This is a genomic window from Enterococcus sp. DIV1421a, from assembly GCF_051711025.1.
Classification (GTDB): Bacteria; Bacillota; Bacilli; order Lactobacillales; family Enterococcaceae; genus Enterococcus_B; species Enterococcus_B hirae.
The window spans coordinates 2,420,515-2,478,185 of sequence record NZ_JBIOLU010000001.1 but is presented as its reverse complement, the minus strand read 5'-3'; the positions used below and the strand labels follow the sequence as shown (position 1 = coordinate 2,478,185).

Here is a 57,671-nt window from a genome sequence, read left to right as displayed (position 1 = left end):
CTTGATCAAAATTATCAAAAACAATTAGAAACAACGTATCAAAACAATGCACTATTTCCGGCAAATGCTGCGGATGGGGCAATGGTTCAATCCGCATCAGTCGCATTAGATCCTAAAACTGGTGGTGTTGAGGCGCTGGTAGGGCGACGTGGTGAACATGTTTTCCGGGGATTCAGTTTTGCAACACAAATGAAACGTTCTCCTGGCTCAACGATCAAACCTTTGAGTGTGTATGCACCAGCGTTAGAAGCGGGATACACCCCAGCAAGTATTTTGAAAGATGAACCATTATCTTATTATAAAGCTCATAATTACGACGGAACGTACCGTGGTGAAGTACCGATGTATCAGGCAGTTGCTGAAAGTTTGAATCTTCCTGCTGTATGGTTGCTTCATGAAATCGGTCTTCAAAAAGGTTATGATAAAGCAGAAGAATTTGGATTGCCTCTATCGAAATCAGATAAGTATTATGGTTTAGCATTAGGTGGTTTAGCTAAGGGAGTTTCGCCGTTAACGATGGCTGGAGCTTACAGTGCATTTGCTAACGCTGGTAAAATGTACAAACCACATCTGATTACTAAAATCGTGGATTCAACGGGTGCAGTAATTGTTGACAAGACCAATGAAAAACCTAAACAAGTCATTTCAGAAGAAACGGCTAATCAAATGACTTCAATGCTGCTTGGGACTTTTTCTAATGGGACAGCCGTTGCAGCTAAACCGGCTGGTTACACAGTCGCAGGGAAAACAGGAACGACTGAAACCAATTTTGATCCTACCAAAGCTAACGACCAATGGATTGTTGGCTATACGCCTAATGTCGTGATTTCAACTTGGATGGGATATGAAGAATCTAGTGAATTGCATTATTTAGCAGGAACAAGTGGGAATGTGGTTGGTAAAGTCTTCAAATCGGCCGCAGAAGGCATTCTTCCTTATACTGAGCAAGAGCCTTTCCCTGTAGCAGATGCATATGCGACTGGCGGAAAAGTAGTTCCTGCTGATCAAGTCAATAATAATACGCAAACCAATGAGAACTCAGAACAATGGAAAGAAAATCTGAATAAATACGGGGAACAAGCTAAAGATGGGCTGAAAAATATCGGTGATATGGTAAAAGAAGGCGTAAGAGGTTTAGGTGAAGCTGCGAAAGATCTCTGGCGGAAATATCAAGGACAGTAATCCTATGAAAAACGATAAACAAATGGTACAATAAAACTAAACGATCTATAGAAAAGAGGCTAACTATGTCAAATATTTATGATAGCGCAAATCAAATCGAACGCGAGATTCGCGAATTGCAAGAATTCAAAGCTTTAGAAGAAGCCTATGCAAAAGTTAAAGCAAATGAAGAAGCACATCGTCTATTCAAAGATTTTCAAGCGATGCAAATCGAATTGCAGGAAAAACAAATGAGCGGGCAAGAATTTAGCGATGAAGATGCAATGAAAGCGCAAGAAATGGCAATGAAAATTCAATCAGAAGAAGTGATCAATGATTTGATGCAAAAAGAACAACAATTCAGCACGATCATCAATGACTTGAATCGCATCATCATGACACCAGTTAGAGATTTATACAGCGAATAATTAACGTTGTAGAAAATAATTTAGCCAGAACAAGCAAAAGCAACGTAAAACAAAATTGTTTTGCGTTGCTTTTTTAGTATGAAGAAATCAGACGGGGAGAACTCATAGAAAATTAGCTTATTTTTCATTGTTTAATAAATAATTATTGTTAACCTAGCTATAATAGCTGATTTTGTCTATTATAGAAGCGTAGAAATGTCTATTCAAGTAGTGAATTTCTCTCATATAAAGCAAGGAGGTGGAGCGATGAAATACAAAAAATTTTCTTGGAAAGATTTTTGGGAAATCAGTGGCTCGTATCTTTTCACGATTATTTTGCTACCCGCATTTTATTCTTTAACTACAAATCAGCCATTAACAAATGTTTTTAGCGACCAATATCTGATCGATATTCTTCTCTTGTTTCTTTTTGTGATCTTGCCATTAGCTATTTATAAAGGTGTGCGGTATCGAAAGTAAGATATGAGAGATATTTGATGATTGAGTATGAAAATAGCTAGCCATTGCAGTAATCGTCTGAAGTACCGATGAGTCTAAATAAGAAGATAGGCAACTAAAGTAGGTTAGACCAATAGAGAGAAATAAAGTAAGGTGCTACTAAAATTAATTTTTAGCTTGACCATTCTTTTTTTTAATGGTAAAGTAATTGACGTTGCTGAAAAAGAGAAAAAGATAGTGAAATTTATTTAGAAAAATTCATTGACATTTACTTTTTAAGGTGATAAGATAACTGAGTCGTAAAAAAACGATAGCTTACGAAGCTTGATTCTATCGAAAAAAACTTCAAAAAAGTTGTTGACAAATAACAAACGACGAGTTATGATAAATGAGTTGCTGAAACACTTCTGAAAAACGAAGTTAAAAAAACTTTTAAAAAAGAGTTGACAAACAAATGTCACTCTGATATGATATAAAAGTTACTACGGCAATCTCAACTGATTAGCATTTAATCAAGTAGACCTTTGAAAACTGAACAAAGCAAAGACAAACCAAATGTGTAGGGCGTCTTGATTGATTCAAGACAACAAACATTTTTAACAAGCAAGCAATATGCTAGCAAACAATTGAGCTTAACAATCGCAAGATTGTTCGAACTTTTTATGAGAGTTTGATCCTGGCTCAGGACGAACGCTGGCGGCGTGCCTAATACATGCAAGTCGAACGCTTCTTTTTCCACCGGAGCTTGCTCCACCGGAAAAAGAGGAGTGGCGAACGGGTGAGTAACACGTGGGTAACCTGCCCATCAGAAGGGGATAACACTTGGAAACAGGTGCTAATACCGTATAACAATCGAAACCGCATGGTTTTGATTTGAAAGGCGCTTTCGGGTGTCGCTGATGGATGGACCCGCGGTGCATTAGCTAGTTGGTGAGGTAACGGCTCACCAAGGCGACGATGCATAGCCGACCTGAGAGGGTGATCGGCCACATTGGGACTGAGACACGGCCCAAACTCCTACGGGAGGCAGCAGTAGGGAATCTTCGGCAATGGACGAAAGTCTGACCGAGCAACGCCGCGTGAGTGAAGAAGGTTTTCGGATCGTAAAACTCTGTTGTTAGAGAAGAACAAGGATGAGAGTAACTGTTCATCCCTTGACGGTATCTAACCAGAAAGCCACGGCTAACTACGTGCCAGCAGCCGCGGTAATACGTAGGTGGCAAGCGTTGTCCGGATTTATTGGGCGTAAAGCGAGCGCAGGCGGTTTCTTAAGTCTGATGTGAAAGCCCCCGGCTCAACCGGGGAGGGTCATTGGAAACTGGGAGACTTGAGTGCAGAAGAGGAGAGTGGAATTCCATGTGTAGCGGTGAAATGCGTAGATATATGGAGGAACACCAGTGGCGAAGGCGGCTCTCTGGTCTGTAACTGACGCTGAGGCTCGAAAGCGTGGGGAGCAAACAGGATTAGATACCCTGGTAGTCCACGCCGTAAACGATGAGTGCTAAGTGTTGGAGGGTTTCCGCCCTTCAGTGCTGCAGCTAACGCATTAAGCACTCCGCCTGGGGAGTACGACCGCAAGGTTGAAACTCAAAGGAATTGACGGGGGCCCGCACAAGCGGTGGAGCATGTGGTTTAATTCGAAGCAACGCGAAGAACCTTACCAGGTCTTGACATCCTTTGACCACTCTAGAGATAGAGCTTCCCCTTCGGGGGCAAAGTGACAGGTGGTGCATGGTTGTCGTCAGCTCGTGTCGTGAGATGTTGGGTTAAGTCCCGCAACGAGCGCAACCCTTATTGTTAGTTGCCATCATTTAGTTGGGCACTCTAGCAAGACTGCCGGTGACAAACCGGAGGAAGGTGGGGATGACGTCAAATCATCATGCCCCTTATGACCTGGGCTACACACGTGCTACAATGGGAAGTACAACGAGTCGCAAAGTCGCGAGGCTAAGCTAATCTCTTAAAGCTTCTCTCAGTTCGGATTGTAGGCTGCAACTCGCCTACATGAAGCCGGAATCGCTAGTAATCGCGGATCAGCACGCCGCGGTGAATACGTTCCCGGGCCTTGTACACACCGCCCGTCACACCACGAGAGTTTGTAACACCCGAAGTCGGTGAGGTAACCTTTTGGAGCCAGCCGCCTAAGGTGGGATAGATGATTGGGGTGAAGTCGTAACAAGGTAGCCGTATCGGAAGGTGCGGCTGGATCACCTCCTTTCTAAGGAATATTACGGAGACTACACTGTTTGTTTTTCACTTTGTTCAGTTTTGAGAGGTTTACTCTCAAAGATATATTTTTGTTCATTGAAAACTGGATATTTGAAGTAAATTAGTAATACAAACCGAGAACACCGCGTTGAATTTGAGTTTTTTAATAAGTTCAATTGCTTATTTTCTTGATCGGACTTCTATCGCTAGAAGAAAGATCAAAACCCAACCGCAAGGTTGATAAGGTTAAGTGAATAAGGGCGCACGGTGGATGCCTTGGCACTAGGAGCCGATGAAGGACGGGACTAACACCGATATGCTTTGGGGAGCTGTACGTAAGCTATGATCCAGAGATTTCCGAATGGGGGAACCCAGCATCTTTTATAGGATGTTACGTTTGCGTGAATACATAGCGCATTCGAGGTAGACGCAGAGAACTGAAACATCTAAGTACCTGCAGGAAGAGAAAGAAAATTCGATTCCCTGAGTAGCGGCGAGCGAAACGGGAAAAGCCCAAACCAATGAGCTTGCTCATTGGGGTTGTAGGACTCCGATATGGTAGTTCTTTCAGATAGTCGAATGACTTGGAAAAGTCAGTCAAAGAGGGTAAAAACCCCGTAGATGAAATTTGGAAGGCACCTAGGAGGATCCTGAGTACGGCGGAACACGAGGAATTCCGTCGGAATCCGGGAGGACCATCTCCCAAGGCTAAATACTCCCTAGTGACCGATAGTGAACCAGTACCGTGAGGGAAAGGTGAAAAGCACCCCGGAAGGGGAGTGAAATAGAACCTGAAACCGTGTGCCTACAACAAGTCAAAGCCCGTTAATGGGTGATGGCGTGCCTTTTGTAGAATGAACCGGCGAGTTACGATTGCATGCGAGGTTAAGTTGAAGAGACGGAGCCGCAGCGAAAGCGAGTCTGAATAGGGCGTTTGAGTATGTAGTCGTAGACCCGAAACCATGTGATCTACCCATGTCCAGGTTGAAGGTGCGGTAAAACGCACTGGAGGACCGAACCCACGTACGTTGAAAAGTGCGGGGATGAGGTGTGGGTAGCGGAGAAATTCCAAACGAACTTGGAGATAGCTGGTTCTCTCCGAAATAGCTTTAGGGCTAGCCTCGGAATTGAGAATGATGGAGGTAGAGCACTGTTTGGACTAGGGGCCCATCTCGGGTTACCGAATTCAGATAAACTCCGAATGCCATTCATTCATATCCGGGAGTCAGACTGTGAGTGATAAGATCCATAGTCGAAAGGGAAACAGCCCAGACCACCAGCTAAGGTCCCAAAATATATGTTAAGTGGAAAAGGATGTGGGGTTGCACAGACAACTAGGATGTTGGCTTAGAAGCAGCCACCATTTAAAGAGTGCGTAATAGCTCACTAGTCGAGTGACCCTGCGCCGAAAATGTACCGGGGCTAAACATATTACCGAAGCTGTGGAGTACACCTTTAGGTGTATTGGTAGGAGAGCGTTCTAAGGGCGTTGAAGGCAGATCGTGAGGACTGCTGGAGCGCTTAGAAGTGAGAATGCCGGTATGAGTAGCGAAAGACAGGTGAGAATCCTGTCCACCGAATGACTAAGGTTTCCTGGGGAAGGCTCGTCCGCCCAGGGTTAGTCGGGACCTAAGCCGAGGCCGACAGGCGTAGGCGATGGACAACAGGTTGATATTCCTGTACTCGTTGTTTTTGTTTGAGCAATGGAGGGACGCAGGAGGCTAAGGAATGCAGACGATTGGAAATGTCTGTCTAAGCAGTAAGTCTTGATAGGAGTCAAATGCTTCTGTCTGTACGGACAAGCTGTGATGGGGAGGGAAATAATAGTACCGAAGTTCCTGATGTCACACTGCCGAGAAAAGCTTCTAGTGAGAAAACAACGACCCGTACCGCAAACCGACACAGGTAGTCGAGGAGAGAATCCTAAGGTGAGCGAGAGAACTCTCGTTAAGGAACTCGGCAAAATGACCCCGTAACTTCGGGAGAAGGGGTGCTGATCTAAGATCAGCCGCAGTGAATAGGCCCAAGCGACTGTTTATCAAAAACACAGGTCTCTGCAAAATCGTAAGATGAAGTATAGGGGCTGACGCCTGCCCGGTGCTGGAAGGTTAAGAGGAGTGCTTAGCGTATGCGAAGGTACGAATTGAAGCCCCAGTAAACGGCGGCCGTAACTATAACGGTCCTAAGGTAGCGAAATTCCTTGTCGGGTAAGTTCCGACCCGCACGAAAGGCGTAACGATTTGGGCACTGTCTCAACGAGAGACTCGGTGAAATTTTAGTACCTGTGAAGATGCAGGTTACCCGCGACAGGACGGAAAGACCCCATGGAGCTTTACTGTAGTTTGATATTGAGTGTCTGTACCGCATGTACAGGATAGGTAGGAGCCGTAGAAATCGGAACGCTAGTTTCGATGGAGGCGCTGGTGGGATACTACCCCTGCGTTATGGCCACTCTAACCCGCACCACTGATCGTGGTGGGAGACAGTGTCAGATGGGCAGTTTGACTGGGGCGGTCGCCTCCTAAAAGGTAACGGAGGCGCCCAAAGGTTCCCTCAGAATGGTTGGAAATCATTCGAAGAGTGTAAAGGCAGAAGGGAGCTTGACTGCGAGACCAACAAGTCGAGCAGGGACGAAAGTCGGGCTTAGTGATCCGGTGGTTCCGCATGGAAGGGCCATCGCTCAACGGATAAAAGCTACCCTGGGGATAACAGGCTTATCTCCCCCAAGAGTCCACATCGACGGGGAGGTTTGGCACCTCGATGTCGGCTCGTCGCATCCTGGGGCTGTAGTCGGTCCCAAGGGTTGGGCTGTTCGCCCATTAAAGCGGCACGCGAGCTGGGTTCAGAACGTCGTGAGACAGTTCGGTCCCTATCCGTCGCGGGCGTTGGAAATTTGAGAGGAGCTGTCCTTAGTACGAGAGGACCGGGATGGACTTACCGCTGGTGTACCAGTTGTTCTGCCAAGGGCATTGCTGGGTAGCTATGTAGGGAAGGGATAAACGCTGAAAGCATCTAAGTGTGAAGCCCACCTCAAGATGAGATTTCCCATTTCTTTAAGAAAGTAAGATCCCTGAGAGATGATCAGGTAGATAGGTCAGGAGTGGAAGTACAGTGATGTATGGAGCGGACTGATACTAATCGATCGAGGACTTAACCACATTGGTAAAGAAAAAAACTCGGTAGAGTTTACGAAATACTTCAAATCCAGTTTTGAGTGAGCAAAAGCAAACTCAATAATGATAACACCACAGTGTGGTGGCGATAGCGAGAAGGATACACCTGTAACCATGCCGAACACAGAAGTTAAGCTTCTTAGCGCCGATTGTAGTGAGGGGTTGCCCCTTGTGAGAGTAGGACGTCGCCACGCAAATGGTGAAAAGCAGATGAATTTAGTTCATCTGCTTTTTTATTTGCATAAATTAAGAGAAAATAAAAAGTTAGGAGTAATCGTATTTGGGATTGTTCCTAGCTTTTTTACAAACAAAGGTATATTAAAACAATGAAGATGGAAAAGCGAGGCATTCCTCCTATTTAGCTGGTTTTTAGTAAAAGATAAAAGGTGACAAAATTAAGTATAGTTAACATGTTGATTGACGAAGTAAGGCTGCCAAGTAAAAAAATTGCACTGAAATTTGCAAACAGATTAAAGATAGACAGCTGGAAATACAAGTTACGCTACATATCAAAAGACAGTGTGTTAATTCCCCATTTTCTTTTTCTATCCTTTTAGAGAAAAAGGAGTAAATGATCCTCATGCTTCTACTTTTACCATAAAATACAAAAAAGTTAGGCATAAAGCAAGGGGAGAATTGGTCGGAGTAATCTATTCGAGTGAATGCGAACAAATTTTCGGTTTTTGATGAAAAAAAGCAATGAAAATGGTATGATAAAAGGGCATATAATTTTATAAAGCAGTACCTATTTTATAAAAATTATTCAAATAAAGCCGGATAAGGCATAAATTCATCTTGAGTAAAAAGGAGGACACTCGATGGTTAAATTCATCCATGCAGCTGATTTACATATCGATCGCTCTTTTGAAGGACTAGTAAATTTAGATAAATCGGTACAGGAAAAATTATTAGAGGTTAATTTAAAAGTTTTAGCAAATATTGTAGACAAGGCTATAATAAATGAAGTTGATTTTGTTTTACTTGCGGGAGACACCTTCCATCAAAATCGTCCTTCATTAAAAATCCAAAAACATTTTTTTGATCAAATCGATCGATTGAATGAAAAAGAGATTGCTGTCTATTTGACATTTGGAAATCATGATTATTATCAATCAGAGCGCTACTGGTTTACTTTTCCCGAAAATGTCCATTTATTTACTTCGGAAGAGGTAGAAACAAAGACATTTTTATCTAAAAAAGGGGAAAAGGTCGCCATCAGCGGGTTTAGTTATTTACACCAGTGGATACAGGGAGATAAAGTTGCTGAATTTCCTTTACGACACTCAGTGGATTATCATATCGGTCTGTATCATGGCGAAATAGGGAGCAATCAGCGGGGAAACTATGCACCTTTTCAGCCGTCTAAAATGCAGGAAAAAGGCTATGATTATTGGGCATTAGGACATATCCATGTGCCAATGTCTTTAAACGAAAAAGAAACAATGAATTATCCAGGGGCACCTCAAGGACATACCCAAAAAGAGCAGACAGCTAGAAATGTTTTATTGGTTGAATTGACCTCCAGTGAATGCCAGACGATTCCGCTAGAGGTCGCAGAAGTATTCTGGGAGAGTAAGACCGTGTCTTTAAAAACTGCTCGGACTACGCAAGACGTGTTACAAGTGATCCAAGAGCAGTTAACTATGGGAAATCCAAAACTGACGTTGTTAGATTTAAAGGTAACAGAGTATCATCACTTGAACCAAGAAGTGATTGATCGAATCTATTCTGGCGAATTACTTGAGTATTTAATGGAAAAAATAGCCAACCTATCTACAAATTTACTTATTTGGCGTATATCTATTAAGGAAGATGAAAGAATGAATCGAGTATCGTTGAAGGTCTCACAGACATTAGTTGACCAACTCTTTGAAACTTATCGGGTAAGTGAAGATTTCCATCAGATTTTAGGTGAGATGTACAGTCATCCTGATGCGGTTCGCTTGATGAATGATTTACCTGAATATCAGGAAGGTACCTTGACTAAAGCCAAGGCAATACTGGAGCAAGATTTTGTGTTTGAGGAGGAAAGTATATGAGAATCCTTCGAATCGAAATAGCTGCATTTGGTAAGTGGAGACAAAAAACATTTGATTTTATTTCTGGAAATCAATTGATCTACGGTGAAAATGAAGCAGGCAAGTCAACGATTTACCAATTTATTCAGGCTGTATTATTTGGCTTCCCTTCAAAAGGAAAGAAGAAAAAAGACTATACGCCGAAAGATGGGGCTGCCTATGGTGGGAAAATTTGGTTAGAACATCCAGTTCATGGAGAAATACTAGTTGAACGTTACAAACAGCAAAATCGTGGGAAATCCAAAGTCCTTTTTAATGAGCAACAGGGAAGTGATGAATTATTAGAGAAATTACTTTCTCCACTAACAAAGGATTTATTTCAGCAGGTTTTTACTTTTCAACAAGAACAGTTAACTGAACTCGATCATCTACGAGAAAAAGAATTACATGATGCACTGATCTCATTAGGGATTACGGGTAGTTCGTATGTTTTTCAAAAAAGACAAGAATATTATCAGCAAGCCCAACAGCTTTTTAAGAAAAAAGGGCAGAAACTGCTTATCAATCAGAAATTGAATGAGTGGAAGAACCTTCAAGAAAGAGTCCATCAAAAACAAGAGCAGGAATCTTTTTTCGGTGAACTCGTTCGACAAGAACAAGCCTACAGTCAAGATCAAAGAGAGCTACAAAAAAAACTCCAAGAGATAAACGAAAAAATTTCTCAGATCAAGCAGCAAGAGCTGAATTATTCTTTATACGAAGAGTGGCAAGCACTTAAAGCCAATACCTTACCACAAGTTCCTGAAGAACAGTTGCTTTTAGACTTAGAGGAATTCACTAAACGCTACCAGCAGATGACGGAACGCCTAGATGAGCTCGAAGCTACTTTAGAAAAACATAGCGGAATGGATCAACAGTCGGCACGATATTATTTCTATTTGGAACAAGAGCAAGTACTAAAAGAATTGCAACAACAGCAAACACAAATCGAACATTGGCTGAATGAATGGCAAAGACTCCAAGTGGAAGAACGAGAAATTGATTCAGAATTAAAAATTTTAGAACAAAGCTGGCAATGGCAACGGACACAAGAGCCACAAGAATTTTTGCATACTGAAGAGTGGCAACAACTATTTTCTGAAAATCGTTTGTTGAAAGAACAAGTCAATCAATTATCAATCAGATCAGAAATCGTCTTAGAGCAGCAGCGGACGATTGAAGCGGAGATCAACCAATTAGAAGCCACACATCCAGAATTATTACAGTCGGCACCTTCAGAAGTTCGTTCAAAGAACAAAACACCGTTTGCTATTATCGGCGGATTCTTTTTTGTGGTGGGGATCTTCCTACCAATGCCTTGGAAACTAGGAGTCTTTTTATTAGCCTTAGGTACATTGGGGTATTCATTTTATGAAAGGAAATCACTGAATGGTCAGAAAAGTGATTTATCAGAAATCAAAGGTAAGTGGCAAGAAAAACTGGGACAATTAGACAATACGTTAGCTCAAATCGAAGAAATCAATCAAAGTAAAAACAAGCTAGTGATTGAACAACAAAAAATCCAACAAAAAGCCTTCGATTTTACAAAGGTCCATCACTTAGGAACGATGAATACCTTAGAAGCGATGAAGGAATATGGGCATGAAGTATCCGATTATCAAGACTTGTATAGCCGCTTGATCAAGAAACAAGAACGAGCAAATGAGATTCAACAAAAGTTGGTACAGCTTGATCGTAAGTTTGAATTGATTAAGGAATGGTTACCGTTACAAGATAAAGGAATCGCTGAAAAAATGGTGCTTTTAACGAACTTCATCCAAGAAATGGAACAATTGAAATTCGCTAGAAGTTATCAACAAAATACACTATTGAAACAAGAAATCAACCAATTGAAAAAGAAACAAAAAAGTTTGATCGAACACTATAGCGGACAGATGGAGCAGGTCGGACTTGCTTATCCATCCGAAGTAGCTGCTTATTTGCAAAAAGCGCAACAAACAAAAACACAACTTCAACGACTAAAAGAGTTGGATGAGATTCTCGCGCCACTTTTTCCAAAAAAACGGACACGGGAGCAATTAAGTACTGAACTGTATCATAATCAAGAGAAACAACGGCAGTATCAGTTTGAAGAAAAACAATTGATCGAACAACGTCAGCGGTTAAAGATCCAAATCGAGGAATTACAAAAAGATGGTACGTTGGATGAGATGTACCAAGAAGAAAGTTTATTGAGAGCACAACTGCAACAACTGATGGAACATTGGGGCGGTCTAATGGTCGCTGGGACTTTTTTAGGGGATCTGTCTACAGAAATGAGTGAACGTCAATTACCACAATTGTTAAAAGCTGCTGGTCACTATTTAGGAGTCTTAACACAAAATCATTACCAAGAGATTTTATTGAGAAATGATACTTTGACACTAACAGACGGTGTAACTGATTTTCCCATTTATGAATTATCTACAGGAACGAAAGATCAACTGATTATGGCCATGCGCTTTGCCTACCTATCGTTAGAATCAAAACGTTCGATTTGTCCAATCATCATAGATGACGGTTGGTTGCATTATGACCATCAAAGAAAATATCAATTAGCCAAATTGTTAGCTGATTTCGGCCAAAATTATCAAGTTATTTGTTTTTCTTCTGACCAAGAAATGGTAAGCTATTATCAGGAGCTTCAACAATCTGTGAATATATTAAAGGATGTATAAAGAATGAAAAAAATTCGTGAATTAGTTGTCGATGAACAATTTGAATTGTTTGTTTTAATTAAAAATGCTGATGTCAGAGTTGCGAAAAACGGAAAAAAATTTATTGCATTTACTTTTCAAGATACGTCTGGAACGATTGATGGCAAATATTGGGATGCTTCTGAAGAAGAGATCAACAAGTTTACTGCTGGGACAGTTGTTTTCTTAAGTGGGAAGCGGGAAATCTATCAAGGAAACCCACAAGTAAAGATTTTGCATATGCGATTGACTAAACTTGAAGAGCCAAGTGATCCTAGTTTTTATATGGAAAGGGCTCCTTTGAAAAAAGAAGAAATGGAAGAAGAAATCAATCAATTATTATTTGATATAACAAATGCTCATTGGAATCGGATTGTCCGTCATTTACTAAATAAATATCAAAAGCAATTTTTTGAATTTCCCGCAGCAAAACGGAATCATCATGCTTTTGCGAGTGGATTAGCTTACCACACATTGACTATGTTGCATTTAGGTAAAACGATTGCTGATGAATATCCAGAATTGAATCGATCGTTGTTATACGCAGGAATCATTTTACACGATCTCGGAAAAGTGATTGAATTATCTGGACCGATGAGTACGGAATATACTTTAGCGGGTAATCTAGTGGGGCATTTGGTACTAGTAGATGAAGAAATCACGAGAGCATGTATCGCATTGAAAATAAATGAAGCAGATGAAGATGTTTTGGTATTAAGACATATGGTCTTAGCACATCACGGCTTATTAGAATACGGATCGCCGGTTCGACCACGTATCATGGAAGCAGAAATCTTACATCAGATCGATAATCTCGATGCTTCAATGCAAATGATGTTGACGTCGATTCGTCAAACAGAACCTGGAAAATACACTGAACGGATTTTTGGAATGGAAAATCGTAGTTTCTATGTTCCCAAAGAACTATAGATAACTAAAGGCACGTAGCCTAACACGAACTACTTGTGAGCCTACGTGTCTTTATTATTGGAAAATTTATTTTGTTATTGATAAAAATCTACAATAGTGTAAGATTGTAGTCAGATGAGAAACCGTTTTACTAATAGGGGGAAAATAGTTAATGAATCATTATATCCAATCTCTTGGCGTTCAAAGAGATCCGCTATTTTTCTGGGTATTGGGAATTTTCTTCTCAGTATGTTTGTTGTATATGGCTTATAAATTGAGAAACAAATCCAAGATTGCTTTGATTACTTTAACGACTACGGGCGTCTTTATTTGTATTTTTGCTATGTTTGCAACGATCGTTACACTGATGACCAGAATCAGTTACTAAAAAACAGCTCTTTGTCAAAGTGAATAGGTAGCGAAAAAACATCAAAGTCAATCATTTACTTTGGTGTTTTAATCTATGCTTATCTTTTATAAAAAATAAGGTGGAAATTACGATCCTTCTTAGAAATTATAGCGTCAAAAAAAAAACAGACCAGGATAGGTCTGTTTTTTTCATCTTATTTGCTTGATGATTCAGTTGTTGATGATTCAGAAGTTTTTGTTGATTCAGTTGTTTTAGATTCAGAAGATTTTGTTGATTTTGTTTTAGACTCAGATGTATTGGTATTAGCTGTTTCCATAGTAAATGGCGTTAATACATTTTTAAAGGCATCATCTGTGACTTTTACATTTTCTTCTTTTAATACTTTAGCGATAATTTCTTTTTGTAGGTCTTGATCACTTTCTTTTGTATCTCGGGCGATTGATTCTAATTGTTTCTTGTATTTATTCATGTCATCGCCTTTATTTTGGTTTTTGACCATTTTTACAACATAATAATCTGTTGAGTATGAAGTTGTATTTGTCGCTGAGATAACGTCAGATACTTGACCGTCTTTTAATTTGAAGGCTGCTTCTTTCACTTCAGTTGGAACATCTGTCGTTTGAGAGTCAAATTTGATTTTTCCGCCATCTTTTTTAGTTGCTTCATCGGTTGATTTTTCTTTTGCCAGTTTCGCAAAATCAGTTCCGTCATCTGCTGATTTTTTCACTTCTTTTGCTTCATCTTCACTGCTTACTTTAATGATTTGTGCTTCAACTTCTGGATGGAAAGTTTTCCAAGCTTCTTTTAAATCTTTTTCTGTCACTTTGACGTTAGCACTTATACCAGCTTTTAATACTAAACTGCTTCTAAGTGCTTGTTTATATGAGTCTTCTGTATAACCAGCTGCTTCTAATTGTGATTTAAAGGTGTCACCGTAAGTTTCTTCATTCTTTTTGTATTCAGCATTGACATCTTTATCCGTTACTTTATCGCCATATTTATTTTCAAAGGCTTTGTAAATAATCATATTTTGAACTAATTGTTGGTTGTTTTGCGTATGTTTTGCTTCATTATAAAAATCTTCAACCGTGATAGTTCCGCCTTTCATTGTGGCGATGTCTTTATTTGTACTACCTGAACAAGCAGCTAATGCTAATACAGCTAGCGCACTAGTTGCAGCTAAAATTATTTTTTTCTTTTTCATTAAAATTGCTCTCCTGTGATTTATTATTATTCTTACAATAATAACTATACCATATCTATTTATTAATAAAAACGTTCTCGTGATAGTTTCAAATAAAATTCAAATTTTGATCACATTCCTAACTAAAAATTAAAAAAACAATAAAATTAAAATCAAAAGTGTTATAAAATTCCGCATTATTGCATGTCTTGTGGCAAATCATTTGTTAATTTTCCAACTTGTTCTTGGATTTGTGCAATTCTTGGTTCTGCTTGAAATTTAAAATTTTCAATATCTTTTTTCATTGATTCTTGAAAAGCGGGGATCAAAGTATTAGCTGTTTCTTTTGTGTCAACTAATGCTTGTTTGAAATTATTAAGACTGTTATTTAAATCATTTGTTAATTCCGTTGCTTCGTCTAGTTCAGCGATCAATTTTTTTCTGGTTTCGTTCCCGCTTCTAGGAGCAAATAACAACCCGGATATAGCTCCAACGGTCGTTCCAAAAACGATTCCTTTTAAAAAGTTTTTAATCAATGTTCTTCACCTGCTTTACAATGGTATGTTGAATTTGTTGCAATTCTTCCGCACTATATTCTGACTGATGGTTGCCAAAGTGGATCGAAAAATCATCTTCTTTACTATAGCGAGGGACCAAATGGACATGTGAATGAAATACAGATTGATAAGCCAATTCACGGTTATTATTCAAGATATTCAGTCCTTGCATCTCAGGAAAGGCTTCTTCAATTGAACGAGCAATTTTAGGGATACGTGAAAAAACATCAGCTGCTAGTACTTCGTCATATTCAAAAATATCAGAAACGTGTTGTTTTGGAATAACTAGTGTGTGTCCTTTTGTCGCTTGGGATATATCTAAAAATGCATAGACTTTTTCGTCTTCGTAGATTTTATAACTAGGGATTTCTTGTTTAATAATTTTACAAAAGATACAGTTTTCCATAGGAAACATCCTTTCCATCAAAAATATTATTTATGTTAACTTTACCATATGTTCAAAGATTTGTATGAAAAAAAATAAATTGACTTCGTTTTCTTCATGGTATAATAAAAACAATCGAGCGACGGAGGAAAAATTATGAGTCTAATTGTGGAACATGTAACAGGTGGCTATGGACATCTACCTGTTTTAAAAGATATTAGTTTTAGTGTACAGCCTGGCGAAATGGTAGGATTGATCGGTTTAAATGGCGCTGGAAAAAGTACAACGATCAAACATATCATTGGCCTCTTAGAACAAAAAAAAGGATCTATCACGATTAATGATCTGAGTTTGAAAAAAAATACTGAAGAATACCGAAAACAAATCGGTTTTATACCTGAAACGCCTTCTTTATATGAAGAACTAACTTTAAGAGAACATATCGAAGTGACTGCGATGGCCTATGATATTCCAATCGATATAGCGATGCAACGAGCTGAGAAATTGTTACATACGTTTCGTTTAGAGAATCGTTTGGAATGGTTGCCAGCCAATTTTTCAAAAGGGATGAAACAAAAGGTGATGATCTTGTGTGCTTTCTTGATCGAGCCTTCTTTGTATATTATTGATGAGCCTTTTTTAGGATTAGATCCATTAGCAATCAATGCTCTTTTAGAACTAATGGTAGAAATGAAAAATGAAGGTTCAGGGATCTTGATGTCTACGCATATTTTAGCTACGGCAGAAAAATATTGTGATCGTTTTGTAGTTCTGCACAATGGAGAAATACGTGCAGATGGAACCTTAAAAGACTTACAGGAGGAATTCCGACTACCTGATTCTTCACTGGATGAAATTTATATCTCCTTGACAAAGGAGCAGGATCATGAATAATTTCTTTCAATTGCGATTAGCAAAACACCAGAAAAAAATGATGAAGTATTTGCGTTATGTACTAAATGATCATTTTGTATTGGTTTGCTTATTTCTATTTGGCGGAGTCGGCTTTTACTATTCAAACTGGTTAAAAACGTTAACGACTCCTTTTCAAATGGGTGGGATTATCCTTACGATCTTTTGGTTTATTTGTTTGTTTTTTGGTAAATTTGCCACTTTCACGCAAGCGGCCGATCTGGTTTTTCTACTACCGAAAGAAAAGGAGATGCATCAGTATCTCCAACGAGCTTTTCTTTATTCCAGTCTATTTCCTTTTCTGTTCTTAGGACTAGCTTGTGGCTTTTCAATGCCCCTCGTGGTTGTGACAACCGGGCAGCCTTTTTCTTTTTATTTCGTTTATTTACTGATTCTCTGGGGATTGAAGAGTAGTCAACTACAAATCAAACGAGTGGAGCTTTTCCGAATTGAAGAGAAAAAATTGATGGTATGGAAAGCTTCTTGGTATCTTTCGACATTGCTGATCTTGTTGCTTACGGTCTATGGATGGCTCTGGCTTGGATTGTTAGCTATGTTGATTCAATTAAATATTTACTTTTGGTTTTTATGGAAAAATATGACGTATCGGTTGGATTGGGAAAAAATGATACAAAAAGAAGAGCAACGTTTACATCAAATCTATCAATTCATCAATCTTTTTACTGACGTGCCGGAAATCACTTCTAAAGTCAAAAGAAGAAGGTATTTAGACCCGTTGCTTCAACATACGAAGAAAACGAAAGATAATACTTATTATTATCTTTATGTCAGAAGATTTATTAGAGGTTCTGATTTCAGTGGTCTTTTCTTACGCTTAGTGTTGATTGGAAGTATCTTGATTGCAGGTATTGAAGATGTTTATTTTATAACTGCTATTGGTGCGCTTTTTATCTATTTGATCGGATTCCAAGTGATTCCTTTATACAATCAATTTCGTTACATGACACTTGTCCAACTTTATCCAATCACGGAAAAGCAAAAAGAAGTTGCGCTGCAAAAGTTATTGTTAAATCTTTTGCTGATTGCCGCTAGTCTTTTTGGATTGATTGGTGCGATCGTATTAAATGGGCTAGACAAACTCATACCGATTATCAGTTATTTGATTGTCATCGGCTTGTTTATTAAAATCTATACACCGACTCGGATCAAGAAAATGAACGAATAAAAGAGGTGAAAAAACGAGAGAATAAGGCAGATTTGCTTTTTCTCTCGTTTTTTTGATAAAAGATGGTTTTTTAGAGAGGAATACAGGAAAAAAGAACGTATATGTGCTTGACGTTCGGGGCTTAGGCGACTAGAATAATAAGTACTGCAAATCATAGAGTTTAGAGGACGGGAGAATGCATGATGGAGTTTCAGTTAGACCAAGAATGGCGTTTACGCCCAATCAAAGGTGATACGGGAAAAACATACATAGGCATGCGCGATGAAGATAAGGTCTTTATTAAACGCAATACGACTCCAATGCTTGCTGCACTATCCCGAGAAGGAATTACACCAAAACTGGTATGGACGAAACGGACAGGAAATGGCGATACCTTAACAGCACAGGAATGGCTAGAAGGACGTTTATTAACTCCGACCGAGATCGGCCAGCGAAATGATGTTATTGATGTCTTGTATCATTTGCATCATTCTGCTTCACTTAAAACGATGTTGACTCGGATCGGTGGTAGAGTGATGACACCAGAAAAAATGTTGCAACAATATGAACTGGAGTTACCTGAGACACTCAGAAAGAATCGATTTTTACAAATCGTTCACCAGTTTTTGCGTCAACAAATTCCACAGATGGATAAAGAGAACTTTGCAGTTGTACACGGAGATGTCAATCATCGGAACTGGTTAGTGTGCAAAAATTATTTGTATCTAGTTGATTGGGATTCAATTATGTTTGCTGATCCAGCGGTGGATATTGCCACGATTTTAGGGAATTATGTTCCATTATCTAATTGGAATCAATGGCTCGTTACTTATGGGATTCGCCCAACGGATGAGATATTAGAAAAATTACATTGGTATGCTGCGATGAATCTTTTACAAGAGATTACCCGATATTGTCAGCGTGAAGATCATCGACGAATGAATGAAGAGATCTTACAGTTGAAAAGAATTTTTAGTGGTTGAGCAAAGAGTCAAAAAGAATGAGTACGGTGTACGAATAAAGCATTTATTGTCGATTATTTATTCAGAGTTAAGATCAGAAGAGTAGAACATCACTTGTCTGATCTTTATTTTTTTAGGAAAGAAAGGAATGGAGTTTTCATGCGTGTACGTAATCGCCCAGGTGCTGCTGAAATGCTAGCAGCGCATCCAGATCTAGTAATAAGTGAACCAACCAAGTGGAGAGGTAAGTGGAACGAACTATTTGGCAATGAGCAGCCGATCCATATTGAAATTGGTATGGGAAAAGGTCAGTTTATCACAGGAATGGCTAAGGCTCATCCTGAAATCAATTATATCGGGGTAGAAATGCAAGTCAGCGTTGTATCAATTGCTTTAGATAAATTAATTGAACAACCATTACCAAATTTAAAACTATTGCATGTTGATGGTTCAGCGTTGACGGAATATTTTGCAGATAGTGAGATTGATCAAATCTATTTGAACTTTTCTGATCCGTGGCCTAAAAAAAGACATGAAAAACGCCGGTTAACGTATCATACATTTTTAGCGGTGGATGAACAAATTCTACGCCCTAAAGGAGAAATCCATTTTAAAACAGATAACCAAGGACTATTTGAATATTCATTAGCTAGTTTTTCTCAATACGGCATGATCATCAAACAAGTATGGTTAGATTTACATCAAAGTAAATATGAAGGAAATATCATGACTGAATACGAAGAAAAATTTTCTTCAAGAGGTCAAAGAATCTATCGTGTTGAAGCTCAATTTCCAGATAAAACGAAGAAATAATGACTTCATTTAATCAAAAGCAACCGAAACATTTTTGTTTCGGTTGCTTTTTTGGTTGTAGATGCAGCTGTTCGAGCAAGGAAAAATTGTAGGACAAAATATTTTCGTATTTATTTTATATAGAAGGTTCAATCAAGTTAAATTTAGAAAATGAAAATAAGCCTTTATCTGTAATCTTTAATTCGGGGATGACAGATAATGTTAAAAATGAAAGTGTTAAAAATGGATCGAATGATTGACTGGCACCTAACGCATGTGCTTCTTTAGTTAAGGAAACTAACTGCTCATTCACAGCTAAAAAAGGTTCTTGAGACATTAAGCCACCGATTGGTAAGGGTAAACAAGCCAACTCTTGACCATCTGCAACAGCGATCATTCCGCCACCTTTTTTGATTAATTGGTTTGCTGCTATTAACATATCTTCGTCATTCGTTCCCACCACGACGATGTTATGAGAATCATGCGCAACAGTTGTTGCAAGAGCTCCTTTCTTTAGTTGAAATCCCTTAACGATCCCAACGCCAACATTTCCTGTTCGATGGTGACGTTCGATCACAGCAATTTTTAGTTGGTCGTTGGTAATTGAAGGAACAAAGACACCGTTTTTTGTGTCTACTTCTACGAGACAATCATTGGTCAATAAACTATTAGGAATGACTTCGATCATGTGGGCTTTTTCGGTACAAAGTGGTAAAGCAAAAGAATCGACCGTTAATGGTTTTACATCCATTTTTGGTAATTTTTGAGCATAAGTATTTTTTTGTCTCGGAAATTGTTCCAGATTCAATTGTGCATCCTCTACCACGATTTTTCCATTAGAAAAGACAGTATTGATTGGAAGAGTCGTTAAATCATTGGTTAAGAAGAAATCAGCTTGATAGCCAGGTGCGATGGCGCCTAGCTGACTTAAGCCAAAACATTCGGCAGCATTTAGTGTGGCCATTTGAATGGCTTGTAATGGCTCCATTCCTAAATGGATTGCTTGGCGTATGATGTGATCGATAGAGCCTTCTGCAACCAGATCATCGATCAGTTTATCATCCGTGACAAATAAACAACGTCGTGAATTTTCTGGTGTTACAACGGGCAGGAGTGCTTCGAGGTCTTTTGCAACCGTCCCTTCTCGAATCATTAAATACATCCCTAAAGCTAGACGTTCTTTTGCTTCTTGTGCGTTAGTCGCTTCATGGTCGGTTTTTATACCAGCCGTCAAATAGACGTTTAGCTCATCTCCTTGAATACCAGCTGCATGACCATCGATTTTCATATTTTTCTCATGCATCAATTGTAATTTATCAATGATGGTTTTTTCGTTATTTGCAACAGCTTGGTAGTTCATCACTTCAGCAAGTCCCAACACTTCAGGACGATCAAGAAAAGGAATGAATGATTGGGCGTCTAGCACTGCGCCGCTTGTTTCAAAAGGTGTTACAGGAACGCAGGATGGCAGCATGATAAAAATATTCATTGGTACGGATTGGGCATCTTCAATCATAAAATCAAGCCCAATACTTCCTGCTACGTTTCCTATTTCATGAGGATCAGTAATTACCGAGGTGACGCCATGTAATAAAGAAATTTTTGCAAACTCGCTTGGAGATAAAAGTGAACTTTCGATATGCACATGCCCATCAATAAGTCCTGGTACGAGGTATTGATTTTTTGCATCATAGATTTCTTTGCCTTCGTATTGACCGATCCCCACGATTTTACCGTCACAAATCGCAACATCACCGGTTAGGATTTCTTTTGTAAAAACGTTGACGATTTGTGCATGTTTGATTACCAGATCAGCTGGTTCTTTTTTCCCAGCGACTAAAATATGCTTTGTTCGTAATGATTCCACCATGTTCCCTCCAAAATAAATTTTTAATAGTATAACATAAATTCGGATTTTGCCCATCTTTTAGCATTTAATGATACAAAAATAAAATAGAATTAGAAAAAAGACGTATGTTTTTTATGGAGGGGATAAGATGGATATAAAGGAGATATCAGATGATCTCATTAATGAAAGTTATAAAAATCGTGTTCAAGATATCTATATAATGCCTGATCAAACTGATTTCAATATTTATTACCGCTATAGTAAAAAACGAACATTCCAAAAAAGTATTGCATCAGATATTGGACAACAATTAATCTCACGCTTTAAATATTTAGGAGAGATGGATATCGGTGAGAGAAGAAAAGCGCAATTAGGTGCAATGACTTACGTCTTAAAAGAAAAAGAGGTCAGACTGAGACTGTCTTCTGTAGGTGATTACTTACAAAGAGAAAGTTTGGTGATTCGATTACTTTATGATTTGTCTGAAAAACAGTTCCGCTGTTTTTGTCCTGAGGATTTAAAGGTGATCAATGAGCGGAGTAAAAAGCGTGGGCTCTATTTGTTCAGCGGACCAGTTGGATCAGGAAAAACTTCTTTGATGTACTATTTGGCACAAGACAAAGAGGTACAAGTAATTACAATAGAGGACCCAGTAGAAATTGAAGAAACAGCCTTTTTACAATTACAAGTAAACGACAAAATCGAACAAACGTATGAGGAATTGCTGAAGCTTGCATTACGTCATCGTCCAGATTTATTGATCATTGGAGAAATCAGAGATAGCAAGACAGCGAATGTAGCAATTCGAGCAGCGTTGACAGGTCACCGTGTATTTGCGACGGTTCATGCCCGCCATTTAGATGGAACCGAAGCGAGAATTCTTGAATTAGTTGGCAGAAGCGATGAGTTTTTTGAATGTTTATCTGGCGTAATCTACCAAGAAATCCTTTTAGACCAAACACAAGCAGCAGCGGCTTTATGGGGTTACAACTTTACCTACAATGATTTTGAGAGGAAAGGGTGGGACCAAAGCTATGAAGAAGCAAAAAATAGTCGCTGGCGATCGTTTGCCTTCTAAGAAAATGTCACTGAACCATCAAGCAAAGTATATTCGACTGATGGGGGAGTTACTTGACCATGGATTTAGTATTCAAGAAGCAACGGAAATATTGTTGAAGATCACACCTGTCCCCCATATTTATTTACAGCAAGGACACCGTTTATTGCAAGAAGGACATTCTTTTTATGAGGTTCTACAAGCATTGGGTTTTACTCAAGACAAGCTTGTGCAAATCGAGTTAGCCAGTACGCATGGGAATTTGATCCAAACATTGAATGGGATGGCAGAACAATTTCGTCTCGTAGCAGAATTTCGAAAAGAATTAAAAAAGATGATCAGTTATCCGTGTTTACTGTGTTTGTTTTTATTAGGGATCTTAGTTGCATTACGCCAATTTATTTTGCCACAGTTATTAACTTCGGAAATGGTCATGGATACGCATTGGGGAATCCGATTTTTGCAGTCCTTTCATTGGTATGTTCTTCTTGTTTTACTGTCTGTTGGTTTATTATGTCTGTTTATCAAGATCAGGCTCCTAAAAATGGATATGATTCAACGAGGGGAATGGTTCAGCAACAAACCATTGATTGGTTCGCTTTTTTCCCTCTACCAGTCTTCTTATATCGCTTTAGAATTTGGAAAATTATTCTACGAGGGATTAGAATTGCGCCAAATTATTTTTTGTTTGAAAGAAACAAAACAAGGGAGTTTGATCCAACTATTAGCATTTCGTCTGACAAAAGGGTTAGAATCAGGAATTTCTTTAGCACAGCAGTTTGAGACTTATTCATTTTTAACGGCTGAATTTAGTCAAATCGTTTTACAAGGGGAAGCAAAAGGAAACTTAGGTAAAGAACTTTTGTTTTACAGTAAATTAGCAAGACAGCATTTTTTCCAAAAGGTGAACCGTGGACTTTCATGGATACAGCCAGTCCTTTTTCTAGGAATTGCCAGCTTGATTCTATTGATTTATGCAGCAATTTTACTGCCGGTTTATGGCAACATTGAGGAGGTTTTATTATGAAATATCTAGTCAATTTCAGACGAAAACAATTAAGGAATGTTGAAAGTTTTACGTTGATCGAAATGCTGATCGTCTTATTAGTAATCAGCGCATTAGTTCTCTTGTTCATCCCTAATATTTCCCGCTATCGAGATCATGTCAATCGAGAAGGCAAACAAGCAGTGATGCAATTGGTCGATGCTCAAAAAGAATTGTACTCTTTGCAAAATAATGGGAAAGTCCCAACGATCGCAGAACTCTTAAAGGAGGGATATATAAAGCAAGAACATGCAGATGCCTATAACCGCAAATAAACCAATTTGCTTTACTGGTTATACTTTGATTGAAACCTTATTTGTTTTGACGATCACTTTAGGATTATTTCTATTCCCCTCACTTTCGGTCTCAGCTTGGCAAAAGCAGATGACAATAGAGCAATTTTTTGCACAATTTGAAAGTAGGATATATGCCACGCAGAAAATAGCCATTGTCAGCCAACAAGCTACAAGAATCTTTTACGATCAATCAAAGGATCAAATTGTTTTTGACGTACCTAATCCAAATCTCGGTTGGTCAACTTTAGAGGTGCCAGATGAAATTACTGTCCAACAGATGGAAAAGCTCAAATTCGCTTCGGGAACCGGCAATGAAAGTTCATTGCAAGCCTATCGGTTCTATTGGACAAATAAAAGACAAACAATCGTTTATCAATTTCAGCTAGGGAGTGGCCGATATATTAAAAAAATCGAATAGACATGCTTTTGTTCTATTAGAAACAGTAATGGCTTTATCCATTACCTTATCGTGTATCTTTCTTGTCAGCCATGGGAATTTGTATTTATTAACTGCAGAAAAGCAAAATAATCAGGAAATCTTATTACTTCGCAGGCTATATGAAGATGTAAAAACCTACCGAATGTATGAACAAATACCGAATCGAACGTTAAATGGACCAGATAGTCAGACAACCATAACCGCTAAAAAGAAAAAGATCGAAAAAGTGAAGCTCACACAAGGAGACAAAGTGATTGAGATTACCAAAATACCAGAATAAAGCTGCCTTTACACTGATTGAATGTTTGATTTCGCTTGCCATTTTAAGTGCTGTTTTACTTTCAATCAGTCTTTTAATCACGCAAACAACGAAAGTGGAACAATATTTACAACGAAAGGATCAAAAAGAGTGGCTGATTTTTTTAGCTCAGTTTGAAGAAGAAATAAAAAAAGGAAAAAATGTCGTCATTAAAGATAACCGTATTTATTATGAGATGGAAAAGAAAACCTATTTATTTGAGCAATATCATGCGTTGATACGTAAACGAGAAGTATCAGGGGGACACCAACCTGTGTTAACACAAGTCAAGCATTGGGAAGTGAGAGATTCTACTGCAGCTATCACATTTTTAATCGAATTTATAAACGGAGAGAAGTATGAGGGAATTTGGACCAAGCCACTATCATAAAAAGCATAACAAGGGGTTCAGTAGTAATATCTTATTCTCAACCTTACTATTGTTTTTAGTTTGTAGTTCCTTATTGTCGATCATTGTACAAACTTATCGCTCGACAGTAGATTTGAATCAACGCACCAAAAATTATTATGTAGCAAAAATAATCAAACAAATGGTTTTATCTGAAAGTAACGAGTTGAAAGAACAGGGAATGTATCAATATAATTTAGGAAAGGCTCATTACAAAAGAAAAGCGAATCAGCTAACGATCGAAATTCAGATCGAATCTCAGCATTTTCAGTTCATAGAAATGCTTAACAGTGATACAGAAAGTAACACAGAAAGTGAGCGAATCCATGAAAACGCACTCTTTTCTGTGTTACCGCTGTTTACATAACGTTTATGTTTTTTATTTCACAAACAAAAAAGTGTGAAAACGATTGAAATTTTGCTCATAGTTCGTTAAAATTAAACAGGTAAAATAATTGTTATAATATATCTAGAAATGAGGTGCACCATGTTACCAGAAAAAATGGAACAGGGGTTTGAACAAAACCTAAAAGCGATTCAGCTTTTACAAAATGCATTGGGAACTTCCTTTTTAGAAGCCTATGTCGAAAATGCTGAAAACTTAATCGACAACTATCAAGTACGAGTGGTAGATGGAGTACCGTCTGAAGAAATCAAGCAACAGATTTCTGCTTTGTATAAAGAACTCAGTCAACTTTCCTTTGAACCAGAAGAGTGGCGCCGTCTGTCACAACTACTGTTACTAAAGGGGAGTCAGACAGAACATCTTCAAGCGAACCATCAACTTACTCCAGATAGTATTGGTTTTTTATTTGTCTTTTTAATTGAACAGCTATTCACAAATAAAGAAGAGCCAATCAAGATTTTGGACATTGCAGCAGGAATGGGCAACTTGTTATTAACAGTTCTTTTAAACCTATCAAGTGCGGGATACCAAGCGGAAGGGATGGGTGTAGATATTGACGATACGTTATTAGCGGTTGCTGCTTCAACAAGTGATCTGACTCAGGCGAATGTTCAATATTTTCACCAAGATGGCTTACAAGAATTACTGATTGATCCAGTGGATGTAGCTATCAGCGATTTACCGATTGGTTATTATCCGAATGATCAAAAAGCAAAAGAGTTTTTAACAAGCACCACACAAGGGCATAGTTATGCCCATCATCTGCTATTAGAACAGGCAATGAAGTATGTCAAACCAGATGGATTCGGTCTGTTTTTGATGCCAAGTAACTTCTTAGAAACAGAACAAAGTGAAGAAGTCAAAAGATGGTTTAAAGAAGAAGGATATCTTCAAGGAATGATCCAATTACCAGATGAATTATTCCGTAACAAGCAATCACAAAAAAGTATTTTGATCTTGCAGAAAAAAGGAACAAAGGCAAAACAAGCACAAGAAGTATTACTTGTAAAACTTGATTCACTAAAGAAACCAGAGAAGGTGACTGAATTTTTTAAAGAATTTGAAACATGGAAATCGTCTTCTCTTTAATCACGCACTAAGAAGGAGAATTATATGTCTAAAACAATTGCTATCAACGCTGGAAGTTCAAGTTTAAAATGGCAGCTATATCAAATGCCAGAAGAAACCGTAATTGCTAAAGGAATTGTCGAAAGAATCGGTTTAGAAGATTCAATTTTTACGATCAAATATGGTGAAGATCAAAAATTTGAGAAAATCATGGACATCGATGACCATGAAGTAGCAGTAAAAATGTTGTTAGATCAACTGATTGCATTACAAATCTTAAGTTCTTACGATGAAATCACTGGGGTAGGACATCGTGTCGTTCATGGTGGAGAAACTTATGCTGATTCTGTAATCGTGGATGAAGCTGTGATGGATCGCATTGAAGAATTAGCAGAGTTTGCACCATTGCATAACCCTGCTAATCTAATGGGTATCAAAGCATTTAAAAAAATCTTACCAGATATCCAAAGCGTGGCTGTTTTTGACACGTCATTCCACGCAACAATGCCAAAAAGCAGTTATTTGTATAGCTTACCTGTTTCTTACTATGAAGATTTCAAAGTAAGAAAATATGGCTTCCATGGTACAAGTCATCGCTATGTAGCAGAACGTGCGGCTAAGATGTTAGAGAAACCAATCGAAGAGTTGAAATTGATCACTTGTCACTTAGGGAATGGTGTTTCAATTACGGCAGTAGATGGTGGAAAATCAGTTGATACTTCGATGGGATTCACACCACTGGCAGGTGTAACAATGGGAACACGCTCAGGGGACATCGATCCAGCTGTTTTACCTTATCTAATGGAAAAATTAGAGATTGATATTGATGAAATGGTCAACATTTTAAACAAAAAATCAGGTTTGTTAGGTCTAACAGGTTTATCAAGTGACATGCGTGATCTTGAGAAAAACTATGAACAAGAGCATATCCATTTGGCATATGACATCTTTGTAGACCGTATCCGTAAATATATTGGTGGATATGTGACAACGATGAACGGCGTTGACGCAATTGTTTTCACTGCTGGAATTGGCGAAAATGATGGGCACGTCCGTAGTGAAATCATTAAAGGCATGACATGGTTTGGTTGTGAAATTGATCCTGAAATGAATAAAAAACGTGGGGAAGAATTAGATATCTCCACAAAAGATTCAAAAGTCAAAGTACTTGTCATTCCAACTGATGAAGAATTGATGATCGCTCGTGACGTGGAACGTTTACGTAAATAAATATTCTAATGAAATAGTTGTTAGCCTTTTTTAGGTATGAAATAGTGTAGCGAACGTATCATAATTTTAAGAATAAATTTTTTCCGAAGTGAACATTGTTCACTTCGTTTTTTTGTTTTGTCTATAAAAAGTGATTGATTGAAAAAAAGAAATGTTCTTTTTTAAATCAATAAAAAATATAGAAATAAAATAAAGTATTATGAAAAAAAAGGAGGAGATTGAATTGAGAAAAACAAATCGATTAACGATAACGATTATGAGTGTACTAATATTAGCTAATTCATCTATAACTGCCAGTCCATTTGTGTACGCAGAACAAAATGAAGTCTCAGGAAAGAAAACAATGAAAAGTGAAATCAGCCAGGCAAATATTTCAGGTGAACATTCAGATGTGAAACAAACGAACATTCCTAATGATCAAAACGTTAAGAAAGCGACTGAGGCAGTGAAACTTCTGTTTGATGAAACAGGAGCAAAAACAAGTAATACCCAAGCAAAAATTAATGAAGTAAAGCTACAAGTAATGGAATTAACAGAAAGTGTACAAAAAACAAAATTATTTGAAAAAATTGTTCAAGCGCAAGAAATGTATGATTCAAAACAGACTAAAATGACAAATTCTAAAGAAAAAAATGGACAAAAAGAATTTGACGAAAAAACTCCTTCCTGTACAATCGACCCCTATATTTATGGGAACGTATACATGACTGGTGCTTATGAAGGGGAAATCAATCAATTTAAATTGATTGTTGGCGATAAAGAATATACCCCAGGTTTTACTTTGTTACCAAATAATCAGTTCAAACTTTATATTGGAAAGAAAATTCCGCCTTCAATTTTTTCAGTTACAGTAAAAATCTTTGATAAAAAAGGAAAAGAGACAAGTTCTCAAAACGTTTCAGTTCAAGCACCGAAACTCACCATTAACAATTACACATTAGGAGAAAACTATGTCAAAGGTGAGTTTATTGGTGATGTTGCTAAATTTAAATTGAGGGTGGGGACCACAGGAAGCACGAAAGAATACACTCCAGGTTTTAGACGATTAGCGAATAATCAATTTGAAGTCTATGCGAAAGATAAAATATTACGTGGAAGTAAAAGAGTCGTTTTGGTTGCTCTGAATTCAGAAGGAGATTTGTTAAAATCTGGTTTAGTTAGAGTCCAATCTCCCTACTTAGATATAAATGACTATAAATTAGGAAATGAATATATTACAGGTACCTATGCTGGGGCAGTAAAGAAATTTAAGTTAGTAGTGGATGGAAAAGAGTATTTTCCAGGATTTAAATTGTTAAAGGATAATCAATTTGAAGTCTACGCGAAAAACAAGGTATCGGCGCTAACTAAATCTATTACTTTGATTAGTTTAGATGAACAAGAAAAAGAAATCGTTAGTAAGCAAGTGGTTTTCATTGATTCAACGAATAAAGACTGACTATTTTTATAGCTGAAGCATTAACGACTCGTAATAAAAAGTTACTTGAATAGAAATAGAAGAACAGCCAGTGTCACAAACAAAAATTTTTTTACCGAAGTGAGTAACTTTAACATTGTTTTTTATTTTATAAAATAGTCTATTTAAAAAAATGACATTTTTTTTTAAATAATTAAAAAAAATAGCGAGCCCGAATAGGTTATTATTTCCTTAAATCAAATAAACAAAAAAGGGTGGTTTTTAATTGAAAAAGGGGAACTTGAAAAAGAATTTAGTGTCGTTTTCAACTACGAGTGCATTAGTATTATCTAGTTTATCTGGAGTAGTGACACCAATGGTCCATGCAGATCAAAATGGGGCGGGAGAAGGCATCACTATTACTACTTCGGAAAAAAATGAGAAAAAAGAAGAAGCAAATCAATCAAATCAATCAAGTCAGGCGAGTGAAACAAGTCAAACACACGCTTCAGAAGAAAAAGAAAATAAAAAAGTAGAAGAAACAACAACATCTTCCACTACAAAAGAACAGAACGCATCAAGTGTGCCAGTACCGGAACAGAAGAATACACTTGCAGATGAAGTGATTCAACATGCTACTGATGCAGTCAATAATCTATTTGATGGAAATGGAGCAAAAGTAGGCAATACTAAAGCTCAAATTGATGCGGCGAAACAACAAGTCGAAAGCTTACCAGATAGTGATCAAAAAACAGCGTTGTTGGAAAAAGTCAATCAAGCACAAAAAGCATACGATACATTGATGCAAAAATGGCAAGTTGCGAATGAGACGATGGATAAACACTTTATTGATGGAGATATCGGTAATCCTAAAGGTAGTTTTACAACAGAAGAAATGATCGATCTTGCAGAAAAACTAGGTGAACTTCCTTATATAAACATTCCATTTTTAGAAGGCTATACGACCAATGAATTGCATGAAAAATACGATCAGTTAATTGCTGTATCAAACGCAACGCCAGTGGTGGATCGTCTGTTTTTTAATGGTAAACCAAGTACAAACAATACTCAAAATGATATTAATACTGCATTGAATCTTGTCCACCGTCTTGTGGATGGACCTTATAAAGACAGACTGTTAGCGAAAGTACAAGAAGCACAAAAAGCTTATAATGATGCACATATTGTCCAAGATCCTGCAGAAAAACAAGCGGTAGAAGCTGTAAATCAGCTCTTTAATGGAGACACTCCCAAAGAAAGTAATACTCAAGAAGCAATAGATGAAGCTAGAAGAAAAGTAGATGCGGTAAATAATATATCTCCTGTTAAAGCACAATTATTGAAAAAATTAGAAATCGCTCAAGCAGCTTTGGATGATAGAGTAAATGCATTCAAAGTGGATGTTTATCATTATGGAAATGTCCATATGACGGGAGAATACAGTGGGAAAATCAAGAAGTTCAAGTTGATTGTTGATGGCAAAGAATACACACCAGGATTTAAATTATTAGCAAACAATAAATTTCAACTTTATATTGGGAAAAGGATTCCTTCGACAACAAAAACAGTTACAGTGAAAAGTTTTGATTCAAATGGAAAAGAAACAGGTACAAGAGAAGTTGCTGTACAATCACCTAAATTAACGGTGGAAGAATATACAGTAGGTAAAGATTACATCAAAGGTCAAATTGCAGGTGAGGCTAAACAATTCAAATTAATTGTTGATGGCAAAGAATATACACCAGGATTTAAACTTTTAGAGAATAATAATTTTGAAGTGTATGCAAAAAATAAAGTAACAGTAGATTCTAAAAAAGTGATTTTAAAAGTTTTAAATGCTGAAGGTATAGAAATCGGCATGCAAGAAATCACCCTTAATGCTCCAAGCTTAGTTGTAGATTATTATAAAGTAAACACTGATTATATTACAGGAAGCGTGACCGGCAATGTCAAGAAATTCAAATTGATAGTAGATGGAAAAGAGTACTTCCCAGGATTTAAGTTGTTAAAGAATAATCGATTTGAAGTATATGCAAAAAATAAAGTATCAGCAACGTCTAAAACAATTACTTTAGTGAGCTTAGATGAACAAGGGAAAGAAATTTTGAGCAAACAAGTTTCTATCTTGAATTCAGCAATCGAAGATGCTTTAACGATAGTAAATAATTTGTTTGATGGAAATGGAGCAAAAGTAGGCAATACTAAAGCTCAAATTGATGCGGCGAAACAACAAGTCGAAAGCTTACCAGATAGTGATCAAAAAACAGCGTTATTGGAAAAAGTCAATCAAGCACAAAAAGCATACGATACATTGATGCAAAAATGGCAAGTTGCGAATGAGACGATGGATAAACACTTTATTGATGGAGATATCGGTAATCCTAAAGGTAGTTTTACAACAGAAGAAATGATCGATCTTGCAGAAAAACTAGGTGAACTTCCTTATATAAACATTCCATTTTTAGAAGGCTATACGACCAATGAATTGCATGAAAAATACGATCAGTTAATTGCTGTATCAAACGCAACGCCAGTGGTGGATCGTCTGTTTTTTAATGGTAAACCAAGTACAAACAATACTCAAAATGATATTAATACTGCATTGAATCTTGTCCACCGTCTTGTGGATGGACCTTATAAAGACAGACTGTTAGCGAAAGTACAAGAAGCACAAGAAGCTTATAATGATGCGCACATTATTGTACTTCCTAAAGGAAATAAATAGGCGAATTGATGACAAAGAAATATTTTTATCATGAAATCGATTAGGTTAGAAAAAATGATTGATTGGATAAATAATCTAAAAAAGAGCTTGGAACAAAAGAACGTGCCAAGCTCTTTAGCATATGTAAAAATAAATAAAAGCGGTTGTGACATACTTTTTTCACAACCGCTTGTTTAGTAATTAATCATTCTTTTTCAGGTAATTTATTCTCTAAATCAGTACGTACCACTAGAACATCACAAGTGGCGTTACGAATCACATATTCTGAAACAGAACCAATAAATAGACGTTCAACAGCATTCAATCCTGTTGCACCTAACATGATTAAATCTACATGGTTATCCTCAGGAATTTCTTTAGCGATGATTTGTTTCGGCGAGCCGTATTCAATCACGGTAGTAACATTGTTCAATCCCGCTTTTTTAGCATTTGCTTCATAATCAGCTAGCGTTTGCTTCGCCATTTCAGTTGCTTGCTCTGCCAACATGCCATCAAATGATGAAACGGTTTGGAAAGAACGAGTATCAATCACGTGTGCTAATAAAAGTTCTCCATTATTTCTGATAGCAACGTTTACGGCTTTTTTAAAAGCTAATTCAGCTTCATCAGAGCCATCTACGGCAACCATAATTTTTTTGTACTGTTGTAACATAAGCATTCACTCCTTCAGATAAATCAATCATTTATAATTCTATTGTAAAACAAGTTGAACAAAAAGAGAATTATTTACTGTTTGGTTTGACCATTTTCCGAGCGAAAGTAAAACTGAAGACAGAAGCAACAATAATGACCAAGAGCAGGTAAGCCAAAGCAATAAATCGTTGATTGAAGAAGGCGACAAAAATACCTAACACCCCTAGGAAAGCGTAAATGGCACCATAGAATTGTAAATAGCCACGATTTTTTTCTGTTTCTTCTATTAATACGAAAAAGATGGGTTGTTTTTTTAATAAATAATAGCTAACAAATAATAATAATAATGCGGCAATGCCCATTAAAAGTTGAATCATAGAAATTCCTCCAAAAGTCTAAAGATTGGTCAAATAATATTTTTCAAGGGATCTACTCGAAAAAAAAGGAGCTGTACCAAGTAATTGGCATAGCCCCTTAATCTTCAAAAAATGGTAATCTCCGTTAATGCCGTTGTTCGTCCTGTAGTATTGATCCCGCGAATTCAAGCAGGTGGGTCCCACGGTCGTAGCCTCGAACTACCAAATGATAAGGCATGTTACCAGCAGTGACACAAGACGGGTCCCAAGATATCAATAAAAATGTTCGGTCAACACACAAAGAGGACAATTCGAACATCACAGATTTCCCACCTCTATAGTAGCATATGGAAATAAAAAGAGCAATGAGAGCGCTCATGGAAAATCAAGTCTATGTCGTTGGCTTATTGCCTCCTGATTTTTTCCATTCTTTGATTCGCTGATATTGTTGCCCAAGCGCTTGTTCATATTTTCCTGTAGTCTTCGGATGATAATAAGACGCTTGTTTTAATTTGTCGGGTAAATATTGTTGGTTCACCCAGGCTTGATCAAAATTGTGAGGGTATTGATAACCAATCCCACGATTCAATGCCTTGGCTCCTTGGTAATGACTGTCTCGTAAATGATCGGGCACTTCGCCAGCGTTGCCTGAGCGGATATCAGCAATCGCTTCATCTAAAGCGGCATAAGCAGAATTTGATTTAGGAGAGAGACAAAGATCAACTACGGCATCTGCTAAAGGAATCCTTGCTTCGGGAAGTCCTAGACGTTCAGCAGCTAAGACAGCATTGACAGTTCTAGCTGCGGCAGCAGGATTTCCTAGACCGATATCTTCATAACCAATCACCATCAAGCGCCGACAGATACTTGCCAGATCACCAGCCTCAACTAAGCGGGCTAGATAATGAAGTGCTGCGTCAACATCGCTTCCTCGGATCGATTTTTGAAAAGCTGAAATCACATCATAATGAGCATCTCCGTCTTTATCATGAGTGAGGGCTTTTCGTTGGATACATTCTTCAACGATCGTTAGCGTTAAGTGAATGATCCCCTGTTCATTTGGCTCGGTCGAACGAGCCGCTAATTCCAAGCCGTTAAGTGTGCTTCGAAGATCGCCGTTCGTTGCCCGTGATAGATGAAGCAAAGCGTTTTCGTCTAATTCAATAGCTAGATTACCAAGCCCACGCTCTTTATCACTTAGAGCTGATCGAACCGCTTGCTGGATATCTAATTCGTTTAAGGGTTTTACTTCAAAAATCTGTGTTCGACTGCGAATAGCAGGATTAATCGTGATATAGGGGTTTTCAGTTGTTGCGCCAATCATGATGATCCGTCCATTTTCCAGATGAGGGAGCAAAAAATCTTGTTTCGTTTTATCAAGACGATGGATTTCATCAAGTAAGAGAATGACAGTGCCACTCATCTTGGCTTCTTCGGCAACTACTTGTAAGTCTTTCTTGGAATCAGTTGCTGCATTGAGCATGCGAAAGGCAAATTTGGTTGAGCCAGCAATCGCACTAGCAATACTGGTTTTACCAGTTCCTGGTGGACCATATAAAATCATGGAAGACAACATTTTGGCATCAACCATTCGCCGAATAATTTTTCCTTCACCAACTAAATGTTCTTGTCCTACGACTTCATCGATCGTTCGTGGACGCATCCGATAAGCTAAAGGTTGCTGCATAAAACGGCCTCCTTTTTTTATTTTTCGTTCGTTAATTATACCATACATTAGGACAATCCACTTTATGGTAACGCTAATTTAGAACGCCGTAAACCGTAAAGTGAAAGGAAACGAGTTTACTCATATTCAGGCTAAGTTTAACAGAGAGGATCTTTATTGAAAGGACTGGGGGACTTTTAAAATAAAGCACCAGTTTCCTCGTTTATTCTGATTTGAGGTAAAATAAAGGGAGTGAAGACATAGATGGCTTGGAGGAGGAGAAAAATGAAAGCGACACGATTATTGAGTGAAACATTGTTACGAGCACAAGAACGGTTTGAAGAAACGTTAGACCAGCTAGATGTAGCAGAAGCAAATACGATGCCGGCACCTTTGATCAAATCAGTAACTTGGCTGATCTGGCATACTGCTCGAGAATTAGACCTTCAAATATCCGATTTGAAAAATAGTGAACCACTGTGGTTTAGTCAAGACTGGTCTGGAAAATTTGCATTAGATCTGCCTGATGATACGCAAGATTGGCAACACACACCTGCGGAAGCAAAAAAAGTCGTCGTAACAGACAAAAAACTACTTACAGATTATTTAGCTAATAGTGTTTCATTGACGATTGAGTACTTGGAACAAGTCGATGAAGGAACACTTGATGAAGTCATTGATTCCAACTGGACACCTCCTGTCACACGTGAAGATCGTCTCGTGTCGATCATTGATGATGCAGTGATGCATTCTGGTCAGGGGATCTATACTCGCCGACTGGTGCTCGGTAAATAATGAATGCTAAACCTTGTTCTGGTTTGAACGGTCTATGTAAAATCCTATAAAAGGCTGTGACAGAAGTGTCTAGTTCTGAAAAATAAGCCGGAGAATCCGAAGATAGTTCTTCCTATTTTTGGGATTTTTCGGCTATTCTTATCTGCCTGTCTATTGCTGTAGGTTTTTCTTGGTTTCCATAGCTTATGCTTTCAATATTGTGTATGATAAGGGTGGTGAATAAAATGACAAATAAAGAGCAATTAGATGAACTTTTATTGAATAAAACAACACCCGAAGTTGCCAGAGATCTTTTAGGGATGTATTTAGAATATGTTACGCCAACTGGTACCGTTGGTGGTTACATCGTTGATGCAGAGGCATATCTTGGTCCAGAAGATGAAGCGGCTCATAGTTTTGGGATGCGCAGAACCCCACGAGTGGCAGCGATGTATGAAAAGCCAGGAACGATTTATCTTTATACGATGCACACCCACCGTATTTTAAATATTATTACGCAACCTGAAGGGATTCCACAAGGGGTAATGATCCGTGCAATCGAGCCTGCAACTGGTGTGGCTCAAATGAGCATTAACAGAGGCGGGAAGACTGGTCCTGATATTAGTAACGGTCCCGGAAAATTGGTAGCGGCATTAGGATTACCACAAGAACTTTATGGACAATCGATTTTAGACAGTCCGTTGCATTTTGTTTTTGAAAAAACAAAAATACCTAAGAAAATCATGGTTTTGCCAAGGATCGGTATTCCTAACAAAGGAGAATGGACAGACAAACCATTACGTTTTGTAGTGGCTGGAAATCCATATCTATCATTACAAAGAAAGAACCTGGTGGAGGAAGACTGGGGTTGGAGGAAGAGAAAATGAAAAAAACAAACTTACTTGACTACTTAGACAAAACAATCGAAAAAACGATCACTGATTATGATGTGGCATTAGACTGGGATACGAAAAACCATACGATTGAAATCATTGTCCGACTATTTGCAGAAAATAAAGCACATTTGGAAATCGATGATGCCCAAGGTGTAGTTTCCGAAGAAGAAATCATTGAATTTGAAGATGGTATTTTATTGTTCAATCCACAAAAATCCCATTTTGATGAAAAAGATTATTTAGCGGTTATTCCTTATGAAGGAAAGAAAGGGATAGCCAAATCGGTCATTGATGCATTGATTGAGTATTTGAACGAAGTATTAGCGCAAGGGCAAAGTGATCTCTTAGATTTTCTTGATTCAGATGATGAAACGGCAGTGTTTGAGTTGAATTGGGACAATCAACAGTTAGCAAAACTAGTCGAAGAAAAACAGCAAAATGAGACGGACGTCTATTTGCCTTATCCAAGTTATTAAGGAGTGAATGTCATGAAATGGAATGAAGTAAAAGTTGAAACCGCCAGTGAAGCAGTGGAAGCTGTGGCTAATATACTAATGGAAGCAGGAGCAAGCGGTGTTGCGATTGAAGATGCTTTAGACGTTGAAAATTTCAAGTCTGATCAATATGGGGAAATCTTGAATAAAGAAGATTTTACTTCATTAACAGAAGGCGCACTGGTGATGGCTTATTTCCCTGAAACAATTTTTTTACCAGAAATTTTGCCTTTTATCAAAGACCGTGTAGCCCAACTCCCAGAATTTGGCTTGGCGATCGGTAAAAATATCATCACCGTTAGTGAAGTGGAAGAAAGCAACTGGGCAACTGCTTGGAAAAAGTATTATCACCCAGTACGGATCACCAGAATGTTAACGATCGTGCCTAGTTGGGAAGCGTATCAAACAAATGATCCATTAGAAAAGATCATTACATTAGATCCTGGAATGGCATTTGGAACAGGGACACATCCAACTACCTCTTTAACATTGCAAGCATTAGAAACGGTATTGCGTGGCGGAGAAACACTTTTAGATGTAGGAACTGGTTCTGGCGTCTTAAGTATCGCAGCAAAATATTTAGGAGCCAAAGATGTTTATGCCTATGATCTGGATGAAGTGGCTGTTCGTGCAGCGAAAGAAAATATGGATATGAATGAAGTAGCCAAAGATGTTCACGTAGCTGCTAATGATTTATTGAACGGCATCACAATCGAAAGTGATGTTATCGTGGCGAACATCTTAGCAGATATTATTTTGTTGATGATCCCTGATGCTTGGCGCTTATTAAAACAAACAGGGCGCCTGATCGTATCTGGTATCATTGAAGAAAAAAAACAAATGGTCATTGACGCCATGAAAGAACAGGGCTTTGTCGTTGATCAAATTTTCCAACAAAAAGATTGGTATGCAATTATCTTGAAAAAGCCTGAGGTGGAATAAATGCAACGTTACTTTTTAGAAGAGGCGTATCAACCAAATACACGCTTCGAACTTTCGGGAGAGGCATTTCATCATATCGTACGGGTCATGCGCATGGCGCCAAAAGATCAAGTCTATTTAGCATTCAACGATCAAGTATCGATTCGTGCGGAGATCACAGAAATCAGTGAAGATACCGTTTATTTGAGCGAGCTTGAAAAAGAAAAAAGCCAAAAGGAATTACCCAATAACATCACGATTGCCAGTGGTTATCCAAAAGGGGATAAACTAGACTGGATCGTTCAAAAAGGAACAGAATTAGGTGCGCATGGATTTATTGGCTTTCCAGCTAAAACATCTATTGTAAAATGGGATGCGAAAAAAAGAAACAAACGTCAAGAACGTTTGAACAAAATTGCTCAAGAAGCAGCTGAACAATCTCATAGACAGATTGCGCCCCAAGTGGAATTATTGGAAAGTCAGCAAGCTCTTTTTGATCGACTATCTGCTTATGATGTGTTGTTGATTGCTTATGAAGAGTCAGCAAAACAAGGAGAACTAGCCAATTTAGCTAAGGTATTCCAAGAACTCACTGATGGTAGTCGGATTTTAGCCGTTTTTGGTCCTGAAGGAGGTCTTGCTCCTGAAGAAGTCGAAGCCTTTGTTGCAAAAGGTGGAATCTTATGTGGATTAGGGCCACGGATTTTACGTACGGAGACGGCACCTCTTTATCTTTTAAGTGCGGCAAGTTATCAGTGGGAGCTCACTCACTGATAATAACTGAATAAAATCAGGAAAAATTGAAAAAATTCCGAACAATCTGTATAATAAAAACAATTATTTTATTGTAAACAACGGATGACATCAAATGAATGGTGTGCATGAGTTTGTTTCTAGTTATGTTATAAAAAAGAAGAATGGTTTTTAATATTATTCGGAGCAACAGCTGTTGTTCGTAACCTTTGAAAGGGGGATGTTCCATGCCAAAAGAAGAATTATTGACAGGTCCTGGAGTGATTAAATTGGTTAGCCAATACATGGGACCTGATCATGTAGCATTTGTTCAAAAAGCTTGCGATTATGCAACGGCTGCTCACGATGGCCAGTTTCGTAAATCAGGCGAACCATACATTATCCATCCTATCCAAGTTGCTGGGATCTTAGCTGATTTAAGAATGGACCCCCATACTGTTGCAACTGGTTTTTTGCATGATGTTGTAGAAGACACCGACGTTACTTTGGATGATTTGAAAGAAGAATTTGGTCCAGACGTTGCAATGTTAGTTGACGGTGTAACGAAACTAGGGAAAATCAAATACAAATCACATGAAGAACAATTAGCAGAAAATCATCGAAAGATGTTATTAGCTATGGCGCAAGATTTACGTGTAATTATGGTGAAATTAGCTGATCGACTACATAACATGCGTACGCTAAAACATCTTCGTGAAGATAAACAACGTCGAATCGCCCAAGAAACTTTAGAAATTTATGCACCATTAGCTCATCGCTTGGGGATCAGTCGAATCAAATGGGAATTAGAAGATACCGCACTTCGCTATCTCAATCCTAAACAATATTATCGAATCGTGCATTTGATGCAAACGAAACGAGAAGAACGAGAAAAATATGTCAACGCCACAGTCGAAGATATTCGTCTAGCAACAGAAGAACTAGATATCTATGCAGAAATCTATGGACGTCCTAAACACATTTATTCCATTTATCGGAAAATGAAAGACCAAAAGAAACAATTCAATGAAATCTATGATTTACTTGCAATACGGGTAATCGTTGACTCTATCAAGGATTGTTATGCTGTTTTAGGAGCAATCCATACCAAATGGAAACCAATGCCAGGGCGGTTTAAAGATTATATTGCTATGCCTAAAGCAAATATGTATCAATCTTTGCATACAACAGTCATTGGACCAGCTGGAAATCCGGTAGAGATCCAGATACGAACTCAAGAAATGCACGAAATCGCCGAGTTCGGGGTGGCTGCACATTGGGCATACAAAGAAGGTAAAAATGATAAGGTCGAACCAGATGGTATCACGAAACAATTAAGCTGGTTCCACGAAATCATTGAATTGCAAGATGAAAGTTATGATGCTTCAGAATTTATGGAAGGTGTCAAAGGAGATATCTTTAGTGATAAGGTCTATGTTTTCACTCCTAAAGGGGACGTGACAGAACTGCCAAAAGGTTCTGGACCTTTAGATTTTGCTTATAGTATCCATACAGACATTGGAAATAAAACAACGGGTGCCAAAATCAACGGCAAAATGGTTCAATTAGATTATAAGTTGAAAAATGGGGACATCATTGAGATTTTGACTTCACCTAATTCGTTTGGTCCAAGTCGAGATTGGTTGAAATTAGTTGCTACGAGTAAAGCTCGTAATAAAATCAAACGTTTCTTCAAAGCCCAAGACAGAGAAGAAAATATCATCAAAGGACATGAAGCAATCACAAAATGTATTATCGATCTAGGCTTTGCACCAAAAGAAATTTTAGCAAAAAGTAAGCTGCAAGATGCTTTAGAAAAGCTGAATTATCAAACGGAAGATGATATGTATGCAGCTGTGGGTTATGGTGAAGTCAGTGCATTGACGATGGCGAACCGTTTGACTGAAAAAGAAAGAAAAGAACAAAAGATCGAGCAACAAAAACAAGAAGCTGAAGAAATCATGAACCAACCGAAAAAAGAACCGGAAAAAATGAAGGTTCGCCATGAAGGTGGTGTCGTGATTCAAGGTGTCGATAACTTGTTGATTCGGATCAGTCGTTGCTGTAACCCGATCCCTGGAGATGATATCGTGGGTTATATCACTAAAGGAAGAGGAATCTCAATTCACCGAAGAGACTGTCCGAATGTCCAAGTAGACAAGCCGAATGTGGCCGAACGCCTGATCGAAGTTGAATGGGAAGATACCTCGAATACCAGAAAAGAATATGATGCTGATCTGGAAATTTATGGTTATAATCGTTCCGGCATGTTAAATGATGTCTTACAAACGGTAAATACCATGACTAAAAACTTAAACAGCGTGGAAGCGAGAACCAACAAAGACAAAATGGCAACGATCCATTTAACAGTAGGGATCCAAAATCTTGCTCACCTAAAGAGCATCGTGGATAAAATCAAAGCTGTACCAGATGTGTATAGCGTGCGACGAACCAATGGTTAGGAGGAAAACACGTGAGAGCTGTTGTCCAGCGAGTAAGTAAAGCTTCAGTGACGATCAATCAACAAGAAGTTGGGAAGATCGATCAAGGGCTGGTTATTTTACTAGGTATTCATGAAAAAGATACGCAAGATGATGTTGATTATTTAGTGAAAAAAATTGCACAAATGCGTATTTTTGAAGATGAACAAGGAAAAATGAACCGTAGTGTAGAAGATGTCGAAGGACAAATTTTGAGTGTGTCCCAATTTACGCTGTTTGCAGATACTAAAAAAGGAAATCGTCCAAGTTTCATCTCAGCAGCTCGTCCCGAAACAGCTATTCCACTATACGAGGCTTTTAATGAAGGGATTAGAAATAGAGGGATTACCGTAGCAACCGGCCAATTTGGAGCTGACATGGCAGTATCTTTGATCAATGACGGTCCGGTTACTATCATTATTGATTCTCAAAATAAATAAGAGATGCTAGTATATTCATAATTGATTGAAATAAGATGAGCAGGACTCGTCAATTTCTTTAACCGATCCTCAGAGATTCGCACAAGTGATGAATCTTTGAGTGTTCGGTTTTTTGTGTGCCTACTCAAAAAGTGTCATACAGATGGGGGAACCTTTTTTTTAAGGAAAAAAGAGTGATTTTAGAGGAGAAATAGTCCTAAAATCGAGTCCATTTGGTCTTTTTGGTTTTAGAACACTTTTTTTGTCAGCTATCTAAAAAAAAGATAAGCTAATAATAGATGAAGTGTTCTATTGGAGGAGATAAAAGATGAAAGAGGTACCAGTAGTCGATATAAAGATAACCGAGATTAAAAAACGATATGAGCAAGGTTATCACTTGTTAGAGGAATTACGTAAAGAGGCAAATGCGCCAGTAGTGAAAGCAAAAATCTTCAATAAAGAAGCGATTGTGATCTATGGAAAAGAAGCCGCTCAAATTTTTTATGATCCAAGGAATTTCAAACGAAAAGGAGCAATGCCTAAATTAGTATTAAAAACGTTGTTTGGGAAAGATGGTGTTCAAACACTAGACGGTGCCCAACACCATCATCGCAAATCGATTTTTATGGATTTGATGACACCGGAAAGAATGGATACGTACCATCAAATTTTAGAAAAAAATTTGTCTCAAGCGTTAAACGAACAACATGGACAATTTGAATTATTTGATTTAAGTAAACAAGTACTATTTACTTCGATTTGTGAATGGTCAGGAATCAACTTAGCAGAATCGACCGATGAAGAAATCAATCAGTTCGCTGATTACCAAATTTCTATGATCAGTGGGACATTTACGTCGCCAATCGATCATATCAAAGGGGTTGAAAATCGTAAAAAATCTGAACAATGGGCTCAAAGGTTGATTGAGGATGCACGAGCAAACCCTGTTCCAGGTAAAGAAGATGTCGCTTTATATGCTTTTGCCCAAGCAACTGATCTTGATGGTAATTTGTTGCCAATCGAAGTGGCTGCGGTGGAATTGCTCAATATTATTCGACCAACTGTAGCATTGACAGTCTGGGCAGCTTTGATGGGACATGCTTTATTCAGTCGACCAGACTTAAAACAGCAGTTAAAAAATGACTTTACAGAACTTCAAGATCCGTTTATTCAGGAAATGCGTCGTTACTATCCATTTTTCCCAATGTTGCCAGCAATTGCTTTAAAAGATGTGTCAGTTGACGGCTATCTTATTCCTAAAGATAGTTGGGTTATTTTGGATCTATACGGGACGAATCATGATGAGCGTACAATCGATGCGCCAGATTCATTCATGATCAAACGTTATTTAGGGAAAGCAAAAGATCTTTCTTACGAAGAGGAATATGAGATGATTGCTCAAGGTGGAGGAGACTTTCGACAAATGCATCGCTGTGCAGGAGAATGGATCACTTTACACAGTTTACGGGTCTTTTCTGACCAATTAGTCAACCATTATGAATTTTCAGTACCTGAACAAGATTGGACGATCCCTAGTAATCAATTTCCAACTTATCCTAATAGTCGTGTACTCTTATATAAAGAATAGTGAGTAGAAAATAAAAAGTCTGAAATATAAATCTCATTCTGTAGCTCCCCCCCAAAAAAAAGTTAGACTAAAAAAACTAACTTTTGGGGGGCGCTTTATTTTTTATTCTAAAGCAAGTAAACGGTGTTCAAAGAGCTGACCTTCGGCGATAAGTCAAAAAATCTCAAAACATGGGGAGCTGTTTCGAGATTTCCCTCCTTAACGCTCAGGTCAAAACGCTCTTTTCACAACCTCTAATTCACGGTGTTCAAGCAACAGCTCCTTGAAATAAGCCTGAATTTTTCAAAACATGAGAAGCTGTTTTAAAAAATCCTTTCTTATTGTCATCGGAGCTTCCCGTTGCTTTCACAACCTCTGATTCACGGTGTTCAAAGAGCTGACCTTCGGCGATAAGTCGAAAAATCTCAAAACATGGGGAGCTGTTTCGAGATTTTCCTCCTTAACGCTCAGGTCAAAACGCTCTTTTCACAACCTCTTACTTCAAAAGTTCTTTTAGTTTAGCTTTTTTTCTTTTTGTTTTAGACTAAAGAAAAAAGGAGGAATTGCGAATGGCAGAAATAAGAATTGGACATTCACAAGTTTACGCTGAACAACTTGGCTTAGGAGCGAATGCGATCGGTGGTCATAATCTTTTTGCTAACTTAAAAGATGAAACTGGGAAAGAAGTTGTACGAACCGCTTTGCAAAACGGCATCAATTTAATTGATACTGCTTATGCTTATGGAAATGGACGTTCAGAAGAACTGATCGGTGAAGTCTTGCAAGAAAATGAATTTGATCGTTCACGGGTGATCATTGCCACTAAAGCTGCCCATGTTCCTGGACAAAAAGGGGTATTCAATAATTCACCAGAATTTTTGACCCGTTCTGTAGAAGAAGCACTCCGACGTTTACAAACTGATTATATTGATATTTTTTATATCCATTTTCCAGATAAAGAAACGCCAAAAAATGAAGCAGTCGCTGCGTTGCACAAACTAAAAGAAGCAGGGAAGATCCGTGCAATCGGAGTCTCTAATTTTTCAATGACTCAACTGAAAGAAGCAAATCAAGATGGCTATGTTGATGTTGTTGAAGATAAATTTAGTTTGATCCATCGTGAAGCTGAAAAAGAACGTTGGCCTTATCTTGAACAACATAACATTAGTTTTGTCCCTTATTTTCCACTTGCTTCCGGCTTGTTAACGGGAAAATATCATTTAAATAGTCTTCAAAGTATGGCTCCAGATGACCCTCGTAAGAAGAATCCGGATTTTCAAGGAGAGAGGTTTGAAAAAATCATTCAGGCTGTCGAACAACTTGCACCGATTGCGAAAAACAATCAAGCTAGTATTGCTCAACTCGTTTTAGCTTGGTATATGAAAAATCCACGGATTTCTGTCGTGATACCTGGAGCGAAAAAACCGGAACAAGTTAGAGATAATGCTCGTGCATTAGATATTCATTTATCGTCCACTGATTACCATACCATTGATCAACTCTTTAAAGATTTTTAGAAAAATACAGAGAAGGTCGTGACAGAAGAAGTTAGCTCTGAAAAAATGAGCGTGTGCTGGAATGAAGGATGCTAGTAATTAAGGAGATGTTTCATTCAGTTAGTCGGTTAGCACCTTATTAATTCTCAGTTGATTTACAGATTTTTCTTGACTTTACGCCTTGTTTTTAGTAGGTTATAGGTAATATTGAAAATATCAATGAAAGAGCGAGTAAGTTTCTGAAGCTTTACAAGAGAGGATCATCAAGGCTGAAAATGATCTAAAGTTTTAGGTTCTAAAAGACACTCTGGAGATGGACGAGTGAAAAGCCGTCCCGTGTACGAGCGTTAATCGTTAGAGGAAAGAGCAATCTTTCAAAAATAGGTGGTACCGTGTATGAATTAGTCATTCACCCTTGTTCGTAATGAATAAGGGTGGATTTTTTTTTACATAGAAAAGTAAAGGGGAGAAAAAAATGAGTTTCCAAAGACCAAAAGGAACAAATGATATTTTACCTGGTGAGTCAGAAAAATGGCAGTTCGTGGAAGAAACAGCGCGTTTATTGTTTAGAGATTATCAATACAATGAAATCCGCACGCCTATTTTTGAACACTATGAAGTCATTTCTCGAAGTGTAGGGGATACAACGGATATCGTGTCAAAAGAAATGTATGATTTCTATGACAAAGGGGAACGCCACATCACTTTACGTCCAGAAGGAACAGCACCGATCGTTCGTTCTTTTGTGGAACATAAATTATTTGGACCAGAATATGCAAAACCTTATAAAACATTTTATATGGGACCAATGTTTCGTTATGAACGCCCTCAAAAAGGTCGTTTACGTCAATTCCATCAAATAGGAGTAGAAGCTTTTGGTTCTGACAATCCAGCAACTGACGTAGAAAGCATGGTTATGGCCCTTGATTTCTTCAAACAATTAGGAATCACTCAAATTCGATTAGTGATCAACTCGCTAGGAGATAAAGAAACGCGTCAAGCATATCGTCAAGCATTGATCGACTATCTTTCACCATTTGAAAAAGAGTTGAGTGAAGATTCACAACGTCGTTTGCATGAGAATCCGTTGCGGGTGTTAGATAGTAAAGACAAACGAGATCAAAAGTTTGTTGCTGATGCACCATCGATTTTAGATTTCTTAAGCGAAACAGCACAAAAACATTTTGATATGGTCGTTGCTATGTTGGATGCACTTAATATACCTTACGAAATCGATAGCACGATGGTTCGAGGGTTGGATTACTATACACATACAATCTTTGAGATTATGAGTGATGCACCAAAGATGGGCGCACAAGCGACGATTTGTGCAGGTGGACGTTACGATAATTTGGTTGAAGAACTAGGCGGACCTCAAACACCCGGTTTTGGTTTTGCGATGGGGATCGAACGCTTGCTGTTAACAATGGAAGCAGAAGAAGTCGTGATTCCGGCATTTAATGAATTAGATGCTTATGTCGTGGCTTTAGGCGAAGAAACGAATATCGAAGCATTGAAACTGGTGCAAACGATCCGCAATTTTGGGTTTTCAGCTGATCGTGATTTTATGGATCGTAAAGCAAAAGCACAATTCAAAACGGCTGATAAAGCGAATGCTAAGTTAGTGTTAGTTATTGGCGGAGATGAGCTGGAAAACCAAACGGTCACAGTCAAATCAATGGCTAATAGAAAAGAAAAAAGCTTTAGTTTAACAGAAGTTTATGAACATTTTGATGAAGTCTATGATGAAATGACTTTATTCGAGTAGGAGGAAAAAGAAAAATGGCACAAAGAACAACTTATTGCGGTTTGATTTCAGCAAAAGAACTAGATCAAACTGTTACATTAAAAGGGTGGGTACAAAAGCGAAGAGACCTAGGGGGAGTAATCTTTATTGATTTACGTGACCGAGAAGGAATCGTCCAAATCGTTTTCAATCCTGAAGTCAATAAAGAAGCATGGGAAATCGCGGATAAATGTCGGAGTGAATACGTGATTGAAATCACTGGTGTGGTTCGTAAACGTGAGGAGCTAGCCATCAACCCTAAAATGGTCACTGGTGAATATGAAGTATTCGCAAACGAAATTGTTATCTTGAACAAAGCAAAAACACCACCGTTTTTGATTGAAGACGATCAAACAGTCGGAGACGAGATCCGTATGAAATATCGTTATTTAGATTTGCGTCGTCCAAAAATGACGAAAAATATCAAAATGAGAAATGAAACAACGAAAGCAATCCGTCATTATTTAGATGATAATGATTTCATGGATATCGAAACACCTTATTTAGGAAAATCAACGCCAGAAGGGGCTCGTGACTATCTTGTTCCTTCGCGTGTTTACCCAGGGCACTTCTATGCGTTACCTCAATCACCTCAGTTGTTTAAACAATTATTGATGAACGCAGGATTTGATCGTTACTACCAAATCGTTCGTTGTTTCCGTGACGAAGATCTTCGTGGTGATCGTCAGCCAGAATTTACTCAAGTAGATATTGAAACGACATTCTTGACGGCAGAAGAAATCCAAGATTATACCGAAGGCTTGATTGCGAAAGTGATGAAAGATGTTCGTGGAATCGACGTTACTTTACCGTTTCCTCGCATGACGTATGACGAAGCAATGAATCGCTACGGTAGTGATAAACCAGATACACGTTTTGAGATGGAGTTGATCGACTTAAGTGAAATCGTCAAAGATGTTGATTTCAAAGTCTTCCAAATGGCTCTTGAAAAAGGTGGCGTCGTCAAAGTTTTAAATGCTAAAAATGCTTCAAGCAACTACTCTCGTAAAGATTTAGATACTCTTGGGCAATACGCTAGCCAATTTGGTGCGAAGGGATTAGCTTGGCTAAAAGTAGAAGAGGACGGCTTGAAAGGTCCAATCGCTAAATTTATGGGAGATGCAACAGAAGCAATCGTTCAAGCGACAAACGCTGAAGTTGGAGACATTTTATTATTTGGTGCGGATACAAAAGAAATCGTAGCTGCAACACTAGGTGCAATCCGTACACGCTTAGGAAAAGAATTAGGCTTAATTGATGAATCAAAATTCAATTTCTTGTGGATCACAGAATGGCCACAATTTGAATATTCTGCAGAAGAAGGACGCTACGTATCCGCTCATCATCCATTTACGATGCCAAAAGAAGAAGATCTTGAACGCTTGAGTACAGATCCAGCTAGTGTCTATGCAGAAGCATATGATATCGTATTGAATGGCTATGAGCTAGGCGGTGGTTCAATCCGGATCCATACTCGTGAAATCCAAGAAAAAGTCTTAGAAACTTTAGGCTTTACGAAGGAACAAATGGAGGAACAATTTGGTTTCCTATTAACTGCATTGGATTATGGGTTCCCACCACATGGCGGTATTGCTCTTGGCTTGGACCGTTTTGTGATGTTACTTGCTGGTGAAGAAAACATTCGTGAAGTTATTGCTTTCCCTAAAAATGGTAGAGCAGCAGATGTCATGAGTGATGCACCAAGTACGGTATCAGATGCCCAATTATTTGACTTGAATATTGATGTAACCAGCATGGACTAAGTTTATTCGTATTGAACAAAAGACTAGTAACTCAATTCCATTGATCGTTTTATAAATAATAAGTACGGGAGTCTGGACTAGGTGTAAAAAGACTCTCGTACTTGTTTATGTTGTCTTGATTTAATTCCAAAACGATTTATAATTAAGCCATAGCGTATAATGTCAGTTGAGTTTTAACCCATATTTTCAATGGATGCTACGTTTAGTGATGCGATAGGCGAAGAATGAATCCTTCTTTTGGTTAGTGTAATGATGGATCATTATAGAGTAGTCACTGAACGTAATCGTTCGTTCTTTCATTATATACTACGTATCTTTACTCACTATCCAAATTAAAATTAAGAAAGGAAATTCCGGGAAAAGAGAGAAATTGACTTCCAGCCAATGATTGTCTCTTCATACGAATTCATATGAAAATTACGAGATCGTAACCGGAAATACAAAGCAATGAAAAAAACTTTCGAAAATTGGGCGCATCATGATTATACGACCAAGCTTTCGGTATCTATCGTTTATGCATTGATTGCATCAGTAGCACTAAACTTTTTTTATCAACCAGGACATATTTATTCAAGCGGAATCACTGGCTTGGCACAAATACTGACTACTTTATCTAAATCGTTGATTGGATTCGAAGTACCCGTCTCAACGACTTTATACTTATTGAATATTCCTTTATTTGTTCTTGCTTGGGTGAAGATCGGTAAGAAGTTTACGATTTTTACATTTATCACCGTGACATTGACGTCACTTTGTATCCATATCCTTCCTCTAACGGTTCTTTCAACTGATCCAATCATCTGCGCGATTTTTGGGGGAGCTGTGATGGGGTTAGGGATCGGGTTAGCCTTAAGAAATGGCTTATCCTCAGGTGGTTTGGATATCGTCAGTATCACTATTCGTAAAAAGACAGGAAAATCGATTGGTTCAATTTCGATTTACTTCAATGCATTGATCGTTTTCGTAGCTGGTATCCTTTTTGGCTGGCAATACATGTTTTATAGCGCACTTTCGATCTTTGTCAGTGGGAAAGTAACCGACGTGATGTATACGAAACAAAAGAAAATGCAAGTGATGATCGTAACGAAGCATCCCGAACGAGTAGTCAATGAAATCCAAAACTGTATGCGTCGTGGAATCACGATCATCAATGAGGCAGAAGGAGCTTACAAGCACGATAAACAAACGGTGTTGATGACGATCGTTACACGCTATGAGTTGCCTTTGTTAAGAGAAGCGATGAAAGCTTCTGATCCACAAGCGTTTGTCAGTATCGCCGAAAATGTCCAAATTCTTGGTCGGTTTTATGAAGAGGGCGTTTAGTGCAAGTGCAACTTATTGACAGAAAAAGTGACATATCCAAATAAATGAATCGATCAGTGTGGCTGGAAACAACTTTATTCTACAAATCGTTTGATAAAGTTGGGCATTGTGTAGCTTGATTTGTATCTGGAGGGTGAGAATCTTCAAACAGTTTATCCTGTTTTGAGATTTTCACCCTTCATTTTGCTAAATTTGTCGTAACGATCTTAGTAAAGTGATTCTTTCAGTTAGATGTAATCTTACTGAGACTTCAAGGTTATTTTTAGTTATACGTTGTTCATAGTTGAATTTTTATTAAAGTTGCGGAAAAAGTTATTCTTTTTTTCAAAGTTTTATGGGAAGATAGAAATGATAGCGAAAATCACATGAATTTTTCTTGCTATTTTTGTACAATACACGTATATTACAAATGAAAAAAGTTTATGAAAAGTTGGAATATTGAATGGAAAAACAAAAAAGGTTAAAAAATAGTCGCTACATTACTGGTTTTGACGGTATTCGTTCTTTGGCAGTAGTAGGAGTGATTTTGTACCATTTGCTCCCTACAAGTTTGAAGGGTGGTTATTTGGGCGTCCCGATATTTTTTGTTGTATCAGGCTATTTGATCACTGATTTATTACGGCAAGAATGGGAACAAAATGGCAAAATCAATATTTGGCAGTTTTATGTCCGACGAATGAAAAGGTTATATCCAGGATTAGTGTTTTTACTAATCACTGCATCTGCTTATATTACGTTATTTCAACGAGGGTTATTGAATAACTTACGAGGAACAGTCGTTAGTAGTTTATTGTATGTCAACAACTGGTGGCAAATAAAAAATGGTTTGTCTTATTTTGATCGATTTGCCAATGAATCACCGTTTACCCATATTTGGTCATTGGCGGTGGAAGGTCAAAACTACTTAGTTTGGCCCATTCTTTTTGTTTTGTTAATGGTTTTTGTACGTAAAAAGAAGTGGATCGTTTATACAGTCTTAGGAGGATCACTTATTTCTGCGATCCTCATGATGATCCTGTTTACGCCAGGCGGCGATCCAACTCGAGTATATTATGGAACAGATACGCGATTGTTTTCAATTTGGTTAGGAAGTGCTTTGGCTTTTGTCTGGCCAAGTACCCGATTGAAAAAAAATATTCCAAAGCAAGCAAAACGGGTGTTGAATCTAGCCGGATTGATTTCACTGATCGCATTGATCCTCTTCTTTTTCTTGTTAGATGATCATTATAGTTTTGTCTATTATGGGGGCATGCTGTTAGTTAGTCTCTTCTGTGTCGTTTTAGTTGCGGTAACAGCGCATCCAGGCGCAAGTGTGAACAAATGGTTAACCAATCCCGTGTTTTCTTGGATCGGTAAACGAAGTTACGGCATCTATCTGTATCAATTTCCAGTCATGATTTTTTATGAAGCAAAAGTTGCGAATATTGCGGATCATGTTTTGCTTCATACATTGATCGAGATTTCATTGATCCTGATCATTAGCGAACTTTCTTATCGCTACATTGAACGTCCTTTGGCACGATTCGATTATGGACAAACGATTCAAGTAGTCAAAGGCTGGTTCACTAAGCCGATTATCAGCAAGCAAAAACCTTGGGTCATTCCGGGAACATTGATGGTGTTGATCGCTCTTGTTGGTTTTGTTACAGCACCTAAGAATTCAGTGACTGCGGATCAAAAAAAATTACAAGCACAAATTGCTGAAAGTAAAAGATTGGCGGAGGAAAGCCAGAAAAATGAAGATAATAATTCCAACACCGTTGATCAAGCAGTTCTTGATAAATATGGGCTAACAGCTAAACAAGGAAAGAAAGCGCAGAAATTAGAATTGACAGCATTTGGGGACTCAGTCATGTTAGATGCAGCGACTGATTTGAAGGAGTTATATCCTAAAGTTGTTGTTGATGGAGACGTTGGTCGACAATTATATGCGAGTGAGCCATATATTGAAGAACTGAAAAAACAAAACCTATTGAAAGACACGGTTTTGATTGGCTTAGGAACAAATGGAGCCTTTTCTGAATCGCAATTTGATAGCATCATGAGTGCCTTAGGAGATCGTAAAGTTTACTGGGTAAATGTCCGCGTTCCTACAAAACGTTGGCAAAACGATGTGAATGCCTTGTTAGCACAAATGGCTAAAAAATACGATAATCTTACATTGATCGACTGGTATGATTATAGTAATAGCCACAATGATTGGTTTTATGATGACCAAGTACATCCAAATCCAGAAGGAATGAAACACTATATCCATTTAGTAAGTGAAACTTTATTAGGGAAAGATAAAACGAAGAAAACTGTTTCAAGTGAATCAACCCAAAATGATACGAATACTAATAGTGGTAGTGTAGCTAGTTCTGCTAATGGAAATGGTAGTACGGAATAGTTGAATAAGAGATAAGACATCTTGATTTTCCAGCTCTTTGTCAATAAGGACTGATAAGTGGTATAAAATCAAATCCGGGTCAGAATGAACCTCATTCTGACCCGGATTTTTTGTTATTTCACGTTAATTAATTGATTGCTCAAAAAGACTCTAATATTCATGTTCTCAAATGATTTAAGTCCGTAAGCTACATGTTTGACTGTCTTTATGTGGGGATTCTTTGCTTCTATTTTTCCATTAGAGTAAGGGTAAATCAGTGCATTGGTAATTCCTTCTTCATAAGAAAGAAGGTTTTGAAGTTTCGCTCGAAAGCGATCATCCAGCGCTTCTGGAAGTTTTTTTAATAAGGAGAAGAATAAGATAGAATCTTTGAGATGAAACATCTTCTTCCTAGGTCAATTAATAGTTGAAAAAATAATAAATAAAATCAAAAGTATAATTTCAATCAGTGGTTCAATCCAAATTTTTTCTGAATTTATAAATACATTCTTTTTATTTTTAACTAGTCCACCACCATATTCTTTTGGAAGTATTAGTTCCAAGAGAAAACCAAATAATAATGGTATTAAAAATACATACTTAGATCCTTTTATTAGTAAGTAGACAGAAGAAAAACTAAGTAAGAACTGTATTACTTTGACTATTCTAATAGAACGAATCGTTTTTAATTTCAATATACTGTCACCTTTCGTTTATACAAGAATCATAACTTTACCTTTCCTATAAAGTTAATACGCCAGTGTATTGATAATATGCACCAATATGCGTGCCGTTTTTATACTTACCCGTCCACTTCACATAGCCTTGGTATTTTTTTCCGTCTTTATATTTAACTTGCCAAATTTTTGTCAAGCTTGGAATCCAACGACTTGATCCATATGGTTTGTTTTGCATATAAACATACTCAGAAAAATTAAGCGTGCTGGCGCTACTATGTATCATTAATCCTGACATGTCATACTGTATATTATTAGTGGGTTCGGCTATAACTTCTTCAGTACCAGCCATAGTGTTTTCACTGGCAAAAGCAACTTCACCTATAATAATCATTGAACACGTCATTACCATGTATGTAGTTAAAATTAAGCCTTTTAGTATCACTTTTTTCATTATTCTTCACCTCCTTAAATTACTTTGACACCATACTTCCTATTTCAATTTATCACGTTACCTTTAAATGCTGCCGATATTTTCACAAAGTATCGTTTTAAACTCATAACTGCTAATAATTTTTGATTTTTGGTTGTAACTTTATGTAAAAATCATCAAATCCATAAAACGCCTCAACATTATTTTAATTCTTTGTCAATAAGAACCGATGAGTGGTATAAATTTAAATACGGATCAGAATGAACCTTATTCTGATCCGTATTTTTTGTTATTTCACGTTAATTAATCGATTGCTCAAAAAGATTCTAATATTCATGTTCTCAAATGATTTAAATCCGTAAGCTACACGTTTGATTGTCTTTATATAGGGATTCTTCTGGAAGCTTTCGTAAGCAACCTCGATACATCATCAGTCCAATAAATTATAGAGCCGATTTTCCTCTATCAATGAGAGCTTAACTCATTTGAAAGGATCTCAGATGTCTTTTCAATTGTTTGAAGTAGGTAACAATCAACAGCCAAAAAACTAATTTTTGTGTTTTTGTTTAGTTCTCGTACATTCCCTTAAAAGGTCGATTCAGCCCCAGTAATATTGACCCAAATTATTGTTCTGGCAACATGTGAGAGGGCTGTGTCTTTAAATACCGTTCTTTTTGAGTGCGCGTGAGTTTTTTAAAGGCTGCTTCGGCTTTTGTTGCGTCACTCCTAGTTGCAAACACCTCAGCATGGATCATTTTGACGGGGCGCCTTTTTTGTAATCGGGTATATTTAGCTCCTGTCCCATGATTATGTTCTGCTAATCTTCTTGAAAGATCCGTCGTATAGCCACCGTAAAACGTGCCATCTTTACAAGCTAAGACATAAAAATAATGCTCACTGGCCATAAAGAATTTCTCGGATTTCATTTGTATAGCTACCATCAGGCATGTATGTGATCAACGGTGAAGCAACTTTAAATCCATCTAATTTGCCTTCTTTGATTCCTTCGATCAACAAAATATTTGCCTCTTTCCCCATTTTTGGATAAACGAATTGAATTTTTTTAGGGGCGATACGGTGTTTTTCTAGTAACTGAATAATTTCTAAAAAGCGGTCTGGGCGATGGACCATTGCAAAGCGTCCATTGGTTTTTAATAATTTACTAGAAATTTGGATCACATCTTCAAGGGTAGTATGGATTTCATGTCGAGCAATCGCTAAATGCTCATTCGGATTTTTTTTATTGGTTGGTAATCCCTTAAAATAAGGGGGATTACAGACGACTAAATCACATGAATTATGACGAACAACGGATAAACTTTCTTTTAAATCAAGCGTATGGATGGTCATTTGGTGTGTTAGCTCGTTTAATTGGATACTACGTCTTGCCATATCCGCTAAACGTGGTTGAATTTCGATGCCATCAATCAACGCATTCGTTCGTTTGCTTAAAAAAAGACCGACTGCACCATTCCCTGCACAGAGGTCAACGATTTGTCCTTTTTTCGGTACACGTGCAAAATGAGCAAGTAAAACAGCATCTAGTGAAAAAGAAAAAACGTGAGGACTTTGAATGATTTTAATATCATTTGCATATAATTGATCGATCCGTTCATCTTCGTGAAGCATGGGTTCCCTCCAAAATGAAAAAACTAAGTGATTGTATTATACTATTTTTATAAAAAAGAACCAAGGTACCTTGTAAAGTTTCCTAAATTTAGGCATACTATGACCATACACCTAGAAAGGAAGAGACTATGTTCTATCGATTTATGAGAGGGCTAGTCCGAGTGATCTTAGCAGTGATCAACGGCAATGCCCGATATGAAAATAAAGAAGTTTTACCACAAGATGAGAATTATATTTTGGTAGCGCCACATCGAACTTGGTGGGATCCTTTATATCTTGCTGTAGCAGCTTCGCCTAAAGAATTTAGCTTTATGGCAAAAGAAGAATTATTCAAAAATCCAGTATTACGCTTTATTTTGACACATGCCCATGCGTTTCCAGTAAAAAGAGAAAATCCAGGACCTAGTGTCATCAAAACGCCAGTTAAAATTTTAAAATCTACTCATTTAGGTTTGATTATGTTCCCAAGTGGAACAAGACATGCAACGGAATTAAAAGGCGGAATGGCATTGATTTCTAAAATGTCAAAAGCAAAAATCGTTCCTGCTGTCTACCAAGGACCATTGACTTTGGGTGACTTATTCAAGCGAAAACGTGTGGTTGTGCGTTTTGGTGAACCAATCGATTTGTCTGATATCAAAAAAACAGACAAAGAAGGAATGGCAGAAATCGAACGTAGAACACAAGCCGCTTTCGATCAACTAGACAAAGAAGTCAATCCTGACTTTAAATATGAAATCAAAAATAAAAAGTAAATGATTCTTTTTCAATAAAAATCAAAGCGCAAGGTAATGATAAAAGTTGCGATTCTTTCTAAGCATGGGATTATCTATGTTTATACGGAATCAGCAACTTTTTTTCATTGCCTATTTGTTTTAGTCCGTAATGATCCTAGGTATCATGTAATGAGGGGAAGTGTTATAATAATTAGAAGGACATTTTTTGAGGTGATGAGATGCGTTTTTTACATACAGCTGATTGGCATATTGGAAAAAAACTACAAGGATACGATCGAATCAAGGAACAAGAGCATGTTTTAACCCAGATCTTAGCAATTGCAAAAGAAGAAAATGTTGATGCAATCGTGATTGCAGGAGATCTTTATGATCGAAGTGTTCCGTCAGTGGATGCCATTGAAGTGTTCAATCAATTGATGGTCGAATGGAATCTACGGGAAGAATTTCCGATTTTTGCGATATCCGGAAATCATGATAGCGGTATTCGTCTTTCGACAGGAACACCTTGGTTCAGTCAGTCCGATTATTATTTACAAACTAGATTGGCAGAAGCCTTTCAACCAATCATATTCAAGGATACGCAATTTTTCCTTTTGCCTTATTTTGAACCAATCTCAGCGAGGATATATTTTGAAGATGAGCAGATACGCACCATTCAACAAGCAATGGAAAAAGTCATTGAGAAAATGAAAACGCAGTTTGACTCAACGAAAAAACAAGTATTAGTGAGTCACTTTTTTGTGACCGGGAGTATGAAATCAGATTCAGAAACCAAAATTGAAGTAGGCGGATTAGATGCTGTTCCAGGAGATTTACTTGAACCATTTGATTATGTCGCATTAGGACACCTCCACAATCAAGCAGCATTGAATCAAAAAAATGCCCGTTACAGTGGGTCGCCTTTAAAATTTTCATTGTCAGAAATCAATCAAAAAAAAGGTGTCTGGATCGTAGATTTAGAAGAGAACGTCTCTTTGAATTTTCGAGAACTGACCCCGTTATATGATATTGAAGAAATAACAGCAAGTTTTAAAGAGCTGTTGAATCCAGATTTTTATCAGACGATCAATCGTGAAAATTATCTCCAAATTTATTTGGAAGATCGAACAATTATCCCTAACATGATGAATCAATTAAGAAAAATCTATCCACGGATACTTGGTGTGGAACGTTCAAACGGTCGAGTAGAACTGAAACTGGGAAAACAAAAAAAGATGATGACAAAGGATCCACATAAGATCGCACAAGGCTTTTTCAAAGAAATGACCAAGGAACAGTTGACGAACAAGCAGGAAATCTGGTTAAAAGAAACGCTACAAGAACTCACGGACAGGAATGATCAGCAATGAAACCCAAGAAATTACGACTAAAAAATTTTGGTCCTTTTATTGACGAGACAATTGATTTTGCGAAATTGACCGAAGCACCACTATTTTTGATTACTGGAAAAACAGGTGCAGGAAAAACGACTCTTTTTGATGGAATGACTTATGCATTGTTTGGTGAAACTTCTGGCAGAATCAGGACTGGTAAAGAAATGCGGTCTCTTTTTGCTACGCCTGAAGAAGAAACGTGTGTCTTTTTTTCATTTGAGCATCAGCGGCTGAATTATGAGATTGAACGTAAGCCAGAACAACTCTTGGCCAAACGTAAAGGTGAAGGCAATCGAAAGCAAGCAGCAAAAGTTTCTTTGACGATCTTTGATGAAGCGGGCAAAGAAATGCGCCAATACACGAAACGTAGTGAAGTGGATCAATTAATCAAAGAATTAATGAATCTGGATGCGAAACAGTTTTCTCAGATCGTTTTACTACCTCAAGGAGAATTTCGTAATTTTTTAATTTCATCAAGTAGTGAGAAAGAAATTGTCTTACGTAATTTGTTTGGCACGCAATTTTTCCAACAACTTAATGAACAATTGAAAGAAAAAGCCAAAGAACATCAAAAAAAATTAGATCATCTTGAGCAAGAATTGAGTTTGCTGCAAAAACGGTTTATCCCTTTGGACACAGGAACGGTTCCTGAAACCTTAAGTTTCGATGCGTTATTCACTTATTGGCAGGCAGAGCAAACAATATTACAAGAAAGACTTCTCCAAGAAAAAAATAAACTGGTTCATTTACAAGAACAACAAAAGCAATTAGAAGATACCTATTATCATTCGCAAACATTGCAAACACGTCAGGAAGAAAAGCAAAAATTAGAGCAAAAACATGCAGAATTGATCCAGCAAGAAAGTGAAATCAATGAAATAAAACAATGGATCACTCATTATGAATTTGCTGAACGACTGGTCGATACGTTGACACGAAGCCAAGAATACCAGAAAGAACAAGCAGAACTGATTGATAAAGAACAGACTTGTTCTGAAACATTCGTGCAACAAGAACAAGCGTATGCACAGTGGCGTAAAGATGAACCTGAACGAAAAAATGCCCAACAAGAAATGGAACATGCAGCGAATCGATTACAAGTCATGAAGTCATTGATCCCAATTGCGGAAGAATGGCAAAAAAAGCAAAATGAAAGTGAAGAATTACAAAAGGCAAAGAAAAAAGCAGAAGAAAAAGAACAAAAAATTCTTCAAGAACAAGTCCAGTTAAAAGAAGAAGAACAAAGACTAGCCGAACAGCTGCTTGACCAAGATCGCTTGCACAGTGATCAATTGTGTTACGAACAACTTCGGCATGAGCAAGAAAAGTACCAAACTATCCTTACAGAAAATCACCAGAATGCAGAACAGTTACAGGTGAATCAAACCAAGTTGTCCGAACTGATCAAACAACTTCAAGCCCAACAAGTAACATTAAGTAAGCAAAACAATCAAGTTGATCATTTAAAGAGTCAATGGGCAAGCCAACAAATTGCGAAGTTGCAATTGTTACTATTACCGGGGCAACCTTGTCC

At 37.8% G+C, this 57,671-nt stretch carries 50 protein-coding genes, 3 rRNA genes, 1 other RNA gene, 1 pseudogene and 1 other annotated feature (2 of these 56 only partly in view); of the genes and pseudogenes, 41 read left to right on the top strand and 14 right to left on the bottom strand.

Going from position 1 to position 57,671, the window contains the following annotated elements; all coding sequences use genetic code 11:
• From IGK21_RS11255 to IGK21_RS11210, 10 genes are all read left to right on the top strand, one after another.
• Window positions 1–1,182 carry the 3' portion of a PBP1A family penicillin-binding protein gene (locus IGK21_RS11255; protein WP_181915127.1) on the top strand. Its footprint begins 990 nt before the window's first position, so 1,182 of the gene's 2,172 nt are visible here — the last part of the coding sequence; its start codon lies beyond the left edge, outside the window; its stop codon occupies window positions 1,180–1,182.
• Window positions 1,183–1,247: 65 nt separating this feature from the next.
• On the top strand, window positions 1,248–1,589 hold the full coding sequence (locus tag IGK21_RS11250; RefSeq protein WP_010720913.1) for a YlbF family regulator: 342 nt from the start codon (window positions 1,248–1,250) through the stop codon (window positions 1,587–1,589).
• A gap of 246 nt (window positions 1,590–1,835) precedes the next feature.
• Window positions 1,836–2,048 (top strand): hypothetical protein, encoded by a 213-nt coding sequence (locus tag IGK21_RS11245; RefSeq protein ID WP_034700401.1) that lies wholly within the window; start codon window positions 1,836–1,838, stop codon window positions 2,046–2,048.
• Between the two features lie 637 nt (window positions 2,049–2,685).
• Window positions 2,686–4,245: ribosomal RNA gene (locus IGK21_RS11240) — 16S ribosomal RNA — on the top strand.
• 234 nt (window positions 4,246–4,479) lie between these two features.
• A 23S ribosomal RNA gene (locus IGK21_RS11235) occupies window positions 4,480–7,393 on the top strand.
• 93 nt (window positions 7,394–7,486) lie between these two features.
• A 5S ribosomal RNA gene (gene rrf / locus IGK21_RS11230) occupies window positions 7,487–7,602 on the top strand.
• The 16S, 23S and 5S rRNA genes sit together here, the layout of an rRNA operon.
• A 624-nt stretch (window positions 7,603–8,226) precedes the next feature.
• Complete coding sequence (locus IGK21_RS11225) at window positions 8,227–9,447, top strand: metallophosphoesterase family protein (protein WP_034700752.1); 1,221 nt, start codon at window positions 8,227–8,229, stop codon at window positions 9,445–9,447.
• Window positions 9,444–12,143: an ATP-binding protein gene (locus IGK21_RS11220; protein WP_181915126.1), complete on the top strand. Its 2,700-nt coding sequence runs from the start codon at window positions 9,444–9,446 to the stop codon at window positions 12,141–12,143. The genes IGK21_RS11225 and IGK21_RS11220 overlap by 4 nt, the downstream gene beginning before the upstream one ends.
• 3 nt (window positions 12,144–12,146) lie before the next feature.
• Window positions 12,147–13,091 (top strand): 3'-5' exoribonuclease YhaM family protein, encoded by a 945-nt coding sequence (locus IGK21_RS11215; RefSeq protein WP_010720909.1) that lies wholly within the window; start codon window positions 12,147–12,149, stop codon window positions 13,089–13,091.
• A 151-nt stretch (window positions 13,092–13,242) separates the two neighbouring features.
• A complete protein-coding gene (locus tag IGK21_RS11210; protein WP_010720908.1) occupies window positions 13,243–13,458 on the top strand; it encodes a hypothetical protein in 216 nt (71 codons plus the stop codon).
• Between the two features lie 175 nt (window positions 13,459–13,633).
• Here IGK21_RS11210 and IGK21_RS11205 read toward each other — a convergent pair whose 3' ends face one another.
• From IGK21_RS11205 to IGK21_RS11195, 3 genes are all read right to left on the bottom strand, one after another.
• Window positions 13,634–14,644, bottom strand: coding sequence for a peptidylprolyl isomerase (locus IGK21_RS11205; RefSeq protein WP_010737066.1), 1,011 nt, complete (start codon window positions 14,642–14,644; stop codon window positions 13,634–13,636).
• 176 nt (window positions 14,645–14,820) lie between these two features.
• Window positions 14,821–15,159 (bottom strand): YtxH domain-containing protein, encoded by a 339-nt coding sequence (locus tag IGK21_RS11200; protein ID WP_181915125.1) that lies wholly within the window; start codon window positions 15,157–15,159, stop codon window positions 14,821–14,823.
• On the bottom strand, window positions 15,152–15,586 hold the full coding sequence (locus IGK21_RS11195; protein WP_010720905.1) for an HIT family protein: 435 nt from the start codon (window positions 15,584–15,586) through the stop codon (window positions 15,152–15,154). The genes IGK21_RS11200 and IGK21_RS11195 overlap by 8 nt, the downstream gene beginning before the upstream one ends.
• Window positions 15,587–15,721: 135 nt before the next feature.
• Here IGK21_RS11195 and IGK21_RS11190 point away from each other — a divergent pair, with 135 nt between their 5' ends.
• From IGK21_RS11190 to trmB, 4 genes are all read left to right on the top strand, one after another.
• A complete protein-coding gene (locus IGK21_RS11190; protein ID WP_010720904.1) occupies window positions 15,722–16,459 on the top strand; it encodes an ABC transporter ATP-binding protein in 738 nt (245 codons plus the stop codon).
• A complete protein-coding gene (locus IGK21_RS11185) occupies window positions 16,452–17,663 on the top strand; it encodes an ABC transporter permease (protein WP_010720903.1) in 1,212 nt (403 codons plus the stop codon). Before IGK21_RS11190 ends, IGK21_RS11185 begins: the two co-directional genes overlap by 8 nt.
• Before the next feature lie 179 nt (window positions 17,664–17,842).
• Complete coding sequence (locus tag IGK21_RS11180) at window positions 17,843–18,625, top strand: phosphotransferase family protein (RefSeq protein WP_010720902.1); 783 nt, start codon at window positions 17,843–17,845, stop codon at window positions 18,623–18,625.
• A 138-nt stretch (window positions 18,626–18,763) separates the two neighbouring features.
• Window positions 18,764–19,417, top strand: a complete 654-nt coding sequence (trmB, locus tag IGK21_RS11175) for a tRNA (guanosine(46)-N7)-methyltransferase TrmB (RefSeq protein WP_010720901.1) — start codon at window positions 18,764–18,766, stop codon at window positions 19,415–19,417.
• A gap of 115 nt (window positions 19,418–19,532) precedes the next feature.
• On the opposite strand, the gene ade is transcribed toward trmB, so the two are convergent.
• Entirely contained in the window at window positions 19,533–21,266 is a 1,734-nt protein-coding gene (gene ade, locus IGK21_RS11170; RefSeq protein WP_220381025.1) for an adenine deaminase, read from the bottom strand.
• A gap of 127 nt (window positions 21,267–21,393) precedes the next feature.
• On the opposite strand from ade, the gene comGA reads away from it, so the two are divergent.
• From comGA to IGK21_RS11115, 11 genes are all read left to right on the top strand, one after another.
• Window positions 21,394–22,323, top strand: coding sequence for a competence type IV pilus ATPase ComGA (gene comGA, locus IGK21_RS11165; RefSeq protein ID WP_181915123.1), 930 nt, complete (start codon window positions 21,394–21,396; stop codon window positions 22,321–22,323).
• A complete protein-coding gene (comGB, locus tag IGK21_RS11160) occupies window positions 22,280–23,329 on the top strand; it encodes a competence type IV pilus assembly protein ComGB (RefSeq protein ID WP_181915122.1) in 1,050 nt (349 codons plus the stop codon). Before comGA ends, comGB begins: the two co-directional genes overlap by 44 nt.
• Window positions 23,326–23,622 carry a competence type IV pilus major pilin ComGC gene (gene comGC / locus IGK21_RS11155; protein WP_010720897.1) on the top strand — a complete coding sequence of 99 codons (297 nt, stop codon included), beginning with the start codon at window positions 23,326–23,328 and terminating at the stop codon, window positions 23,620–23,622. The genes comGB and comGC overlap by 4 nt, the downstream gene beginning before the upstream one ends.
• On the top strand, window positions 23,603–24,061 hold the full coding sequence (comGD, locus tag IGK21_RS11150; RefSeq protein ID WP_374188434.1) for a competence type IV pilus minor pilin ComGD: 459 nt from the start codon (window positions 23,603–23,605) through the stop codon (window positions 24,059–24,061). Before comGC ends, comGD begins: the two co-directional genes overlap by 20 nt.
• 28 nt (window positions 24,062–24,089) lie before the next feature.
• Window positions 24,090–24,362 (top strand): hypothetical protein, encoded by a 273-nt coding sequence (locus IGK21_RS11145; RefSeq protein WP_014834442.1) that lies wholly within the window; start codon window positions 24,090–24,092, stop codon window positions 24,360–24,362.
• Complete coding sequence (gene comGF, locus IGK21_RS11140; RefSeq protein ID WP_034700735.1) at window positions 24,337–24,771, top strand: competence type IV pilus minor pilin ComGF; 435 nt, start codon at window positions 24,337–24,339, stop codon at window positions 24,769–24,771. The genes IGK21_RS11145 and comGF overlap by 26 nt, the downstream gene beginning before the upstream one ends.
• Window positions 24,740–25,156: a competence type IV pilus minor pilin ComGG gene (comGG, locus tag IGK21_RS11135; RefSeq protein ID WP_252703176.1), complete on the top strand. Its 417-nt coding sequence runs from the start codon at window positions 24,740–24,742 to the stop codon at window positions 25,154–25,156. Before comGF ends, comGG begins: the two co-directional genes overlap by 32 nt.
• Window positions 25,157–25,276: 120 nt before the next feature.
• Entirely contained in the window at window positions 25,277–26,284 is a 1,008-nt protein-coding gene (locus tag IGK21_RS11130) for a class I SAM-dependent methyltransferase (RefSeq protein ID WP_010720892.1), read from the top strand.
• Between the two features lie 24 nt (window positions 26,285–26,308).
• Window positions 26,309–27,493, top strand: coding sequence for an acetate/propionate family kinase (locus IGK21_RS11125; protein WP_010737077.1), 1,185 nt, complete (start codon window positions 26,309–26,311; stop codon window positions 27,491–27,493).
• 223 nt (window positions 27,494–27,716) lie between these two features.
• Window positions 27,717–28,931, top strand: a complete 1,215-nt coding sequence (locus tag IGK21_RS11120) for an immunoglobulin-like domain-containing protein (RefSeq protein WP_181915121.1) — start codon at window positions 27,717–27,719, stop codon at window positions 28,929–28,931.
• A 244-nt stretch (window positions 28,932–29,175) separates the two neighbouring features.
• Complete coding sequence (locus IGK21_RS11115) at window positions 29,176–31,614, top strand: immunoglobulin-like domain-containing protein (protein WP_252703175.1); 2,439 nt, start codon at window positions 29,176–29,178, stop codon at window positions 31,612–31,614.
• Between the two features lie 184 nt (window positions 31,615–31,798).
• On the opposite strand, the gene IGK21_RS11110 is transcribed toward IGK21_RS11115, so the two are convergent.
• The 4 genes from IGK21_RS11110 to IGK21_RS11095 all read right to left on the bottom strand — a co-directional run bounded on the left by IGK21_RS11110 (window position 31,799) and on the right by IGK21_RS11095 (window position 34,290).
• A complete protein-coding gene (locus IGK21_RS11110) occupies window positions 31,799–32,266 on the bottom strand; it encodes a universal stress protein (RefSeq protein ID WP_010720888.1) in 468 nt (155 codons plus the stop codon).
• A gap of 70 nt (window positions 32,267–32,336) precedes the next feature.
• A complete protein-coding gene (locus IGK21_RS11105; RefSeq protein WP_010720887.1) occupies window positions 32,337–32,624 on the bottom strand; it encodes a hypothetical protein in 288 nt (95 codons plus the stop codon).
• Window positions 32,625–32,738: 114 nt separating this feature from the next.
• A non-coding RNA gene (gene ssrS, locus IGK21_RS11100) (6S RNA) lies at window positions 32,739–32,933 on the bottom strand.
• 61 nt (window positions 32,934–32,994) lie between these two features.
• On the bottom strand, window positions 32,995–34,290 hold the full coding sequence (locus tag IGK21_RS11095) for a replication-associated recombination protein A (RefSeq protein ID WP_010720886.1): 1,296 nt from the start codon (window positions 34,288–34,290) through the stop codon (window positions 32,995–32,997).
• A gap of 264 nt (window positions 34,291–34,554) precedes the next feature.
• Here IGK21_RS11095 and IGK21_RS11090 point away from each other — a divergent pair, with 264 nt between their 5' ends.
• From IGK21_RS11090 to IGK21_RS11030, 13 genes are all read left to right on the top strand, one after another.
• Window positions 34,555–35,064 (top strand): DinB family protein, encoded by a 510-nt coding sequence (locus IGK21_RS11090; RefSeq protein WP_053766268.1) that lies wholly within the window; start codon window positions 34,555–34,557, stop codon window positions 35,062–35,064.
• Window positions 35,065–35,288: 224 nt separating this feature from the next.
• Window positions 35,289–35,930, top strand: a complete 642-nt coding sequence (locus IGK21_RS11085) for a DNA-3-methyladenine glycosylase (RefSeq protein WP_181915120.1) — start codon at window positions 35,289–35,291, stop codon at window positions 35,928–35,930.
• Window positions 35,927–36,415 (top strand): DUF3013 family protein, encoded by a 489-nt coding sequence (locus IGK21_RS11080; RefSeq protein ID WP_181915119.1) that lies wholly within the window; start codon window positions 35,927–35,929, stop codon window positions 36,413–36,415. Before IGK21_RS11085 ends, IGK21_RS11080 begins: the two co-directional genes overlap by 4 nt.
• 12 nt (window positions 36,416–36,427) lie before the next feature.
• Window positions 36,428–37,375 (top strand): 50S ribosomal protein L11 methyltransferase, encoded by a 948-nt coding sequence (gene prmA, locus IGK21_RS11075; RefSeq protein WP_034699952.1) that lies wholly within the window; start codon window positions 36,428–36,430, stop codon window positions 37,373–37,375.
• Window positions 37,376–38,128, top strand: coding sequence for a 16S rRNA (uracil(1498)-N(3))-methyltransferase (locus IGK21_RS11070; protein WP_178306381.1), 753 nt, complete (start codon window positions 37,376–37,378; stop codon window positions 38,126–38,128).
• A gap of 206 nt (window positions 38,129–38,334) precedes the next feature.
• Window positions 38,335–40,548: a RelA/SpoT family protein gene (locus IGK21_RS11065; protein WP_010720880.1), complete on the top strand. Its 2,214-nt coding sequence runs from the start codon at window positions 38,335–38,337 to the stop codon at window positions 40,546–40,548.
• An 11-nt stretch (window positions 40,549–40,559) separates the two neighbouring features.
• Entirely contained in the window at window positions 40,560–41,006 is a 447-nt protein-coding gene (gene dtd, locus IGK21_RS11060) for a D-aminoacyl-tRNA deacylase (RefSeq protein ID WP_178306382.1), read from the top strand.
• 307 nt (window positions 41,007–41,313) lie between these two features.
• Window positions 41,314–42,573 (top strand): cytochrome P450, encoded by a 1,260-nt coding sequence (locus IGK21_RS11055; RefSeq protein WP_181915118.1) that lies wholly within the window; start codon window positions 41,314–41,316, stop codon window positions 42,571–42,573.
• A gap of 548 nt (window positions 42,574–43,121) precedes the next feature.
• Window positions 43,122–44,069, top strand: a complete 948-nt coding sequence (locus IGK21_RS11050) for an aldo/keto reductase (RefSeq protein WP_010737088.1) — start codon at window positions 43,122–43,124, stop codon at window positions 44,067–44,069.
• Between the two features lie 189 nt (window positions 44,070–44,258).
• Window positions 44,259–44,468: a binding site (T-box leader), on the top strand.
• A 55-nt stretch (window positions 44,469–44,523) separates the two neighbouring features.
• Complete coding sequence (gene hisS / locus IGK21_RS11045) at window positions 44,524–45,816, top strand: histidine--tRNA ligase (RefSeq protein ID WP_010720876.1); 1,293 nt, start codon at window positions 44,524–44,526, stop codon at window positions 45,814–45,816.
• Between the two features lie 14 nt (window positions 45,817–45,830).
• A complete protein-coding gene (gene aspS, locus IGK21_RS11040; RefSeq protein WP_161652057.1) occupies window positions 45,831–47,597 on the top strand; it encodes an aspartate--tRNA ligase in 1,767 nt (588 codons plus the stop codon).
• Window positions 47,598–48,044: 447 nt separating this feature from the next.
• Complete coding sequence (locus IGK21_RS11035; protein ID WP_010720874.1) at window positions 48,045–48,920, top strand: YitT family protein; 876 nt, start codon at window positions 48,045–48,047, stop codon at window positions 48,918–48,920.
• A gap of 442 nt (window positions 48,921–49,362) precedes the next feature.
• On the top strand, window positions 49,363–51,309 hold the full coding sequence (locus IGK21_RS11030) for an acyltransferase family protein (RefSeq protein ID WP_010720873.1): 1,947 nt from the start codon (window positions 49,363–49,365) through the stop codon (window positions 51,307–51,309).
• Window positions 51,310–51,422: 113 nt separating this feature from the next.
• On the opposite strand, the pseudogene IGK21_RS11025 reads toward IGK21_RS11030, so the two are convergent.
• The 6 genes and pseudogenes from IGK21_RS11025 to IGK21_RS11000 form a co-directional block, all read right to left on the bottom strand.
• Window positions 51,423–51,689, bottom strand: a pseudogene (locus IGK21_RS11025) (transposase); the annotation flags it as partial.
• Window positions 51,690–51,704: 15 nt separating this feature from the next.
• On the bottom strand, window positions 51,705–51,983 hold the full coding sequence (locus tag IGK21_RS11020; RefSeq protein WP_081128426.1) for a hypothetical protein: 279 nt from the start codon (window positions 51,981–51,983) through the stop codon (window positions 51,705–51,707).
• A gap of 46 nt (window positions 51,984–52,029) precedes the next feature.
• Complete coding sequence (locus IGK21_RS11015) at window positions 52,030–52,419, bottom strand: hypothetical protein (protein ID WP_181915117.1); 390 nt, start codon at window positions 52,417–52,419, stop codon at window positions 52,030–52,032.
• A 268-nt stretch (window positions 52,420–52,687) separates the two neighbouring features.
• Entirely contained in the window at window positions 52,688–52,783 is a 96-nt protein-coding gene (locus IGK21_RS11010; RefSeq protein ID WP_438719487.1) for a hypothetical protein, read from the bottom strand.
• A gap of 238 nt (window positions 52,784–53,021) precedes the next feature.
• The gene (locus IGK21_RS11005) at window positions 53,022–53,303 is read right to left on the bottom strand and encodes a GIY-YIG nuclease family protein (protein WP_053766274.1); all 282 of its coding nucleotides are present in this window, start codon (window positions 53,301–53,303) and stop codon (window positions 53,022–53,024) included.
• Window positions 53,293–54,027, bottom strand: coding sequence for a tRNA1(Val) (adenine(37)-N6)-methyltransferase (locus tag IGK21_RS11000; protein ID WP_010720871.1), 735 nt, complete (start codon window positions 54,025–54,027; stop codon window positions 53,293–53,295). Before IGK21_RS11000 ends, IGK21_RS11005 begins: the two co-directional genes overlap by 11 nt.
• Window positions 54,028–54,155: 128 nt before the next feature.
• Here IGK21_RS11000 and IGK21_RS10995 point away from each other — a divergent pair, with 128 nt between their 5' ends.
• The 3 genes from IGK21_RS10995 to IGK21_RS10985 form a co-directional block, all read left to right on the top strand.
• Window positions 54,156–54,782: a lysophospholipid acyltransferase family protein gene (locus tag IGK21_RS10995; RefSeq protein ID WP_010720870.1), complete on the top strand. Its 627-nt coding sequence runs from the start codon at window positions 54,156–54,158 to the stop codon at window positions 54,780–54,782.
• A gap of 200 nt (window positions 54,783–54,982) precedes the next feature.
• Window positions 54,983–56,113 (top strand): exonuclease SbcCD subunit D, encoded by a 1,131-nt coding sequence (locus IGK21_RS10990; protein WP_181915116.1) that lies wholly within the window; start codon window positions 54,983–54,985, stop codon window positions 56,111–56,113.
• Window positions 56,110–57,671: the start of an AAA family ATPase gene (locus tag IGK21_RS10985; RefSeq protein ID WP_181915115.1), read on the top strand. It continues 1,573 nt past the right edge of the window; only the first 1,562 of its 3,135 coding nucleotides appear in the window; the start codon lies at window positions 56,110–56,112; its stop codon lies off the right edge, out of view. The genes IGK21_RS10990 and IGK21_RS10985 overlap by 4 nt, the downstream gene beginning before the upstream one ends.

Excerpts from the sequence above, each read along its gene's own strand:
- IGK21_RS11250 (WP_010720913.1), top strand. The coding sequence starts at position 1,248 with ATGTCAAATATTTATGATAGCGCAAATCAAATCGAACGCGAGATTCGC.
- IGK21_RS11245 (WP_034700401.1), top strand. The coding sequence starts at position 1,836 with ATGAAATACAAAAAATTTTCTTGGAAAGATTTTTGGGAAATCAGTGGC.
- IGK21_RS11225 (WP_034700752.1), top strand. The coding sequence starts at position 8,227 with ATGGTTAAATTCATCCATGCAGCTGATTTACATATCGATCGCTCTTTT.
- IGK21_RS11220 (WP_181915126.1), top strand. The coding sequence starts at position 9,444 with ATGAGAATCCTTCGAATCGAAATAGCTGCATTTGGTAAGTGGAGACAA.
- IGK21_RS11215 (WP_010720909.1), top strand. The coding sequence starts at position 12,147 with ATGAAAAAAATTCGTGAATTAGTTGTCGATGAACAATTTGAATTGTTT.
- IGK21_RS11210 (WP_010720908.1), top strand. The coding sequence starts at position 13,243 with ATGAATCATTATATCCAATCTCTTGGCGTTCAAAGAGATCCGCTATTT.
- IGK21_RS11205 (WP_010737066.1), bottom strand. The coding sequence starts at position 14,644 with ATGAAAAAGAAAAAAATAATTTTAGCTGCAACTAGTGCGCTAGCTGTA.
- IGK21_RS11195 (WP_010720905.1), bottom strand. The coding sequence starts at position 15,586 with ATGGAAAACTGTATCTTTTGTAAAATTATTAAACAAGAAATCCCTAGT.
- IGK21_RS11190 (WP_010720904.1), top strand. The coding sequence starts at position 15,722 with ATGAGTCTAATTGTGGAACATGTAACAGGTGGCTATGGACATCTACCT.
- IGK21_RS11185 (WP_010720903.1), top strand. The coding sequence starts at position 16,452 with ATGAATAATTTCTTTCAATTGCGATTAGCAAAACACCAGAAAAAAATG.
- IGK21_RS11180 (WP_010720902.1), top strand. The coding sequence starts at position 17,843 with ATGATGGAGTTTCAGTTAGACCAAGAATGGCGTTTACGCCCAATCAAA.
- trmB (WP_010720901.1), top strand. The coding sequence starts at position 18,764 with ATGCGTGTACGTAATCGCCCAGGTGCTGCTGAAATGCTAGCAGCGCAT.
- ade (WP_220381025.1), bottom strand. The coding sequence starts at position 21,266 with ATGGTGGAATCATTACGAACAAAGCATATTTTAGTCGCTGGGAAAAAA.
- comGA (WP_181915123.1), top strand. The coding sequence starts at position 21,394 with ATGGATATAAAGGAGATATCAGATGATCTCATTAATGAAAGTTATAAA.
- comGB (WP_181915122.1), top strand. The coding sequence starts at position 22,280 with ATGAAGAAGCAAAAAATAGTCGCTGGCGATCGTTTGCCTTCTAAGAAA.
- comGC (WP_010720897.1), top strand. The coding sequence starts at position 23,326 with ATGAAATATCTAGTCAATTTCAGACGAAAACAATTAAGGAATGTTGAA.
- comGD (WP_374188434.1), top strand. The coding sequence starts at position 23,603 with ATGCCTATAACCGCAAATAAACCAATTTGCTTTACTGGTTATACTTTG.
- IGK21_RS11145 (WP_014834442.1), top strand. The coding sequence starts at position 24,090 with ATGGCTTTATCCATTACCTTATCGTGTATCTTTCTTGTCAGCCATGGG.
- comGG (WP_252703176.1), top strand. The coding sequence starts at position 24,740 with ATGAGGGAATTTGGACCAAGCCACTATCATAAAAAGCATAACAAGGGG.
- IGK21_RS11130 (WP_010720892.1), top strand. The coding sequence starts at position 25,277 with ATGTTACCAGAAAAAATGGAACAGGGGTTTGAACAAAACCTAAAAGCG.
- IGK21_RS11125 (WP_010737077.1), top strand. The coding sequence starts at position 26,309 with ATGTCTAAAACAATTGCTATCAACGCTGGAAGTTCAAGTTTAAAATGG.
- IGK21_RS11110 (WP_010720888.1), bottom strand. The coding sequence starts at position 32,266 with ATGTTACAACAGTACAAAAAAATTATGGTTGCCGTAGATGGCTCTGAT.
- IGK21_RS11105 (WP_010720887.1), bottom strand. The coding sequence starts at position 32,624 with ATGATTCAACTTTTAATGGGCATTGCCGCATTATTATTATTATTTGTT.
- IGK21_RS11095 (WP_010720886.1), bottom strand. The coding sequence starts at position 34,290 with ATGCAGCAACCTTTAGCTTATCGGATGCGTCCACGAACGATCGATGAA.
- IGK21_RS11090 (WP_053766268.1), top strand. The coding sequence starts at position 34,555 with ATGAAAGCGACACGATTATTGAGTGAAACATTGTTACGAGCACAAGAA.
- IGK21_RS11085 (WP_181915120.1), top strand. The coding sequence starts at position 35,289 with ATGACAAATAAAGAGCAATTAGATGAACTTTTATTGAATAAAACAACA.
- IGK21_RS11080 (WP_181915119.1), top strand. The coding sequence starts at position 35,927 with ATGAAAAAAACAAACTTACTTGACTACTTAGACAAAACAATCGAAAAA.
- prmA (WP_034699952.1), top strand. The coding sequence starts at position 36,428 with ATGAAATGGAATGAAGTAAAAGTTGAAACCGCCAGTGAAGCAGTGGAA.
- IGK21_RS11070 (WP_178306381.1), top strand. The coding sequence starts at position 37,376 with ATGCAACGTTACTTTTTAGAAGAGGCGTATCAACCAAATACACGCTTC.
- IGK21_RS11065 (WP_010720880.1), top strand. The coding sequence starts at position 38,335 with ATGCCAAAAGAAGAATTATTGACAGGTCCTGGAGTGATTAAATTGGTT.
- IGK21_RS11055 (WP_181915118.1), top strand. The coding sequence starts at position 41,314 with ATGAAAGAGGTACCAGTAGTCGATATAAAGATAACCGAGATTAAAAAA.
- IGK21_RS11050 (WP_010737088.1), top strand. The coding sequence starts at position 43,122 with ATGGCAGAAATAAGAATTGGACATTCACAAGTTTACGCTGAACAACTT.
- hisS (WP_010720876.1), top strand. The coding sequence starts at position 44,524 with ATGAGTTTCCAAAGACCAAAAGGAACAAATGATATTTTACCTGGTGAG.
- aspS (WP_161652057.1), top strand. The coding sequence starts at position 45,831 with ATGGCACAAAGAACAACTTATTGCGGTTTGATTTCAGCAAAAGAACTA.
- IGK21_RS11035 (WP_010720874.1), top strand. The coding sequence starts at position 48,045 with ATGAAAAAAACTTTCGAAAATTGGGCGCATCATGATTATACGACCAAG.
- IGK21_RS11030 (WP_010720873.1), top strand. The coding sequence starts at position 49,363 with ATGGAAAAACAAAAAAGGTTAAAAAATAGTCGCTACATTACTGGTTTT.
- IGK21_RS11015 (WP_181915117.1), bottom strand. The coding sequence starts at position 52,419 with ATGAAAAAAGTGATACTAAAAGGCTTAATTTTAACTACATACATGGTA.
- IGK21_RS11005 (WP_053766274.1), bottom strand. The coding sequence starts at position 53,303 with ATGGCCAGTGAGCATTATTTTTATGTCTTAGCTTGTAAAGATGGCACG.
- IGK21_RS11000 (WP_010720871.1), bottom strand. The coding sequence starts at position 54,027 with ATGCTTCACGAAGATGAACGGATCGATCAATTATATGCAAATGATATT.
- IGK21_RS10995 (WP_010720870.1), top strand. The coding sequence starts at position 54,156 with ATGTTCTATCGATTTATGAGAGGGCTAGTCCGAGTGATCTTAGCAGTG.
- IGK21_RS10990 (WP_181915116.1), top strand. The coding sequence starts at position 54,983 with ATGCGTTTTTTACATACAGCTGATTGGCATATTGGAAAAAAACTACAA.